We start from the raw sequence: 54,369 nt of genomic DNA, 5'->3' as shown, positions 1-54,369 counted from the left end.
CTCAAGATGAGATTTCCCATCGCGTAAGCGAGTAAGATCCCTCGAAGATGACGAGGTCGATAGGTCCGAGGTGGAAGCGTGGCGACACGTGCAGCTGACGGATACTAATCGATCGAGGACTTAACCATGAAAAGCGCAGGCGACTGGCTTCTTCCAAACAGATGGTTATCTAGTTTTGAAGGAATGAACTCCTTCTTGACAAAATCGATTAGATGAATATAATTATTTATGTCAATTGAACAACTTGCCTAGTGACAATGGCGGAGAGGAAACACCCGTTCCCATCCCGAACACGGAAGTTAAGCTCTCCAGCGCCGATGGTAGTTGGGGCCAGCGCCCCTGCAAGAGTAGGTCGTCGCTAGGCAAGTTCAATATTCCGCAGTAGCTCAGTGGTAGAGCAATCGGCTGTTAACCGATTGGTCGCAGGTTCGAATCCTGCCTGCGGAGCCATCATGCTTCCATAGCTCAGTTGGTAGAGCACTTCCATGGTAAGGAAGAGGTCACCGGTTCAAGCCCGGTTGGAAGCTTTGATGTTTTCCTTTTTGGCCCGTTGGTCAAGTGGTTAAGACACCGCCCTTTCACGGCGGTAACACGGGTTCGAATCCCGTACGGGTCACTTTCTTTTTGTTTACTGGAGGATTAGCTCAGCTGGGAGAGCACTTGCCTTACAAGCAAGGGGTCGGCGGTTCGATCCCGTCATCCTCCACCATGTTTAACATTTTATTTGTCGGCTTAGCTCAATTGGTAGAGACGAGCTTAAACTTCAATGAATTTGCTCCGAGTTGTCCCGACGCATCTAACATCATTGAATAAGCTAGAAGAGGAAGGGACACAAAAAACTAAGCGTATATGTCGATACTTCTTATGCTGGATTAGCTCAATTAGTAGAGACGAGCCTAAGCTTCATCGAATAAGCTACGAGTTGCCTCGACGCATTTGGCACCTTTGAATTGGCTAGCAGAGGAAGAGGCAACGGAAATAATTTGAGTATAGACACATTTCTTATGCCGGCTTAGCTCAATTGGTAGAGCAACTGACTTGTAATCAGTAGGTTGCGGGTTCAAGTCCTGCAGCCGGCATCATAATACGGAGGGGTAGCGAAGTGGCTAAACGCGGCGGACTGTAAATCCGCTCCCTTTGGGTTCGGCGGTTCGAATCCGTCCCCCTCCATATACATAAAAAACGGCCATTCAATCAAGTATAATGTTTGGATATTGTGAAATAATATGTTTCAGCTGACAGTGTTTGAATATCGTTGGGCTATAGCCAAGCGGTAAGGCAACGGACTTTGACTCCGTGATGCGCTGGTTCGAATCCAGCTAGCCCAGCCATTTTATCCATATTGAGCCATTAGCTCGGTGGGTAGAGCAACGAGCTTAAACATCTATGAATCCGCTACGAGTTGTCCCGACGCATCCAACATCGTTGAATAAGCTGGCAGAGGAAGGGACAACGACAAACGATGAGTGTCTTGATTTTCTATATGAGCCATTAGCTCAGCAGGTAGAGCAACGAGCCTAAACTTCATCGAATAATCTTCGAGTTGTCTCGACGCATCTAGCTTCCTTGAGATAGCTGGCAGAGGAAGAGACAACGAAAACAACTAGTGTCTTCATTTACTGTACGAGCCATTAGCTCAGTAGGTAGAGCATCTGACTTTTAATCAGAGGGTCGGAGGTTCGAGTCCTCCATGGCTCATCGATGTGCGGAAGTAGTTCAGTGGTAGAACACCACCTTGCCAAGGTGGGGGTCGCGGGTTCGAGTCCCGTCTTCCGCTTTTTATACCATTATACGGGGCCTTAGCTCAGCTGGGAGAGCGCCTGCTTTGCACGCAGGAGGTCATCGGTTCGATCCCGATAGGCTCCATTAAAGCATCCCATTTCGAAAAACACGAATGGGATGCTTTTTATTTTTCCCTATGCCCGTGAAATAAGAATAAATATTCAAAAAATTGTCGAGTTGAGTCATGACGGCGTTTTCATCTACAATAATAACGTAGTATAACGGGAAAGGGGAGGCAGCATGAAGAAAATATCGATCATTGGTGTGCCGATGGATTTAGGACAGACGCGTCGCGGCGTCGATATGGGGCCGAGTGCCATGCGCTATGCGGGGGTCGTTGAGCGTTTGGAGCGCCTTCATTATGATATTGAAGATTTGGGAGATATTTCGATAGGAAGAGCTGAACGGCCTGATGATGAAGGGCTTCGTCTTAACTTGCGAAATTTGAAAGCGGTTGCGGAAGCGAATGAAAAATTGGCCGCGGCTGTGGATGATGTGATCAAAAGGGGAAGATTTCCTCTCGTTTTGGGTGGCGATCACAGCATTGCCATTGGTACATTAGCCGGTGTTGCCAAACATTATAAAAATTTAGGCGTGATTTGGTATGACGCGCATGGTGATTTGAATACCGCCGAAACGTCGCCGTCTGGAAATATTCATGGAATGCCGCTGGCTGCAAGTCTCGGACTAGGACATCCAGCATTAACGAATATTGGCGGTTACAGCCCAAAAGTTAAGCCGGAAAATATCGTTCTGATCGGTATTCGTTCCCTTGATGAAGGCGAAAAACGATTCATTCGCGAAAAAGGGATTAAAATATATACGATGCATGAAGTAGATCGTCTCGGAATGACCACGGTGATGGAAGAAACAATTGCTTATTTGAAAGGGCGGACAGACGGGGTGCATTTATCACTTGATTTAGACGGATTGGATCCTCATGATGCACCAGGGGTAGGCACTCCAGTGATTGGCGGTCTTACTTATCGGGAAAGCCATTTGGCAATGGAAATGCTTGCCGAGGCGCAGTTAATTACATCGGCAGAGTTTGTCGAGGTAAATCCTATTTTAGATGAGCGCAATAAGACTGCTTCTGTCGCCGTAGGATTGATGGGTTCTCTTTTTGGCGAAAAGTTAGTGTAATGGAATAGAAACAGCAGATTCCGCAAAATCTGCTGTTTTTTCTGTTGTATACGTTGACCATCTCTCCCACTTCCTTTGGTTTAAGTAGAGCTCTTCTCGCTCGATTATGATAAAATAAATTATATGTTTTCATGAAACTTTTATTAGAGAAGAACCGTAGTATACTGTAGCCGCAGGGGCGGGGGTATTGTATTATTATGGATATATTTGTGAAGAAACGGATTAAAGCGATAAAAAAAGGCGACCAAAATGCCTATGCCGATATTGTTGACCTTTATAAAGATAAAATATATCGTCTATGCTATCGGATGCTGGGAAACCGCCATGAGGCGGAAGATGCAGCACAAGAGGCATTCATCCGCGCCTATGTTCATATTGATACGTATAATCCGAAGATGAAATTTTCGACATGGCTTTACCGCATTGCAACGAACTTAACGATTGATAAAATCAGGAAGAAGAAGCCAGATGCGTATTTGGATGAGGAAGTCAGCGGCACCGATGGGCTTACGATGTATGCCCAGCTTTCTTCTCACGAAGCTTCCCCCGAGGAAACAGTAGAAAGCCTGGAGCTGCGGGAGACGGTGCAGGAGGCGATCGGAAAGCTGCCGGAAAAATATCGCAGCGTGATCGTGCTAAAGTATATAGAAGATTTATCATTACAAGAAATTAGCGAGATTTTAGATCTGCCGATCGGCACGGTGAAAACACGGCTTTATCGCGGCAGGGAAGCATTACGAAAGCATTTGGGTCATCTGTAAGAGGGTGAAAAAACATGAAGTGTCCAGAGCATATTGTAAAGCTTATGCATGATTATTTAGATGGTGATATAGGTCCAGGTGATGAAAAACGATTAAAAGAGCATTTACAGGAATGCCCGGCATGTGCCGCTCATTTCCATGGGTTAACGAAAACGGTGGCCTTTATTCAGTATGCATCTCATGTCCCTTCGTCGCCTGATTTTACGACGCGAGTGATGGCGAATTTACCGAGGGAAAAGAAGAGGATTCGAGTGCAAAGATGGATGCAACGCCACCCGTTTCTTACTGCCGCATCACTATTTATTCTTTTAACTACCGGAAGTCTGTTTACTGCATGGAATGGAGAGGAACAATTCTCGGTTTCCACACACGAAAATGTGATTATTCGCGATCATACCGTCATTGTTCCAAAAGGGGAAACGGTGAAAGGGGATATCGTTGTCCGCAACGGTTCTATTAGGATAGAAGGGAAAGTGGAAGGCAATGTTACCGTGATTCACGGAGAAAAATATTTAGCTTCCGCAGGGCAAGTAACAGGGGAAATTGAAGAAATTAATCAAGTATTTGAATGGATCTGGTATAATATTAAGGAACGGATCAAAGATGCAATGGAAACGTTCAAATAGTATAGGCCATCTTTCGGATGGCTTTTTTCAATGATATGTTATAATAAAAGAGCTGTTTCCATAAACATGATGTTGGAATTAGTGATAAAGGAAGTGTGAAGATGCCTTTCGGAGAACTCCCTGTTGTAGATTATTTAGTGAAAATTGTCGATATTCTCGTTGTTTGGTACGTGATCTATAAATTAATTATGATGATTCGCGGGACGAAAGCAGTCCAGCTTTTAAAGGGAATTATTCTGATTATACTAGTGCGAATCGTTAGTAACTTTCTTGGCCTTAGCACGCTGCAGTGGCTAACGGGTCAGGCGATTACATGGGGGTTTCTCGCTATTATTATTATCTTTCAGCCGGAATTCAGGCGTGCTCTTGAGCAGCTGGGGCGCGGAAAACTATTTGCACGAAGCAGCACAAACGAAGATGAAGAACAAGTAAAGATGGTTGAGGCGATTATTAAAGCTGCGGAATATATGGCGAAACGGCGAATCGGTGCGTTAATTTCTGTAGAACGGGAAACAGGAATGGGAGATTATATCGAAACGGGAATTATTTTGAACGCTCGTGTTTCGTCAGAACTATTAATTAATATTTTCATTCCGAATACTCCTTTGCATGACGGAGCTGTTATTATTCAAAAAAATCATGTTGCCGCTGCGGCCTGTTATTTGCCGCTTTCGGAAAGCCCATTTATTTCAAAAGAATTAGGGACTCGTCACCGTGCTGCACTGGGAATTAGTGAGGTAACTGATAGCATAACAGTTGTGGTATCGGAAGAAACCGGTGCGGTATCGATCACAAAAAACGGGGAGTTACATCGGGATTTAACTCCGGAGCAGTTTCGGGAGTTGCTTACAAAAGAATTAGTGCCGGCAACAAAAGCGACTTCCTCATCCCGTTGGCAATGGAGGGGGAAGAAACATGGATAAGTTGATGAACAACCATTGGTTTATTAAAGTGTTTTCTTTACTGCTAGCCATCATGCTTTATATGTCAGTCAATATTGAAAAAGGAACAAAGTCTGGAGGGATTTTCCGCAATGCGATTGGACAAGAGGATATAGAAACGCTGATGAATGTCCCCGTCGTCGTTTACTACGACGAGGAAAATCTAATCGTTTCCGGCGTTCCGAAATACGTGAACGTGACGTTGCAAGGGCCGGCAAGCATTGTAAAACCAACCGCTTTGCAGCGGAATTTCGAAGTATATATGGATTTAACGGATTTGCCGTTAGGAACATATACTGTTCCGATTAAATATAAAGACATATCCGACAAACTAAAGGTAAACATTCAGCCCTCGACAGCAAAAGTAACCATTCGGGAAAAAGTAACAAAAAATTTTCCTGTCGGGGTTGAATTTATGAATAAGAATCAAGTGCTAAAAGGCTATTCTGTGGAACAGCCGATTGTCAAGCCTAACTCGGTTATGATCACGGGTGCCAAAGAATTAATTGATAGCATCTCATCGGTAACAGCGAAAGTAAATTTAGAAGGCGCCACTGACACGATAACCCAAAAATCGAAAGTAATCGTTTATGATCATAACGGCAGGGTGTTAAATATCAGTGTGCATCCTTCGATTGTCGAAGTGACCGTTCCGATAAGAAGTCCAAGCAAAACCGTTTCCCTAAAAATCAACCGGGTAGGAACGTTGCCGGAAGGAGTAAACATTGTAAAAATAGAAACAGTTCCAAATGAAGTGACGATCTTCGGTCCTAAAGAAAAAATTGATTCTATTGAATCCATCGATGGGATTACGATTCGTTTAGATGAAATTACTGAAGATACGACGTTGGAAATGGATGTTCCACTGCCGGAAGGAGTCAAAAGCGTTGATCCATCTAAAGTAAAAGTCCATATCGATGTGCAAAAAGAAGAATCAAAAACGCTCAAAGGCGTGCCGATTCATGTGTTAGGATTAGGAGAACAATATACAGTGGAATTTATAGACCCAAAAGAGCAAACAATGGATGTTCGGCTTCATGGAGCGCCTAACATCTTAAACGATATTACAGAAGATGACGTGGAATTATATATTGATGTTAGCGGTTTAGACCTCGGTGAACATGAAGTAAAGATAAAATGGAATGGACCACAAAATGTGAAATGGGAACTGCCAAAAGAAAATGCAAAAATTAAAATAAGCGAAAAAACCAATGAACAATAATTTCATGGATGTAAGGAGAGATTGACATAATGGGTAAATACTTTGGTACTGACGGTGTACGCGGAGTAGCGAATCGAGAACTGACACCAGAGCTGGCGTTTAAAATCGGGCGCTGCGGCGGATATGTATTAACGAAAAGTACAGAACGCCCGAAAGTGTTAATCGGCCGTGACACCCGGATTTCCGGCCATATGCTCGAAGGAGCGCTTGTCGCCGGATTGCTTTCCATCGGAGCGGAAGTCATGCGCCTCGGCGTCATCTCCACTCCAGGGGTTGCTTATTTAACAAAGGCGTTAGGAGCACAGGCAGGGATTATGATTTCGGCGTCTCATAATCCTGTTCAAGATAACGGAATTAAATTTTTCGGTCCAGATGGCTTTAAGCTATCCGACGAACAAGAAAGAGAGATTGAAGAGTTGATTGACAGTCCGGAAGATATGCTGCCAAGGCCGATCGGCAAATCGTTAGGACAAGTGAATGATTATTTTGAAGGCGGACAAAAGTATTTACAATACTTAAAGCAAACCATTGATGAAGATTTTTCCGGCTTGAAAATTGCGCTAGACTGCGCGCATGGAGCTACTTCGTCGTTGGCGACGCATTTATTTGCCGATTTAGAAGCCGATGTTGTGACAATGGGTGCATCACCAAACGGGCTTAACATTAACGAAGGAGTAGGCTCCACCCATCCGGAAGCGTTAGCGGCATTTGTGAAGGAAAAAGGCGCCGATGTTGGACTAGCCTTTGATGGCGACGGCGACCGCCTCATTGCCGTCGATGAACATGGAAATATCGTGGACGGCGATCAAATTATGTACATTTGCGCCAAATACTTAAAAGAAATCGGACGGTTGAAACATCAAACAGTCGTTTCTACTGTCATGAGCAACCTTGGGTTTTACAAAGCGCTGGAAGCCCAAGGAATTCAAAGCGTGCAAACCGCGGTCGGCGACCGCTATGTAGTCGAAGAAATGAAGAAAAACGGCTACAATCTAGGCGGAGAACAGTCGGGACACATTATTTTCCTTGACTATAACACGACAGGAGACGGATTGCTGACGGCGCTGCAGCTTGTCAATATTATGAAAATCAAAGGAAAACCGCTGTCCGAGCTGGCAGGCGAAATGAAAAAATATCCGCAGCTGCTCGTCAATGTAAAAGTGGCGGATAAAGGGAAAGTGATGGAAAACGAAAAAGTAAAAGCGGTCATTCAAGAGGTAGAAGCAGAAATGAATGGAAATGGCCGCGTGCTTGTCCGCCCGTCGGGAACGGAGCCAGTCGTGCGTGTCATGGCGGAAGCGCCGACAGAGGAAGATTGCCGAAACTATGTAGAACGGATCGCTTCCGTCATTCGTGAAGAAATGGGAATAGAATAAAAAGAATAGCTTATCATCAACCTATGCATAAATGGAACATTATATTCCATTGATGCATAGGTTATTTTATGAACAATAACAATATTACAGTTTATGAACAATAACAACATTGCAGTTGACGCTTTTTTGGATGTACTGTAATATTAACGTTGTTGTTATTTTTCAAAGGAAGGTGGGTGGAAGAGGTTTTTTGAAGAGGTTTTTCATTGATACTTTTCTATTGATTCTTTTTAAAGCGCCTGGACTAAGCGTGGGACGGCAAAACGCTTAGTTGACGAGGAGGAGGTTTATCGAGGTTTCGGCGGATGCCTCCCGGCTGTGGCGATTACAGCCGCAAGTCCTTCCTTAAAACAAAGGGGTGACCCTTTGGACAAAGGGGAGGATGTAATCGCAAAAAAAACGGAAAAGTAGGGAGTCTGTCTATACAAAAAGCCAGACCCCTGATATTGTTCTTTGACAAGAGAATAAGACGTTTTTGGGTCGTTTTGTAAGGCGGGCTCCCGCTAAAGGGAGGAACATGTCTATGTGCGGAATTGTTGGTTATATTGGCTATCAAGACGTAAAGGAAATTTTATTGCGTGGATTGGAAAAATTGGAGTATCGCGGCTATGACTCTGCAGGCATTGCCGTGCTAAACGATGAAGGCGTTCATTTATTCAAAGAAAAAGGACGCATTGCTGATTTACGTAATGTCGTTGACCCGACGGTGAGTGCGTCGATCGGAATCGGCCATACGCGTTGGGCGACGCACGGGGCGCCAAGCCGCGTGAATGCGCACCCGCATCAAAGTGCATCGGGACGCTTTACGTTAGTGCATAACGGTGTGATTGAAAACTATGCGATTTTAAAACGCGAATATTTGCAAGATGTCGCGTTTCGCAGCGATACAGATACGGAAGTAATTGTGCAGCTTGTTGAAAAATTTGTGAACGATGGTCTTTCTGTGGAAGAAGCGTTCCGCAAGACATTAACATTGTTGAAAGGTTCTTATGCCATTGCAATGATCGACGCGGAAAACAAAGACGTTATTTATGTTGCGAAAAATAAAAGCCCGCTGCTTGTCGGGCTCGGCCATGGCTTCAATGTGGTGGCGAGCGACGCGATGGCGATGCTGCAAGTCACCAACCAATTCGTCGAGCTAATGGACAAAGAAATGGTGATCGTGACAAGCGAAGACATTACGCTTAAAACATTGAACGGTGATGTCGTTAAACGCGCACCATATACAGCGGAATTGGATGCCAGCGATATTGAAAAAGGCACCTATCCGCATTACATGTTAAAAGAAATCGACGAGCAGCCGTTTGTGATGCGCCGCATTATTCAAAAATATCAAGATGAGAACGGCCAGCTGACAATTGATCCGCAAATCATTCAAGAAGTGCTGAATGCGGACCGCTTATATATTATTGCATGCGGAACGAGCTATCACGCCGGGTTGGTCGGCAAGCAATTGATCGAAAAATGGGCGAAAATTCCTGTTGAAGTCCATGTTGCAAGCGAGTTTTCGTACAATATGCCATTGCTGTCGGAAAAACCGCTTTTCATTTACATTTCGCAAAGCGGCGAAACAGCGGACAGCCGGGCGGTGCTGGTGCAAACAAACGAACTTGGCTATAAAGCAATTACGATTACGAACGTTCCAGGCTCGACACTGTCCCGTGAGGCCGATTATACACTATTGCTTCACGCCGGTCCGGAAATCGCCGTCGCTTCCACGAAAGCATACACTGCGCAAATTGCCGTGCTTGCTATTTTAGCGGTCGCAGCGGCGAAGGCAAAAGGCATTGAGCTTGACTTTGACCTCGTCAAAGAACTTGCCATCATCGCCAATGTGATGGAAATGCTGTGCGACGCGAAAGAGGAAATGGAAAAAATCGCGCGCGAATATTTAGCGGTAACACGCAACTGCTTCTTTATCGGCCGCGCCGTGGACTACTATGTATGCTTGGAAGGTGCGTTAAAGCTAAAAGAGATTTCTTATATCCAAGCGGAAGGATTCGCCGGCGGGGAATTGAAGCACGGCACGATCGCTTTAATCGAAGACGGCACTCCAGTTATCGCTTTGGCGACACAAGAGCATGTGAACTTGAACATTCGCGGCAACGTTAAAGAAGTCGCCGCCCGCGGCGCCAACCCATGCATCATTTCGATGCGCGGCTTAGAGACAGAGGAAGACCGCTTCGTTATTCCAGCGGTTCACCCAATGCTTACTCCACTTGTTTCCGTCGTGCCGCTGCAGCTGATCGCGTACTACGCGGCATTGCATCGCGGCTGCGATGTTGACAAACCGCGCAACTTGGCGAAGAGCGTGACGGTTGAATAAAAGGTAAAAGCACGCGTTCCGTTTTGTTAAGTGACAAAAAAGTTGTATACTGAGTTTTAAAAGAGGGTGTTCCATTTTTTACCTATGGGACACCCTCTTTTTTAATTGAGGAAGATATAATTTAGATAAGGCAAAAATAAGATGGATTATAGCCTTTTCTACTCGTTATAATGTCTGATTTGTTTATAATCTTGTTTGAACCAGTAAATCAGAACACATTTTTCAATCAAAGTTGTTTATTATTATTCCATTAACTGGTGAGATTGCTGAAGGACTAGTTGACTTATTTTAAGGAATATCGTTCCATTCTCTTTTCCAATAAAGGATTAGCCATCTGTCGTTTTCTTGAAAACTTGTGTTCGGCCGCTGTATTCTAAGTTGTGAAATCTCCCTTGTTTCCTAAAAATGAAAAGCTAGACATATATTATTAGCTTGGATAAAATGGAAAATAAGAACATCTGCACAACTGAAAAACGCGATTTTTACGGAAGGAGGAGTTCCATACATGGATGCCAAGGCGAAAAAAACGGCTTTACGCGGAATTACATACGGTTTATACATTGTCGGTACAAAAGATGAAAATGGCGCTGCCAATGCTTTTGCGGGAAACTGGCTGACACAAACGTCTTTTAATCCTCCATTGGTAGCGGTTGCAGTGAAAGTAGGCACCCGTTCCCAAGAGCAAATTGCCAAAAATGGCGTATTTAGTGTCAATATTTTAGAAACAGGCCAAAAGGATATGGTCACCGCTTTCTTTAAATCTTTAGAACCGGAAGGAAATAAGCTGGCAGGGTACGAATTCTATACCGAAGAAACAGGATGCCCGATTTTTAAAGATGCGCTCAGTTTCTTTGAGTGCAAAGTCGTCGAAAAAGTAGAAAAAGGCGATCACTATATTTATGTAGGCGAAGTAATCAATGCGGGTGTGCATCGGGAAGGCGATCCGCTGACACTGAAGGAAACCGGATTTTATTACGGGGGGTAATTTGGGGACTCCCAACGTACAAGCCAGTTATAAGCGGTTGCGAAGGGAACGGATATGAAAACCACTGCATGTATGATATGAAGCAGGCTTTTTCCGCCTGCTTCATCCTTTTAACTAGAATGAAATAATGCATCATCAACCTTAAAAAAGGTGGAAGAAGAATGAAAGCAATTGTGATTGAACAGTTCGGAGGATTAGAAGTATTACAGTTAAAAGAAATAGAAAAACCAAAGCCAAAACCAAATGAAGTTATTATTGCTGTGAGCAAAACAAGTTTAAACTTTGCTGACATCAAAAACCGAACAGGGAAAAAAGCTAAAGGACAATTTCCAATGATTCTTGGTTTAGATGCTGCGGGTGTTGTTGTGGAAGTAGGAGAGCAAGTTACAAATATATCTGTGGGTCAAAGAGTTATAGCTTTTCCGTCAAGCGGCTCTTACGCAGAATATGTTGTCGCTGATGAGCGACTTGTATTTGCTATTCCAGATCATATGGATATGTTGACAGCAGCAGCATGCCCAATTGTTAGTTTTTTATCTTATATACTACTACAAGATTTAGCACGTATTCAAGCAGGTGAAAGTGTACTTATTCATTCTGCAGCCGGTGGCGTTGGTACTACAGCTATTCAGTTGGCAAAACTATTAGGCGCAAAACAAATTTTTGGAACCGTTGGGAATATGGACAAGGCATCTGTTGCACTAGAAGCAGGAGCAGATGAAGTGTTTACGTATGAAAATTTTGTTCAGGGAGTGAAGGAGCGAACGAACGGCCGTGGAGTAAATATCATTTTAGATTCTGTTGCTGGTACTGTTTCTGAACAGAGCATGAATTGTTTGGCTAATTACGGACGTCTTGTTCACTTTGGTAATTCTAGTGGGCAACCCGGAACGTTTATAACAAATCAAGTTCATGCAAGCTGTCGCTCGATTCTCGGTTTTAGTCTAGGTACAACAAGAAAAGAACACCCAGAACGCTTAAAACGTATTGCAGATTCTGTTATTCCACTTATTTCAAATGGGGATTTAAAAATAAAGATCGGTCATGTATTTGAATTAAGTGATATAGCTAGCGCTCATGCGCTCATGGAAAGTCGTGCGTATTCGGGAAAAATTGTCATTAATGTAAACGATGATATTAAATAATTTCTCTCACGAATGAAGAAAGTAGGATTTTTTCGAACGATGTCGAATGAATGGAAAACGAGAAAAGTAAAGGAGTTACAAGAAATTGAGGGAGACGGAAATAGGATTGAAGGGAATCGAGGAAGGTACCTGACGGTGCTTTTCTCGATTTTTTATTTGGAGCCAAAAAAAGAGGGGAAAGGATAAGTGATATTAGTCTAAAAAGTAGACACGCCAATAGAAACGCTATAATAAAACTAATTGCATGGAGGGGGTGGCCAACGTGGGAAACCGTTTTGATAAAGAATTGAAACTTCATGCTGTCAAATTAGTTGTCGAAGAGGAAAATACGATCGCTGAAACAGCGCGTCAACTTGATTTGTCTCCAAAAACGCTGCATCGATGAGTTAGTGACTATAAAGAAGATCGAGCCAGATAAACAGAAATAAAATTGCTGTTTAACACCGTTCGGATCTCTGAACGGTGTTATGCATATTTTGTACATTTATTTTTCAAAACGTATGTTGACTCTCACGCGACGTGATACTTTATAGTGAATGTTGAAGGGAGGCCAAAGGTGATGGCAATGAGAGTGAAAGAAGTTGCGGATTTGGTTGGCATTAGTGTGCGCACACTGCATTATTATGATGAAATCGGGTTATTAACCCCAGAGAAGACAACGGAATCCGGTTATCGCCTTTACACAGATGCTGATCTTGAGAAATTACAACAAATCTTATTTTTCAAAGAACTTGGCTTCCCTTTAAAGAGAATCAAAGAAATCATCAATAGTCCTTCATTTGATCGACATGAGGCGTTGGTGCTGCAACGGAAAATGTTGCTGGAGAAACGCAGACGGCTCGATAAAATGATTGCGACGATTGATAAGACCATTCAGCATATGAAAGGGGAAATTCAAATGACGAACAAAGAGAAATTTGAAGGTTTTGATTTTCGTCATAATCCATATGAACAAGAAGCACGCGAACGTTGGGGAGATGAAGCTGTCGACAAAGCAAACGCTAAAATCGGGAGCATGTCTAAAGAAGAACAAGAAGCTATGGTTCAAGCAATGAATTCGATCTATAAAAAACTTGCGGCCCTTCGTCATGGCTCGCCTGAATCAGAAGAGGCGCAAGCGGCAATTAAAGAATGGTATGACTTTTTGAACAACAACTTTGGTTGTTACTCACTCGAAGCATTCAAAGGATTAGGCCAAATGTACGTGGATGATGAACGCTTCACCAAAAACATCGACCAATTTGGTGAAGGCTTAGCGAAATTTATGCGCGATGCCATGGCAGTCTTTGCGGATCAAAACAAAAAATAATGTAAACGAAAGCAGGGCATTGCCCTGCTTTTGTTCATACTGGTAATTATGATCTGGGTGTTCAGATTTTGCGAAATAGACGGATGAGGGGGGGATCGATTAAAAAGGCTATTTATGAATTTTCAAATAGATTTTCTGCATATCAGCACATGCTCAAAATGGTTTTAGAATCATAAGTACAATAATGATTAAAAAAATGCCGTTTTCGATGCGCTCGTAACGAAAAAGCTGATTGGATAAACGTGTATATTCCTCTGGTATGTCTTCTCCTTTATAAGTTTCTAACAAATGTTTTAATGGCTTTGATTTAGGCGCTAATACAAGCGGTCCCATCGCGAGTGCAATTAAGAAAAGAACAAGGCTTGTCACATACCAACCCATTTGAAATAAGCCTGTATTTAAAAATCCCATTAACAAACCTGTAATAAGTAAAAGTGTACCTCCGATCATAACGAACGTATGCAGCTGCCGTCTAATTGCGTAGGCATATTTTAGCTGCGTCATTGTTTTCGCAGATTTTACGACATGAATTAAAATAAAACCCGGTCCCATACCTAATATGGCTGAAAAAATATGTATAAAAACAAGAATTTTATAAAATGTTGTCATGAGAATCCTCCTCTCTGTTGAGGTAAGTTGCGTTTTCTACCCTAATCATACACCATTTATGCTCGTATAACGCAGTGATATTTCATACAAAACAAAAATAATTGTGAACAAAAGCAGGGCATTGCCCTGCTTTTGTTGTTATTACTTAAGTAGATGGTGCAGCAGGCAGGAGGAGAGGAATAGGAAACACTGACAAACAAAAAAGGAAGGGAAAATATCACACAAAACCTTGACTTAATCCATCTAGAACGATGGGTTTACTTTTTTTTAAGAAAAATTATATAATATCTATTAAGTTCTGAAATAAATAAAAGTTCTGTTAATTATAAGGTAGATCGATACGAGCCCAATAATAGACTGGCACCAACTGTTTTTATCAAGAGCTCTTAATTGGAAAAGTAAAGGAGAGAGAGTAGATGAACAAACGTGATAATCGTGAAGAGCTGAATCTTGAAGGACTCCGAACCGAAACCTTGGTTGTGCATGGCGATGATTGGGTAACCAATGATAGGACGATAGCTCCGGCAATTTATTACTCAGCTACGTTTCGTGCGCATAATTCCAGTGAATTTGCGGAAATGGCGGGAACACCCCGTCATCCTCAGTATTACACGCGTTATGGCAATCCAGTGCATGAGCGTGTAACGAAGATTATGGCTGAGCTGGAAGGCACAGAAACCGCACTGGTAACTGGCTCCGGGATGGGGGCAATTGCTACGACCATTTTGGCTCTAGTCAGCACAGGAGATCATGTGATTGCACAGACGCGGCATTATATGAGTACCGCCAAGATCATGGATGAAATGTTGCCGCGATTTGGTGTGGAAGTGACTCTGGTTGAACAAGCGGATATCAATGCCTTTGCGGAAGCGATACGGCCTAACACAAAGCTCATCATGGTGGAGACGCCAGCTAATCCGACCTTGGTGTTGACCGATTTGGCTGCTGTGGTAGAGTTGGCACGCCCGCATGGAATTATCGTCGTGGCCGATAACACCTTCGCGTCGCCGATCAATCAGCGTCCTCACGATCTAGGCGTCGATATCGTTATTCATAGCGCAACAAAATATTTAGGTGGACACCATGATTTAACAGCTGGTGTCATTTGCACTAGCGAGGAGTTAGCCGAGCGTATTTGGCATACGCATATTTCCATTGGTTCGGTTCTTTCGCCAATGGATGCATGGCTATTATTGCGTGGTCTGCGTACGCTTCCGATACGGATGGAACGCATTAATGCCAACGCCTTAGCCTTGGCAAAGTTTTTGGAAGAGCAGCCGCAAGTAGAGCGGGTGTATTATCCAGGCCTTCCTAGCCATCCGCAACACGAATTGGCCAAACGGCAGATGAAAGGGTTCGGAGCGGTCATTGCCTTTGCTATTAAAGGGGGTTATGAAGAAACGCAGCGGTTCGTTTCCGCATTGAAACTGCCGCCTAACGCGGTGAGCCTGGGAGGAGTCGATTCTCTGGTGGTACATACAGCGGCGATGTGGGAAGGAGTGATGACCGAGGAACAGATGAAGACAGCTGGGATTCCGTCCAATTTCGTGAGATTCTCGGTCGGCATCGAGCACATCGAGGACCTGAAAGCCGATGTGTGGCAGGCTCTACAGGTAGTTTAACATTTTTCCCGAGGAGTCTCCCTTCTCAAAACGGAGGGAGATGAATCGGGAGGTTTTTGAACCTCTAAAACGAACACACGTTCTATTATCAAATCATCCAATCAGACAAGGAATCTCCCGCTTCGTGGCCAAAAAGTGTTTTTCGGACATCGAAAGCGGATTTAGGCTGATTGTACGCCTGCAATCGGGAGTCCGCCCGTGTTTGGAATGAATGTCTTCGATTAGCGAAGGAACTCCGGGAAGACTTCCGATGGCAGGAATCGGGCAGAGGGAGACCGCCTTCCTCTATGTAGAAGCTTTTTCGATGAAGGTGGTAAGAAACTCCCACCTCTTTAGGGGGTGGATGTGGCGATAGCGCAACGAAATGTTGTTGTTCTGCAACAATCGGAAGTGGTAAGATAGAAAAAAGATATAATATTTATAAAATTCTTGATTTATGACAATGAAAAATAGGAAGGGGATATACAATGGATTTTACTTTGCCGAAAGAAATTGAATTTTTAAAAGAAAATGTGCGAAAATTCGTAAAAGAAGTAGTCGACCCGGTCGCGATGGAAATTGAAGAAAACGATCAAATTCCGGAACACATTATCGAAAAATCGAAAGAAATGGGCTTGTTTGGGTTGAGCATTCCGGAAGAATACGGCGGCTTAGGCTTATCGATGGTCGGCAAATGCGCGATTTACGAGGAGCTTGGGAAGACGCACAACGGCTATACGACATTGATCGGCGCGCATACCGGCATCGGTACTGTTGGCATTGTCGAGCTCGGCACGGAGGAACAAAAGCGGAGATATTTGCCGAAAATGGCGACAGGAGAATGGATTGGCGCGTTTGCTTTAACCGAGCCTGGCGCAGGTTCCAACGCGGCCGCATTGAAAACGACAGCAGTGAGAAAAGGAGACCGCTACATTATCAACGGCTCGAAACATTATATTACAAATGCGGTTGAAGCGCATGTCTTTACCGTGATGGCGGTGACCGATCCTTCCAAAGGGGCGAAGGGAATCACCTCCTTTATCGTCGAAAAAGACTTCCCGGGCTTTATTTTAGGAAAAGTGGAGCGGAAAATGGGACTAAGAGGCTCGCATTCGGCGGAAATTTTCTTTGATAATTTGGAAGTCCCAGTCGAAAACGTGCTCGGCAAAGAGGGAGAAGGGTATGTCAATGCATTGAAAATATTGGCGAACGGTCGCGCTGGATTGGCGGCAAGAAATTTAGGATCATGCATTAGATTGTTGGAATACTGCATGGAATATGCACAGCAGCGTGAGCAATTTGGCAAGCCTATTTTTGAACAGCAAGCCATTCAACATATGTTGGCGGAAATGAGTATGCTTATCGAAGTGCTGCGGTCGATTACATACCGCGTCGCTTGGATGACGGACCAAAAAATGCGGGTCGTCAAAGAAGCGGCGATTGCGAAGCTGTTTGGTTCTGAAGTATATAACAAAATTGCCGATTTAGCCGTCCAAATTCACGGAGGATTAGGATATATGAAAGACTATCCGATCGAACGCTTCTACCGCGACGCGCGGATTACGAAAATTTATGAAGGCACCTCAGAAATCCAGCGCAATATTATCGCCAATGAATTAAGGAGAGAATATTCCAAAGTAAGAGTATAATTGTTTGAAAAAGGTTCAGGCGTTCGCCTGGGCTTTTTTTGTGTCCATGATGGCTAATATGAGAGAAGAATAGTTTAGCCATTCCAGACGGGTAAAAAATTAGTTAGATATTTACAAAAAGCAAAGATTTATATTCCAACATTTGTTATTCTATAAGTAAAGGAGGATGTTTATGAGCATACATATCGTATTTAGTGATTCGGCTGCGGGCGGGATTAAAGTGGCGCTGCGGGAGATGGAAATAGATCAAGAAGAGAGTGTGCTCCATTTCTCCGATATTTTCTCGATTGGTCCGATATGGCAATTGCACAAGGAAGAAGGGAGAAAACGGCGCGCGGATTGGTTGCGGCAACATCTTTCGGACAGTCGATTTTATGAGAAAGAGTACGAAGCGCGCTTTCAGCATACGATTGCTTGCATCAATATGCTTCCTGAGCAGGAGGAGATTACGATTTGGAGCGGGGAAAATGCGCACGAACAAATCGGGCTTCGATATGTTCTGTATTTATTGCGCGAAAAAACAAATCACATAACCGTCATAAATAGTTCGAGGGCGCATAGCGATCTGTTTACGAAGCAAGGAGTTCATTATTCTATTTGGCATACGGGAGAAATTCCTCCTGAAAAACTCCGAGTTATAATGGAAACAAGAGCTCATAATCATGTTTTGTCGCTAGAAGAGAAAGAGCAGCTTATCCAGGAGTGGGGGGAATTAGCAGCCAGCACTGCGGTTTTGCGGCTATGGACGGAAAATGAGGTAACAAACGTTCCGGAAGATTATTACGATCAAGAAATCATCGCTACAGCTAAACAGCTACAACGAGATTTCGGCGAGCAAAAGTGGATCAAAGCGGCTAGATTGGTGGGGGAGGTATATGGTAATCTCCATGAGTTTATCGGTGATTTATTCATCGAATATCGTCTTAGAGCGCTCATCGGGAAAGGGATGTTTACGGTAGAAGGATCACAGGAGTCAATGCGGTATTATAGTGTACGCTATTGTACTTCTCTTTGAATGTTGAAAACATAGCAAAGGAGTTTGGAAATGAGGACATTTATTATTTGGTGCATAGTAGGAGCCGCAATAGGATGGATGCTCGGGATGGCGGGAGTGCAGATCCCGGATTGGGCCGCCGTCGGAATCGTAATTGCGCTGGTCGTTGTCATTGTTGGTTATCATGCGTATGTTCTTTTTTGGACAAAGAATATCCAGCTCGTCGAAGCATATCTCAAGAAGCGAAAGAAGCAGCCTTATTACGCTTTGCTGCTGGCGCTGGCAAACGGGGAGCTTGAGAAGGCGGAGCGATATGCCGAGCAACTGTCGGGAAAGTATGAAGAAGCACGAAAATCGGCGCTGGTGAATATTCAAATAGAGAAAAATCAGTTGGAAGAAGCCGCTGACATAGCGAATGAAATCAAGAACGATACCGTCCGTTATTATAACCAAGCTCTCGTTGCACTGATGCAAGGAAATGAGGAGCAGTTTGCACAAGCAAAAAACAACGTGGCAAATCGAGCGCTCCGCTATGTATTGGAGGCAGAAAAGGCTTTTCGCCAAGGAGACGAAAAAGAGGCGGAACGGCTTGGCCATCTCGCTATTTCTTCCGCAAGAGGCCTGCAAAAATATGTGCTTGTCCGATCATTAGAACGTCAGCAAAAAAATCCAAACAGACATTCATTTTTTTAAAATAAGCCTTTTTAAAAATTAAAACTATAATGATTAGAGGATACTATGTTCAATATAAGAGCATACATACATAATATTAGAAGGAGTTAGTATATGAAGCCAAGTTTTATTCTTCCTGAATTAGGAAAAAATAGTCATATTCGTTATTTTTCTTCTTTTTTATTAATTTCATTGTTTACGATCGTAATCGGAAGTGTTATGTATATATTTTCTATTCTGATTACAGACAGTATAAATCCCAAAATAGTAGATGTAGAAGAATTGATACTAAAAGATTCATTAGTAGATTTGTTTTTATCTCATATTACTTATGTTTTTGGGATTTTGGGTATTTGGATTTCGGCAAAAACAATACATAAACGTTCACTAATTTCATTTATTACTCCTTATCAAAAAATCAACTGGAAACGGGTGTTTTTTGGATTTATTGTCTTTTTCGCACTATTATCTATTAGTCAAATTGTTGATTTAATTTTGTTTCCTGAAGATTATAAATGGAATGATTTTGATGCCTCTCGCTTTATTTGGTTACTAGTGGCTGCTATTTTTCTTGTCCCTATTCAAACTACTTCGGAAGAGTTATTTTTCAGGGGATTTTTATTGCAATGGATAGGAAAACTAGTCAAACAACCAGTTTTATTATCCATCATAGTAGGATTTATCTTTGGAGCATTACATTTTGGCAATCCTGAGATGTCAAATAGCGCATTTTGGGCAGGGTTAGATTATGTTTTCACTGGGTTCATACTTTCATACATCGCTATTCGAACCAATAGTGCTGAATTCACGATTGGTGCTCATGCTGCAAACAATATGTTTTTATGTATCTTTTTGACATATGAAAATAGTGCATATGGAAATCTTCCTTCTTTATTCGCCTTAACCGATGTAAATGGTATGCTTTCTACTATTTATTCGATTATTACATATACTCTGTTTTTTATTATAGTTATTCATTATCATAAGAAAAAAATGCCGATAAAAAAATAGACTCTGTTGCAATATAGTGAAATAGAAGGTAAGCAAACATATTCAACATGACTAATATGTGCTTACCTTAATTTTTTAAGGATTTTTAGATTTTAGGTCTTGATAAAAAATGTGATTGACTTTCTTGTTCAACTATCATTCATTTACTGGTGCTGCAAGGTGGCATGGAAGTCTCCTATGGAAGAATGAATAAACTTCCATCATCTGTGGTGCCATGAAACGTGGCATGGTTGGCTAACGGGGGGTTAGTTGAACAAGATCTATTATTTGGGTCTTTTGTCTGTGGTCTAAAAATCAACACTGAAATTTGTATTAGCTATGACATGGCGGCTCAATAAGAAGTTTCGCATTACAAAATAATTACGATGATGGGCGGTATTTCCTTCACGCATGCCGAGTTCATTTATTTGAATACTGGCATGGCGATCCGCTACAATAAGCTGGAAACATGAAATTTTGCTTTCTTGTTGTTTATGCAACGGAGAGCCTAAACCGAGGTGCATATACGATGAAAATAGAAATTTGGTCCGATTTTGTCTGCCCATTTTGCTATATTGGGAAACGCCGGTTGGAAAATGCGCTTGAGCAGTTTCCGCATAAAGACCAAGTCGAAGTCGTATTCCGCAGCTTTGAGCTGGATCCCAATGCGAAAAAACAGTACGATATGACGATCCATGAAATCATCGCGAAAAAATACGGCATTTCGGTCGAAGAAGCAAAAAGAGTCAACACCGATATTGGCAGACAGGCAGAGTCTGTCGGGCTGACGTTCCGCTTTGACACGATGAAACCGACGAATACGTTTGACGCCCACCGTCTTGCCAAATATGCCGAAGAACAAGGAAAGCTTCTAGAAATGACGGAGCGGCTGTTCCAAGCGTATTTTACCGATTCGAAACGGATTAGCGACCATGACGTGCTCATCGAGCTGGCTGGCGAAGCCGGACTGGATCGGGAAGAAGTGAAACAAGTTCTTGAAAGCAGCCGCTATACCGATGAGGTAAGAAATGACGAAGCGGAGGCGGCCCGTTTCGGCGTCCGCGGCGTGCCGTTTTTTGTGCTGAACCGCAAATACGCGATCTCCGGCGCACAGCCGACAGAAGTGTTTATGCAGGCACTTGAAAAAGTATGGGAAGAGGAAAATGCAAACTCGCTATTGCAGCCGCTGGCATCGGACGGCGGGGGCCAATGCACAGACGGCAACTGCAAAATCGAATAGGTAAGCGTATGAAAAAACAACCAGACGGTCTTTGGAGAGAGACGCCTGGTTGTTTTTCGTTATCCGCGTTTGACAAACAACGGCAAGTCGGTATGCCCCATTTCGCGGACGTATACGAAAAGCTGGCCTTTATGGTGGATTTCATGGTCCATCGCTATTTTCAAAAGTTGCGCTGCCGGGAATTTCGCGCCAAATACGTTCGTGAGATCTAAAACACGTTCGAAATCTTCATCGGTAAGGGATTCGAGCAATTGCTTCGTTTTTTCCGTATATGTTTGGGCAAGCTTTTGCAAATCGGTTTCCGTTTCCTCGATTTTTTCTGTAAATAGCGTTGGATCTCCATGTTTTGCGGTGTTGGCGAATTTATAAAAGCTGAAAAGAATATGAGTGACTAAATCTTTTGCTGTCATGGATGTTGGTGTCGGTTTGTAGTCATAATGCTTTTCTTCGATTTTGTTAATTAACTCCACCGTGACATTACGATGGGATAAAAAGTGTTGCACAAGTTTCTGTGCCCGTGTCATGTGCATTCCTCCCTTTGGAATTTGTTTCTCTTTCTGATTATATCAGAGAAGAACAGGATATGGTTAGTAAGGCAGCTTGACGATAAAGGTTGTCCTTTGACCAAGGGTGCTTTCTACGTCAATCGTACCATCGTGGGCCAATACGAATTCTTTGGCAATCGCCAGTCCCAGTCCCGTTCCGCCCCAATTGCGCGTTCGTGCCTCATCGGTGAGGTAAGAAAACGCTTGGATTGAGTAAAAACGCATTTTTCTCCTTCGCAAGAACGACCACCGATTCGTTTTCCGTGACAGAAATATACGTACGGCCATACTCATCTTCCATGATGGCATAACTGTTTTTTCTTAGTAACGTTTTTGGATGTTCCATCCGTCCCTCTTCCTATTCTTTGTTCTGTATTTCTGCGCATATAGAAGAAATTCCTTTTATCCATTACAATGGAAATAAAACTTTTGGAAATTTGGTTCGTAATATAATAAAAAGGGGAAGTGTGTGATGTCATCTGCATGGCTATTTTTTGGAGGCATTGCTTTGCTATATTTTCTTGTGATGATCCCGATTCAATATTTGTATATATCGGGAATAAAAGAACGGGCAAGAAAATGGAAGCTTTCGCAAGAACAAATGTATGAAAATATGTCGTTTGAGGAAGAGCAATTACATTTCCATATACAAGGAAACATAGCGAATCTGCCATCTACTATTGTCGCCCATTTTTTGTATCAATTACGCCATCGTAAATCAAAGGAATGAGGTTGTGGATAGACCAAAATATACAGTGATCGTTTCCGTTCAATCCTCGCCTGTTCAATGATGATGTTTTGTGGGCAATTTTTTATAACCAATGTCTCTTTTCCATGGCTAGACAAATATAGGTTATCATTTTATTAAAACATAACTATATTAGCATTAGGATACGATAAAGAATAGATTGAGGTGAAAACATGCCCAAAATCTTTATCGATCCGGGGCACGGCGGCAAAGATACAGGCGCGGTTGGAAACGGGCTGCAAGAGAAAGATATTACGTTATCCATTGCATTGGAGATGCAACGTATATTGCAAAACGAATATGAAAACGTCTCTGTGCAATTAAGCCGTACGAGCGATACGGCTGTACCGTTAAGCCAGCGGGCGGCAAAAGCGAATCGCTGGGGTGCCGACGTTTATCTAGCCATTCACGTAAATGCCGGCGGAGGAACGGGGTATGAGGATTACATTTATGAAGGACTTTCGGATCGCTCAACAACAGCGCGGATTCGCGATATCATTCACGAAGAAGTGATACGGGCGACAGGATTCCGCGACCGCGGGAAAAAGAAAGCAAACTTTTACGTGCTAAGGGAAACGGCCATGCCAGCGGTGCTGACGGAAAACGGATTTATCGATCGAAAAGAGGATGCGGAAAAGTTGAAAGACCCTGCTTTTTTGCAAACGATCGCAAGAGGGCATGTAAATGGGTTAGCGAAAGCATTCCACTTAACAAAAAAGTCAGATGCGAACGATTTGATTCGTGTCATTGTCGATGGGAAACAAATCGGTGTCTATGAAGAAAAGGAAAATGTATTGAAACAAGTCGAATATTATTTAGGAAAGGCAAATAAAATCGAGCTGGAACGAGTGAAAAGATGAGTAGCAAAGCCTATCGCACTTTATGAAGTGTGATAGGCTTTTTTGATTGGTTTGTCCTAAGATGCAAGCCGTTGCGAAGCTCCTCCTTTTTCATAGAGTATATCGAAGCTTCACTAGAGGGAGGAGACTGAATGTTTGGGTATTCTATCGTTCAACTGGCACGCAATTACGCACATAAATTAGACCGTCCGCTCCGCCACTTTATGGTTGGCATGTATAAGCCGTTTATTTATACGCCATGTATTTTTCATCAGTGGCTGGAAAAATGGGTGAGAAAGTGGAGAAAAATCCCTGTTATTATTCATTTTCATGAAGAAGATGGTATTGCTGCTGTAAAGGAAGTAGAAAAGCAACATTTCCGTACAAAGATTCACCACGAGTTCCGTTATTTACCATTATGCAGTGCGGAAGTAACTCCGCAAGCATTGGAGCAAATTTTACAGCGCCCCGATGTGAAAAAAGTGTACTTAAACCGAAAAGTAAGAGCGCTATTGAATAACGCTGTTCCATCAGCGAATGCGAAACATGTGGCGGTGAACGGAACAACGTTAAGCGGAAAAGGAGTTACGATTGCGATCGTCGATACAGGGATTTACCCTCATCCTGATTTAGAAGGACGGATCGTCGAATTTGTCGATTTCGTCAATGGACGTACTGCCCCGTACGATGATAATGGACATGGCACCCATTGCGCCGGCGATGCGGCGGGAAACGGCCGCATGTCGTCGGGATTATATGCAGGGCCGGCATATGAGGCGAATGTGGTTGGAGTAAAAGTGCTGGACAAAACAGGGGCTGGCACGCTTGATACGATTATTCGCGGAATTGAATGGTGCATCCAGTATAATGAAACGAATCCAAACAACAAGATTAATATTATTTCACTGTCATTAGGTGGAGAGCCACAACCGTTTCCTGCCGAAAATGACGATCCGCTTGTGCAAGTGGTGGAAAAAGCATGGGATCATGGCATTGTCGTCTGTGCTGCAGCTGGAAACGAGGGGCCGGAATATGGAACAATTTCCAGTCCAGGAATTAGCGATAAAATTATTACCGTTGGTGCTCTTGATGACCGTGATACGACTGAGACAAGGGCGGATGATAAAATTGCTGATTTCTCCAGCCGCGGGCCTACCGATTACGGGGTGACAAAGCCCGATATTGTCGTGCCGGGAGTGAATATCATTTCGCTGCGCGCACCAAGGTCGACGCTGGACAAATCCCAAAAACAAAGCCGCATCGACCAATATTATACGAGCATGTCAGGAACATCCATGGCGACGCCGATTTGCGCTGGTATTGTCGCTTTAATGCTGCAGCATAAACCAAATGCCACGCCAGATGAAATTAAGCAGGCCCTAAAAGAAGGAGCGGATTTATGGAAAGAGCGTGACCCTAATATATATGGAGCGGGGTATGTTAACGCCGAAAAAGCAATTGCATCGCTAAAAACATAAAAAGAAGAGGGAAGCGTTATTCGTCGCTTCCCTCTTCTTTGTCTTCGCGATTGTTGTAATCGTATTTGGACGGATCGACCGGCTTAAATCCTTTCGGTGTATAGAACCGCAACAAATCTCCGTATACGACTTTATCGGAAAGATCCAGTTTCGTACGGGCAATTTGTTCCATACGTTTAATTTCCGGAGTTTCTTTCAACGGTTCGCCCGTCTTCGAGTCATAATATTTTCCGTTGACCGCCGTCACAGTTGGAGTGACGAAGTTGCCGTTGCGGAAAGGTACGATTTCTTGATGATCTGGCGACAACAGGTCCGTACCGAAATGAACATAGTTTTTCGTATCGATTCCTAATAAGTGAAGAACCGTTGGCAATAAATCAATTTGTCCGCCATATTGATGCATAATTCCGCCTTTGACACCCGGAACACGGATAAATAAAGGCACTCGTTGCAATTGTGCTTGTTCAAATGGTGTAATTTCTTTTCCTAACACTTGTGACATTGCTTTGTTATGATTTTCGGAAATGCCATAATGGTCACCGTATAAAATGATGACAGAACGGTCGTATAAGCCGGATTTTTTCAGATAATCAAAGAAATCTTTTAACGATTCATCCAAATAGCGGGCGGTTTGGAAATAACGGTCTACCGAGCCATCACCTGTATCTGCCGGTTCGATCGTTGCGTCTTCCTCGCTAATTGGATAAGGGAAATGGTTCGATAGCGTGATAAATTTGACATAAAACGGTTCTTTCAACGATTCGAGCATTGGAATCGATTCTTTAAAGAACGGTTTGTCCTTTAATCCATAGTTCAACACATCGTTGTCATTCATATCATAGTAGCTTGCATCAAAGAAATGATCGAACCCGAACGATTTATAAATTTCATCACGGTTCCAGAACGTTTTATAGTTCCCATGGAACACCGCTGACGTATATCCATACTGGCGAAGAATTGCCGGTGCTGCGTGATACGTGTTTTGTCCTTTGGTTGTAAATACAGCTCCTTGTGGCAAGCCGAACAGCGAGTTTTCTAACATGAACTCTGCATCCGATGTTTTCCCTTGACCTGTTTGATGGAAGAAGTTATCAAAGTAAAAGGTGTTCGGATCACGCACAAGCGAATTTAAAAATGGAGTTACTTCTTCGCCATGCAATTTATAGTTAATCAAAAAGTTTTGGAACGATTCTAAATGAATGTAAATCACATTCATTCCTTTTGCTACACCGAAATACTTCGGATTTGGTTCTGCATATGTTGCTTGTACATGGTTTAAAACCGTTGTAATATCGCTTTTATTCGCAAACGCACGTTGTGTCGAAGATTTCATGCTTTGTACAGCGTCATAAATTAAGTAGTTGTAGACTCCTAAATATTTCACGATGTAATTTCGGTCAAACGTTCTTGTCAGCAATTGCGGGCGGTCCACTTCAGCCAGCGCAAGGTTCGCAGTAAAAATGAGAGCAGCAGTCGCGAATACAATGCTTTTTTTGTAGCGCCCGACCTGTACCGCTGGCAGGGAGAAACGTTTCGAAACGACAATCGTCATTAAAATAATTGTATCTAAAAAATAGAAAATATCGTACCACTTGATCAATTCCCAAATGCTTCCGCCGAGATCGCCAAAGTTTTTTGTCTGCGTGAGCGTTGGCAATGTAATAAAGTCGCTAAAGAAACGGTAGTATACAATATTGGCGTATAAAATAAACGATAAGATGAAATTAATAATAATGAGCCAAGTATACGTTCGTTTCCCTTTCGCTAATAACGCTAATCCTAAAAAGAACACGGCAGAGCTGATTGGATTAATCAACAGCAGTAACTCCTGCATGGAATTGCTTATGCCTAGATTAAATTCGGCTAGATAAGCTACATACGTTTTCATCCAAAACAAAAATACAGCAAAAATAAAAAAACCAATATATTGGTTAGGGAGAGAACGGTATTTGTTTAACAGATTTGTACCAATCCTCTTCACGTTCTCTTCGCCTCCTTGTTTGTTATTTCGAATATCTGGCGCAATGAGTAGCACATATATGAACAACAGCTGCACAAAGTGCAGCATGCGCAGCATTCTGTCATCATTTTACATCGAAAAATCTCTACGTCAAGTAGCATAATACCTATTTTATATAAAGTCAATGGAATATTTTTATTCTCTTTCCACTTTATTTTCCGCTTTCCTCGCTGCTCGTCCCCCCTTTCTCTGTCATTTGCCAAGCGTTTCTTTCTGTCTTATATAGACGAAAGTAGAAAGAAAATGGTTTCACGTTATGGAAAAAATTGCGTCCGATCGAACGGCCATGCCCTCTAACCATTTTATTAAGCGAGTGACGCATTATGAATAAAAAATAATTGGATATACCCGATTTTTATGATTGGTTTAGCAAGACTCCAAAAATAAGAAAAAGCGTGAGAAAGAACGAAAAAGAAAAGATAAAAAGCGATAAAATAAGCCAAACCTTGTTTAATCCCTTCTTTTTGCTCCTTTACAGTGAAGACAGAAGAGAGTAACATATCAGCTATGATTTAACACTATATACAAAAATCGCTGAATCCTTCATGGAGCGGGGGACCCAATGTTGTAACGTCCGTTACTTGGGGTGAATCCTGGAAAGGAAGGGCTATCTCTCCATGCCCTAACCCGACAGCTAACCTCGTAAGCGTTTTGGGGAGGGATGTAAAGGGACATATTTGTCTTCGCCTAGCCGTTGAGTACACCCTCAACGGTTTTTTTCGTGTTGGACTGATAATCGATAAAAAAAAGAAAATAATAATTGAGAGCGAAAGAGGAGGGTAATTCGATGGCTTCTTTGAAACGGTGGATCATTGGTTCGCCGATGGAAACAAAACAGCTAAAACACGAAAAGTTGCCGAAATGGAAAGCTTTGGCGGTGTTTTCTTCTGATGCGCTTTCATCAGTGGCGTATGCAACGGAAGAGATTTTATTAGTATTAATGTTGTTGGGAACGAGCGTGTTTTTTTATTCGCTGCCGATTGCAGTGGCAATTTTAGTGTTGTTGCTGCTTGTGACGTTATCTTATCGCCAAATTATTTACGCATTTCCGTCCGGAGGCGGAGCTTACGTAGTTGCTAGAGAGCATTTAGGAACGGCGACAAGCCTCGTTGCCGGTGCAGCGCTAATGATTGACTATATTCTTACTGTAGCCGTCAGCATTAGCTCAGGAGTAGCGGCATTAACGTCCGCGTTTCCAAGCTTGCTGCCGTGGAAAGTACAAATCGCGATAGCGCTTGTATTGCTGCTAATGATTTTAAACTTGCGTGGAATTACCGAGTCAGCCACAGTATTTGCGTACCCAACGTACTTGTTTATTATTTCCGTGTTGGTGCTGATTGCCGCAGGCGGATGGCAGCTGTGGCATGAAGGATGGCATGGGTTTAATTACAAAGAGCACGCTTCCGCTGCACATTTTTTTGCTTCAGGCTATAGTGTGTTTATTTTATTAAGAGCATTTGCATCGGGATGTTCGGCGATGACAGGGGTAGAAGCCATTAGCAACGGTGTCCCATCATTCAAGCCGGACAGCTCGAAAAATGCAGCCATAACGATGGGATGGATGTCCGTTTTATTAGGGACGATGTTTTTAGGAATTACCATTTTAGCGGCGGGATTTGGCGTGACACCGCTTGAGCATAAGACCGTTATTTCCCAAATCGGCCATCATGTTTTTGGCAATAGCATTTTCTTTTACTTGTTTCAAATGATTACGATGCTCATTTTAGTATTGGCCGCAAATACAAGCTTTGCTGGTTTTCCACAGCTGGTTTCCATTATTGCCAACGATCGATTTTTGCCAAGAAGCTTGGCGGCACGCGGCGACCGTCTTGTATTTTCGAACGGAATTATTCTGTTAAGTATTTTGGCCATCGTCCTGATTGTTGCGTTTCAAGGTGAAACCCATTCCCTTATTCCGCTGTATGCGGTCGGTGTGTTTCTTTCGTTCACGATCGGTCAAAGCGGAATGCTAAAGAAAATATGGAAAGATAAAGAAATGCGAAACGCAACAACAGTGCTGACCATTGCGGTAGGAACGATTGTAACGGGGCTGGTCACCATTATTACGATGGTGGCGAAATTTACGCAAGGTGCATGGTTAGTCATTGTCGCCATTCCATTGCTGGTATGGATGTTTTACCGCATTCACGATCATTATGAAAAATTAGGCGAACAGCTAAAACTGGATGAGCAGGAATGGACGCGTCGGGAAAAAATGTTAAAGCCGAAAGTGATTATCCCAATTTCAGGGGTAAGCAAAGTAGTCGCGCAATCGGTGCAGTATGCGCGCAGCATTTCCGATGATATTACGGCGATCTCCGTGATTTTCCATGAGGAAGAGGAACAAAAGTTAAGAGAAAAATGGGAAAAATTTTATCCCGATATTCCATTGCAGGTGATATATTCGCCGTATCGGACGATTTTGTGGCCAATATTAGACTATATTAATGAGGTAGAAAAACAAGCCAACGGGTCGCCGGTTACGATTTTAATGCCTCAATTTATCGTGAAAAAATGGTGGCATACGCTTTTGCATAACCAAACAGCGATTATTTTGCGCTTTTTCTTGATTATGAAAAAGGACATTGTCATTGCGACATTACCGTATCATTTACGGGAATAATGTGTCGATAGAGGCAGAAATATTTCCTTGGAAATCGACATGTGTCGAATGTGCGAAACAGTTTCCTCTGCGTGAATCATTGCATATAGTAACGCAGGAGGAATGGATAATGTGGAAATATGTATCGATGATCATGTTGGCCTTTGCCGTTAGTATGGACAGTTTAAGCGTTGGGGTGACATACGGAATTAGGAAAATTCAATTTCCGCTTCGCTCAAAGCTGGTTATCGCATGTATGTCTGGCGCGATGTTATTGTTATCCATGTATGTCGGCAGCGTTCTTTTGTTGTTTTTGCCGATGCAGGTGGAACGATGGCTGGCTTCCGCTATATTAATTGCTCTTGGCATTTGGGCAATTTATAATGTAGTTAAAAAAGAAGAGGATAAGTACGAAAGGCTTGAACCGTTGGTGGCGGACCCGCCTCGCATGAAAGTATGGAGATTTCAATTGGAGCGGTTTGGCATCGTCGTTCAAGTGCTAAAACGCCCGACATTAGGGGATTTGGACCGCTCTGGAAGCATCAGTATGAAAGAGGCGATGTTGATTGGGTTCGCGCTGTCGATGGATGCGTTTGGCGCAGGAATCAGCGCCTCCTTTTTAGGGTATTCGCCATTGATTCTTGCCTTATTTGTAAGCACATTAAATATCATTTTTATTGGTTTAGGGTTAAAAGCAGGAAATCTGCTCTCCGAGACAAAAGCAGTGAAAAAGGCTACGGTCATCCCTGGAGCGATTTTAATCTGCCTTGGCATTACGAAAATATTTTTTTGACCATCCTAAAGGCAACGACCTTTAGGATGCATTATGTTGAATCCTTTCGGCCGCTATATTCGTAACTATTTCGTAGAAACACATTTCCATGGGGAGAGATGAACTAATGTGGAAAAAGCTTTTGTCAAAACTTGGAGTAGGAGCTGCGAAAGTAGACCTTGTGCTGCATCGTCCTCAAGTACGTCTAGGAGAGAAATTGGAAGGAGAATTTTTGGTTGAAGGGGGGACGGTGGAACAACAAATTCGCAAGCTGGAAGTGGAATTGCAGCTCACCGTTCAGACCGATGGAAAAGCATATCGCCGAACGGTGGCCGTCATTCCTGTTGCCCCTTCGTTTACCATTCAGCCTGGGGAAAGAAAGGTATTGCCGTTTTCCTATGTTCTTCCGCTGCATTTGCCAATTACGCGTCATAGTGTGCGCTATACGTTTGTGACGCGTTTGGACATTGCCGATGGGGTCGATGCTTTTGACCAGGATGCGATTCATATTCTTCCGCCGTTAGCGCTCGAGAAATTGTTTCAAGCGTTTGCGAATCTTGGCTTCCGTGAGAAGCCTTCTTCGGGAAAAATCAGTGCGTACGGCCAGGAATTTGCCTTCTTCCCGACAAACACGTTTAAAGGAACGGTACAGGAAATAGAATTTTTTGCCCTGCTCGAAGAGAAAGGGGTTCGGTTGTATCTCGAAGTAGACATATGGAACGGATTGCGTGAAAGCGAGATGAAACAAGAGCTGTTTTTCCGTTATGAAGAGCTGGATGATTTGGAAGGAACAGCCCAAACGTTGCAACGTGCAATCGAAAAAGCGGTTCAAGCCGCTCAGAACTCTTCCTTCCATATGGGCACTGTCTATGCGCCGCCGTATACCTCTCCACATGCATACGGTCCTCATCACAATCATCACCATGGTGGGCATAGCATGACGGGAGCGATTGGCGGATTTGCGGCAGGAATGCTTGCGGGTATGGTGGCTGAGGAATTGTTGGAAGAGGTCGTTGAAGAAGCGCTAGATCCCGATTTAGGCGATGTGATGGATATAGGTGATTGGTTCGACGGTGGAGACGATATTATATAAGCGCCAAAAACAAAATTCTGCATAATGACGTTCGCAACGCCCATCAAGCTATTTCGTTGACATACGAGCGTTACGAAAGAGGAAAAAGATCCGATGGCCTTCATGAAAAAGGGCATCGGATCTTTTATATAATATAAAATGCTATACATCATTAATATCAAAAGACAATTCAATTTTATGATCAGGAAGCGAGGCGAGAGGATGAAGCTCGAAGGAAGAATCGTGTTCATCGGCGACAGTATTACCGAATCAGGAAGATGGAAAGACCCGGAACAAATTGGCTACGGGTATGTCCGGCTGATCCGCGACTACCTTATTACCGCTTATCCGAATCGCTTCTTCGATGTCATCAATCGCGGCGTCAGCGGCAACCGCATGCCCGACCTGCTTGTGAGATGGGAGCGGGACGTTATCGATCTGCAGCCAGATGTCGTTTCCATTTCGATCGGCATCAATGATGTATGGCGCCAGCTCGACCATCCAGAGAAAGAGCAAGTATATCCGGACCAATTTGAACAAGTATATACGCAGCTGGCTGTGCAAACGAAGGAAAAAACGAAAGCGCAACTGATATTTATGGAGCCGACCATTATCGGCGAGTACATTCATTCACAAGGAAACATAAAGCTGAAACCGTATGTGGAAATTGTGCAAAAAATGGCGCAGCGGTTTCAAGGCATTTTAGTGCCTACCCATCAGGCGTTTCTCGCCTATTTGCAAGCACGTTCGCCATATCGGCTGACAACAGACGGTGTTCATATGAATTCCATCGGCAATATGCTGATGACGCGTACTTGGATAGGTGCTGTGAAAAAAGTGAATTGATCTCTTTCACCACTCCTTTGGCTGAAGAGGAGATCTTGTTGCTCGGTTTTAAAACAGTCCGACGGCTCGCAAAGAAGAGTGCGTCGGATTTTTCATGAAGGGAAACTTTTCGAAGAGTTTAGAGTAAGAGGAAATTTATAGGCAGATAGATACCTCTTTTGGCGGTGGTAGAAATTGAAGATTTATAGTAAAATAAAGCGTGCTGACTTTTTGGTGTGTATCGATTGGTAAAAGCAAAAAAGTGATGTAAAAAGAAGAGAATCGTGATATTTTGGCATAGCGGAGAAATATGTTATATAAGTGAGGACAGCCATAATTTCGAAAAGAAAGGAATGCTAGAGGATGGACATTGTAGAGATTATAAAGGCCATTATTTTAGGAATGGTCGAAGGATTAACAGAGTTTGCCCCGGTTTCCTCAACGGGTCATATGATTATTGTCGATGATATGTGGCTGCAATCGCAGGAATTTTTAGGGAAGTATGCGGCAAACACGTTTAAAGTCGTCATCCAGCTCGGCTCGATTTTGGCGGTCGTTGTCGTGTTTAAAGACCGATTTATCGACTTGCTTGGGCTGCGCGGACGCCATCGCGATGGACAGCCGCGCTTGAAGCTGATGCAAGTGATTGTCGGACTCATTCCAGCAGGGGTATTAGGGGTGTTGTTTGAGGATTATATTGACGAGCACTTATTTTCGACCGCAACCGTGTTGATCGGATTAGTGCTCGGGGCGCTATTGATGATCGCCGCCGATGTATTTGCCAAAAAGGCGCCAAAAGCGCAAACGGTCGACCAAATTACATATAAGCAGGCGCTTATCGTCGGTCTTGTTCAATGTTTGTCCTTATGGCCAGGATTTTCCCGATCCGGCTCGACGATTTCCGGCGGGGTGCTGGCGGGAATGAGCCACCGCGCCGCGGCCGACTTCACGTTCATTATGGCTGTACCGATTATGGCTGGCGCAAGTGGCTTGTCGTTGTTAAAAAACTGGCAGTACGTGACGGCGGCCGATATCCCGTTTTTCATCGCTGGGTTTATTAGCGCATTTTTGTTTGCCTTGCTCGCGATTCGCTTTTTCTTAAAGCTGATTAACCAAATTCGCCTCGTGCCGTTTGCGGTGTACCGCATTGTCTTGGCACTGGTCATTTACGTCTTGTATTTCTAGAATGATTTAGCAAGGAGAATACGCTTTTATGCCCGATGGACGCATTCCATCGGGCTGTTTTTATTCCAATAGCCCAAGCTTCATCGCTTTGACAACCGCTCCGACCCGTGAGTCGACATCCAATTTTCGCAAAATCATAGAAAAAAGTTCTTTTCATTAATATTCATTTTTTTAGGATGGCAACTCTGATGAACGTAAGTCAGTACTTCCGCATCGTTGAAATGGAGAAAAACCCCTATTAATATGTAAAATCGTAGGGATGTTATCGTTTTTCCATATCATGCATACTCCGCTAACATCGTTCGCAAAGAGGAAAAATAAAAAATATCCGGGCAGCAGCATCAAACATAAGCCTTCATTTTACAACACTAATCATGTATAATATACATAGAAGGTTCGTATAAATAAAATAAGACCAAGGGTGCTGCAACACCCTCGGTCCTGCAATAGAACGGTTCCCTGCAAGGGGGATCGGCAGCAGAGCGGAAATAATCCACCCGTAGCTCCGACAACTCAAGGGTGGATTATTTCTTTTGACTGTAAGACAGTATTGAAACGATAAGACTTGCAAAAGCTATCGCAAACATTAACGCTTCAAACACTGTCATCGGCATCACCCCCTTTCTGCATATAAAGGGGTACAATGCCGACCCACCCTTGAGTTTTCCCGTACTATTGCCTTCCTATTATACTATATATTTACAACTATTGAAAACGGAAGATAGTAAGGTTTATCTTCTGTTTTTTTGTCGAAAAGCAGATGCCTTGTAGGGCATCTCAGCTTGTCGACTTTGTCGACAAGCTGAAAGCCCGTCGAAAGAACTCGACGGGCTTTTTTATTAGTTCATATTGATCCAGACACTCTTCACTTCGGTATAGTTTTCTAAAGCATAGCTACCCATTTCGCGGCCGATACCTGATTGTTTATAACCGCCAAACGGAGAAGCAGCGTCAAAGACGTTGTAGCAGTTTACCCACACTGTTCCAGCTTGCAGCTTATGAGCAATTAGGTGAGCTTTTTTCAAGTCTTGAGTCCAAACGCCAGCTGCAAGGCCATAAATGCTGTCGTTCGCTTTTTTAACCAGATCATCAATATCATCAAATGGCATTGCTGCAACAACTGGTCCGAAAATTTCTTCTTTTGCGATGGTCATATTATGATCCACATCTGCAAAGATGGTTGGAGAAACGAAGTATCCTTTCTCAAATGGAATCGTTCCACCGGTTACGACTTCTGCCCCTTCTTCAATTCCCTTGTCAATATAACCTTTTACACGAGCTTGTTGTTGTGCTGAAATAAGTGGACCCATTGTAGTATCCGGTTCTAAACCATTACCTAGTTTAATTGATTTTGCAGCAGATGCTAAATCAGCTACAACATTGTCATACATTTTCTTTTGGACATATAAACGGCTTCCAGCAGCACAAACTTGTCCTTGGTTGAACATAATTCCTCTTAAAGCCCCTGGAATGGCTTTTGAAAGGTCAGCATCTGGAAGAATAATATTAGGAGATTTGCCGCCTAATTCAAGAGTCACACGTTTTAGTGTATTAGCAGCAGATCTCATAATAGATTTACCTACATTAGTAGAACCAGTGAATGCAATTTTATCCACTAACGGATGATCTACTAGTGCTTGTCCAGCAGTTGGACCATAGCCTGGCACGATATTGATTACACCTTTAGGGAATCCAGCTTCACTAATTAATTGAGCTAAATATAAAGCGGATAATGGAGTATTTTCAGCCGGTTTTAACACGATTGTACATCCCGTTGCTAAAGCAGCGCCTAATTTCCAAGCTGCCATCAGTATTGGGAAGTTCCAAGGAATAATTTGCCCTACTACTCCAACAGGTTCGTGTAAAGTATAGTTAAAGTAATTGCCTTGAACAGGAATAGTTTGCCCGACAATCTTTGTAGCCCAACCAGCGTAATAGCGGATGTGCTCAATAGCTAAAGGAACATCAGCATTAGATGTTTCCGCAAATGGTTTACCATTATCTAAAGTTTCTAACTGTGCTAACTCTAATTTATGCTCTTCCATCAAGTCAGCTAATTTATACATCAATCGACTGCGCTCCGCACTGCCCATCTTTCTCCAAGGACCGTTGTCAAATGCTTCGCGAGCTGCTTTAACAGCTAAATCGATATCTTCTGCAACTGCTTCGGAAACAGTCGCCAATACCTCACCTGTAGCAGGATTAAATGTTTGGAACGTTTTCCCGGAAACGGAATCTACAAATTCCCCGTTTATGTATAATTTTTTAACACCTTTTAAAAATTCTACTAATCTTGGACTTAATTGAGTTGCCACTGTTGTCACTATCAATTCCCCCTTTGAGTAATATGATGAAGCGCTTTCGATAAAGCGCTTTCGTCAAAAAGGAAAAAAATTGATTTATGGAAATTTTATCATATTTGCACTAAAAAAACAATAGATATATTCTATTCGCAACTAATCTTTCTTAATGTTTCGTATTTTAGAAGGGATTTTGTTCAATAGGTACCATACTGAACAAAAATAAAAATTATTTTTATATATCTGATTTACTTTGCCAAAAAACGGTCTTTCGTTTGGCATACAGGGGAAATCGGGCTGGAAAAATTAAAAACGATTATGGAGAAGGTACATATATAGAGGATTGCGGCATCACAAAATAAGACACGGCATCCTGTGGATACCGTGTCCATTGGTTGAGAGGCAGAGCTATTTTTGTGCTACATTTCTTCAGGAGCGCGAATTCCTAACAGCCGCAATCCCTCTTTATATAAGTCTTTTTTCCTTAATTTTTCCTTGATTCCTCAATCAATGTCAACAGCTTTTCCAACGCATCTCCCGCGTCGGATCGCTCCATGTTTTGGTGGTAGCGGTCTTTGTTTTGGTAAAGATGATAAATAGCACTTTGCAGTGATTCGTTCGTTAAGTCTTCTTCCATCAGCACTTTGGCGTAACCCGATTTTTCAAAAGAACGGGCGTTTAAAATTTGGTCGCCGCGGCTTGCCTCTTTGGAAAGAGGAATGAGCAGCATCGGCTTGCGCAAGGCGAGAAACTCGAAAATCGAGTTGGCGCCGGCGCGTGATAGGACGATATCGGCCATCGCCATCAGATGAGGAAGCTCTTCATGGACGTATTCAAATTGCTTATAGCCTTTTTCTTTCGCCAGTTTAGCGTCGACATTTCCTTTTCCGCAAATATGGACGATTTGAAAATCGGCAAGCAGTTTTGGCAAATTGGCGCGCAGCGCGTCGTTAATCCGCTTCGAACCGAGACTTCCGCCCATGGCGAGAAGAACCGGCTTTCCTTTTTGAAATTGGCAAAGCTGTCGTCCTTTGTCGGCGTCTCCCTGCTTTAATTCCTCACGAACGACCGCCCCGACGTAAACACCTTTTTCTTTCTTAACGTGGCGCATCGTTTCCGGGAATGTGACGCAAATTTTGGTCGCAAACGGCATTGCGATTTTATTAGCCAGTCCTGGGGTAATATCCGATTCGTGAATGATGGACGGCACCCCGTTTAACCACGCGCCGATAATGACAGGGACGGACACAAATCCGCCTTTGGAAAAGATGACGTCCGGCTTTTCTTTTTTGATGATGCGGTATGCTTGCCAAGTCCCTTTCAAGACTTTAAACGGATCTTTAAAGTTGTTCCAATCGAAATAGCGGCGTAACTTTCCGGTAGAAATCGGAAAGTAAGGCACGCCGTCCATCTTTGCGATAATTTCCCGTTCGATGCCTTGGTGGGAACCGATATAGGCAATGTTCCAGCCTTGTGCTTTTAATTTCGGAATTAGCGCGACATTGACCATGACATGCCCAGCTGTGCCGCCGCCGGTAAGGATAATTTTTTTGCTCAACGTTGATCACCTGTCTTTTTCAGCATGATACAATAACTTATTAGCTTTTCCCATATGTCGTATTGTATTATAGCAGATACTTTTCATTTTATGTGTGAAAAGGTGAAAAACCGATCCGCGTTGTTTCCGTGTACACGAAAGAATATGTTCTTCTTAGTTTTAGCAAATTTTCATCATTTTCTTTTCCAATTTTTATAAATGTGTTATATGATGATCAGTCTGTAAAATAAATATATGCCTTTTTTAATATGTTAATAGATTCAAATCTGTTTATTTTTCTATTTTCAAAGCAAAAAAGTATTGGTAAAGTACAAATAAAGAGGTGAAAACGATGCAATGGCTTGTTTTACTTAGCCTTGTGGCGGGAATCGTATTATACGGCATCGTTCCGACGATCGTGATTCGGAAGACAAGGTTTCGCATCTACCGGGAAGGACCGTCCGAAAACATGATTGCGTTAACGTTTGATGACGGTCCGGATCCGTATTATACACCAAGATTATTAGATTTATTAAAAAAACATCAAGTGAAGGCGACGTTTTTTGTGGTTGGGAGCAAAGCAAAACAATATCCTGATATTGTCAGACGGATGCATGAGGAGGGGCATGAAATCGGCATTCACCATTACCGGCATATCAGCAATTGGCTGATACTTCCGCCTTTTTTGGAAAAAGGATTGCGGAAATCAGCAGATATTATTGAACAGATTATTGGAAAGCGGCCCATCTATTATCGTCCGCCTTGGGGACATTTTAATTTGTTTACCCCGCTTGTGCAAAAGAAATATATTACGGTGCTGTGGACTTACATCCTTGGCGACTGGAATGCAAAGCTTGGTACGATGGAATTGTTCCGCCGCCTTCGAAATAGTATGAAGGGTGGAGCGATTATTGTTCTCCATGACAGCGGCGATACGCTTGGCGCTGACAAACAGGCGCCAGAACAAATGCTTGCGGCGCTGGAGCTGTTGCTAAAGGAAGAAACGGCGAAAAAGCTGCGCTGGGTGACGATTACAGATTTCATGAATGTGCAAACTAATAAACAAATCTCATCAATATAATAATGGGGGATCTATGGATACGAGTATTCTCTTTTCGTATGTGCAATCATACGGATATGTCATTATTTTCGTGTTTTTGTTTTTCGGCATTGTCGGCATTCCGGCGCCGGAAGAGAGTTTATTGTTTTTTCTTGGGATTGTGATTGCTAGGCAACAGCTTTTATGGGAATATTGTATAATCGCCAGCTGGTGCGGCGTAGTGATCGGGATGATCACCGCTTACGGCATCGGGCGCTTTTTTGGGGCGCCATTTATTCAAAAGTACGGAAAGTATTTAGGGATTAAAGAAGAAAAGTGGGAGCGGGCAAAACAGCTGTTTCATCGCTATGGAAAATGGGGGATTTTATTTGGCTATTACATTCCGGGAGTTCGGCAAATTTCTCCGTACATGGCAGGGGTTATTCATTTTCCGTTCCGTTCGTTTGTGTTGCTTGCTTCGCTTGGTGCGACGCTCTGGGTTGTACCGGTCATGCTTGCTGGAATGTTGCTCGGACGGCATATGCAAATTCCGTTGTTTTATTTCCCTCTGATTGGGTTGACATTGTTTGTATTATTTCTATTTGCAACATGGATTGGGCAGCGACTGCGCAAAAAATCTTTGGAAAACTAAGGGAGCTAACAATGATGAAAATTCTTGTATTACCACTGTTCCAGATGAATACAGGACATCATAAAGTAGCCGATACGTTGATCGATTTTTTGCAAGGGCAGTTTCCGTATGTATTTTGCAAAAAAATTGATTTCTTAAGCTACTGCAATGAATTAATGGAGAAAATGGTATCGGAAATGTATTTGCGCTGGATTCGCTCTCATCCCGCTTCGTACCATCGTGTTTATAAGACGTTCATGTATCATGATGTTCATCGGTTGGAATTCGTTTCTTTTGAGCCGTGGCTGCCTTATTTTGAAAGCAAGATGAAAAAAATGCTGGAAAGAGAGAAGCCAGAGCTTATTATTTGCACGCATTCCTTTCCATCGCGCATTTTGCAGCGACTCAAACGGAAAAAAATGATTCATGTACCAGTGGTGAATGTTTATACAGACTTTTTTGTCAATAGCGTGTGGGGAAAGCGCAATATTGATTATCATTTTGTCCCGCATGCCGACGCAAAACGGGAGCTGATGACGAAATATCATATTGAGGAAAGGCGAATTGTGGTGACAGGAATTCCCGTCCATGAAGTGTTTATGGCGAAACATTTAGAGGCGAAAAGGAAAAGACGTCCGTTTCATTTACTATTGGCAGGCGGTAACCAAGGATTAGGAAATATCATCGATTTTCTCAAAAAAGCAAAGGATTCTCATTTGTTTCGTTATTCGGTATTATGCGGGACAAATAAAAAGCTTTATGATGAAATCGTAAGCTGGAAGCATCCGCATATCCGTCCTTTCTCCTACATATCCAGCCCACAGGAGATGAACCGTTTATATAACGAGGTCGATGCGGTGATCACAAAACCGGGCGGCGTTACGGTAAGCGAAGTATTGCATAAGCAATTGCCGATTTTTACAATCGATTATTTACCTGGTCAGGAACAAATTAATTTGCAGTATCTTGAAAAACGCGGGTTAGTTTATAATTTGTCTGGGCTTCGTCATTACGAACAAAAAATCTTTCATGTGCTTACAGATGAAATCGAAAAAAACCGTTTTTATCGTCGGGTGCATGAATATTTTGCAGAGATCGAAAAAACGGCCCAAAATGCATTAGAGGAGATGGTGGCGGCGATGTGCGAAGGATCGTATCGCGCCCTTCGGAAATAGCGATTTCACCATCTAACGAATCGGTTAGATGGTGTTTTTGCTGTTTTTGAAGTGACGAAACAACCTGTATCCTTCATATAAAAATACCATACGATTGCGCGCGAAACGTGTTAAAATAGGAACGATGGGAAGCGAAGAGGAGGAGCCTGCATGAAAACGAGAGTTGGGATTTTATACGGCGGCAAATCGCCGGAGCATAACGTTTCGTTATCAACGGCGATGGCGGTCATGAACGCCATTGATAAAAATAAATTTGATGTCATTCCGATTTATATTAACGTCGAAGGACAATGGATCAAAGGGGAGCGGCTGACGGGAACGATCACGGACGTGAAGCAGCTGCAGTTTCATTCGGATGCGAAAGCGATGATACCGGTAGCGTTAAACCAAGTGCCGGCATTAGCGGATGATAAAAATCAATTTCCATCTGTAACGGATGTCAATAAAGAATCGGAAGCAGCGATTGATGTGATTTTTCCATTATTGCACGGACCAAATGGAGAAGACGGCACCGTGCAAGGCTTGCTTGAGATTTTGAATATTCCATATGTCGGAAACGGCGTGCTTGCCTCAGCGGTCGGCATGGATAAAGTAATGATGAAAAACTTATTTGCCCAGGCCGGGCTGCGCCAAGCGAAATACGTATCGTTTACGAAGCGGGATTGGAGTAAAGATGAAGAAGCGACGTACGACCAAGTCGAGCAAAAACTCGGCTATCCTTGTTTTGTCAAACCAGCAAACGCAGGGTCCAGCGTCGGCATTACGAAATGCAAACAGCGCGCTGATTTGAAAGCAGCTTTTATCGAAGCATTTAAGTATGACCGGAAAATTATTGTGGAAGAAGCGATTGTCGGCCGCGAAATCGAAATCGGCGTCATCGGCAATGATGAACCAATTTGTTCAGTAGTCGGAGAAATTATTCCGAAAAAAGAATTTTATGATTATCAGGCGAAATATGAAGACGGCGATACGGAACTCATCATTCCGGCGCAAGTGACGGAAGAACAATATGAAACGATCAAGCAGATGGCGATTACTGCATTTAAGGCACTCGACCTTTCCGGGCTTGTCCGCGCCGACTTTTTCTTAACGGAAGATGGCACGGTGTATATTAACGAAATCAATACGATGCCGGGGTTTACGCCATACAGCATGTTCCCATTGCTATGGAAACATAGCGGCGTTTCGTATCCGGAATTAATCGAGCGCCTCATTCAGCTGGCGATTGAGCGGCACGAGGAAAAGCAAACGATCATGTACACGTTTGAGAAATAGAAAAGGTGGAGAAAGATGATCACTCGCACGTTAAAAGAGATACAAGCGATGGCGGATGGCCGCGGGTTGGCCGCCGAATTTGCCGATATTACAATCAGAGGTGTCTCGATCGACACGCGGACGATTCAGCAGGGCAATCTATACGTTCCGCTCAAAGGGGATAAGTTTAACGGGCATGCGTTTGTGCAAGAGGCGCTTGCAAAAGGTGCCAGTGCGGTGCTTTGGTCGGAAACGGAAGGAAATCCGCCGGAAAACGCTCCAGTGATTGTTGTTGATGATACGCTGAGCGCGCTGCAGCGCTTGGCTCACAGGTACCGCAGACAGCTGGACGTAAAAGTGGTCGGTATTACAGGAAGCAACGGCAAAACAACGACAAAAGACATGACGGCGGCACTATTGGCCACCTCTTATAAGGTGCAAAAAACAGAAGGAAATTTAAACAACCATATTGGCGTGCCATTGACGCTTCTTCGCTTGGCAGAAGATACGGAAATGGCGGTCGTCGAAATGGGAATGAGCAATTTTGGCGAAATTGAACTTTTGTCCAACATCGCTGAGCCGGATGCGGCGATTATTACGAACATCGGGGAAGCTCATTTGCAAGAATTAGGCTCGCGTGAAGGAATTGCGCAAGCAAAATTGGAAATTTTGTCTGGTTTGCGCAAAAACGGGCTGTTTGTCTATCATGGCGATGAGCCGTTATTGACAAGCCGTGTGCCAAGTTTGCCGCTGCCGGAGCATGTCGTAACGTTTGGTCAAGAGACGAAAAACGATTATTATTCGAATGCGGTGCGGATGGAAGCAACGGGGACGACATTTATGGTCAACCAGCTTCCAGATCGAACGTTGTTTATTCCGATTTTAGGAAAGCACCATGTTTATAACGCATTGGCTGCCATTGCGGTAGCTCGCTTTTTTGGTGTCAGCTGGGAGAGCATTCAAGAAGCGCTTGCCCATTTAGAGGTCACTCGCATGCGCATGGAGTTGATCGAAACAAAACATGGCTTTACGATCATTAACGATGCGTACAATGCCAGCCCTACTTCGATGAAGGCGGCTTTGCAGCTGCTCGGGGAATTGACGGGATATACGAAAAAAATTGCGGTGTTAGGCGATATGTTGGAGCTTGGTGACCAAGAAATAGCATTTCATCGCGAAATCGGCGCGATGCTTCGCCCCGAAATGGTCGATTATGTTTTCACCTACGGGCCATTGGCGCGCCATATTGCACAGACAGCTGCGCCGTTTTTCCCAGATGGGCGGGTGCGCGCATACGATGAGAAAAAAGCACTGGCCAACGATTTGCTTGCCATCGTTTCGTCAAGTGATGTGATTTTGTTAAAGGCTTCCCGCGGGATGAGACTAGAAGAGCTGCTTCGCAGTTTGCAATAACGGTATCATAGTGTAAAATGAAAACAACGGTGAAAAAATAAAAGCGGCGTTGTCGATCGCCGCTTTTGATTTTTTAGGAAACGGTGATAATCATGATCGGCTGTCTATGTATACATGGATTTACGGGAAGTCCGGAGGAAGTTGCTCCGCTGGCGGAATATTTGCGAAAGCGGACGGATTGGGTAGTCAAAACTCCGACCCTTCCCGGGCATGGAGAAGAATTGCAGCTGAGAGGGATTACGTATGATCAATGGTTTCAAGCGGCAGAACAGGAGCTGCAAGCGTTAATGGACGAGTGTGAAACGGTATATGTCATCGGTTTTTCGATGGGCGGAGTGATCGCCGTCTATCTAGCAGAAAAATATCGCATTGATAAATTAGTGCTGTTAAGTGCGGCATTTTATTATGTCAATCCGCGTCAATTATGGAAAGACATTCGTGATATGTTGCGCAATGGATGGCGGCGCATCGGCGAACATCCGCTGTTTATCCGTTATAAAAATAAGATGCGGTCCACGCCGCTTGCCGCTGTATTAGAGTTTCGCAAGCTAGTAAACGAAGTGCGGCCGCGTCTGCCTTATGTTCATGTCCCGGTGTTGATTGTGCAGGGAGAAAAAGACGGGATTGTTCCGCTAAAAAGCGCCCATTATTTATATCAAAGGATTGGTTCCCCAAAAAAGAAACTATTATTGTTGCCCGAGTCTTATCATCACGTCTGCCATAGCACAGACCGGCACGTATTGTTTGCTGAAGTAGGAAAATTTTTAATGGAAAATGGTAATGATTGAAAATGAAAGATGGAAATGGTATGATAACTGTCAAATATTTTTATTCGATCAGTAAGCATTAATAAAGGAGTTTGAATAACATTGGCGACATTTCAAGAGTTAGGATTAAGCAATGAATTAATGAAGGCGATCAGCCGCATGGGCTTTGAAGAAACAACCCCGATTCAAGCAAAGACGATTCCGCTAAGCTTGCAAAATAAAGATGTGATTGGACAAGCGCAAACCGGTACTGGCAAAACGGCGGCGTTTGGCATTCCGCTTATCGAAAAAGTGAATGTGAAAAACGAAGCGGTGCAAGGGTTAGTGGTGGCTCCGACGCGTGAGCTGGCGATTCAAGTATCGGAAGAGCTGTATAAAATTGGCGCCGTCAAGCGCGTGCGTGTATTGCCGATTTATGGCGGTCAAGATATTGAGCGGCAAATTCGCGCGTTGAAAAAACATCCGCACATTATTGTCGGGACACCGGGGCGCCTGATCGATCATATCAACCGCAAGACGCTGCGGCTAGAACATGTGCATACGGTAGTGCTCGATGAAGCGGACGAAATGCTGAATATGGGATTTATTGACGATATTGAGGCGATTTTAAGCAATGTTCCGAAACAGCGGCAAACGCTATTGTTTTCGGCGACCATGCCGGAACCGATCCGCCGCATCGCCGAGCGGTTTATGAATGATCCGGAGCTCGTAAAAGTAAAAGCAAAAGAAATGACCGTTCCGAATATTCAACAATATTACCTCGAAGTACAGGAAAAAAAGAAATTCGATATTTTAACGCGCTTATTGGATATTCAGGCGCCGGAGCTGGCGATTGTGTTCGGGCGGACGAAGCGGCGTGTCGACGAATTGGCGGAAGCGCTGAACTTGCGCGGCTACGCCGCAGAGGGAATTCATGGCGATTTGAGCCAGGCGAAACGTCTCTCTGTGTTGCGCAAATTTAAAGAAGGCGCGATCGAGATTTTGGTTGCAACGGATGTAGCGGCGCGCGGACTGGATATTTCCGGCGTGACGCATGTGTATAATTTTGATATCCCGCAAGATCCGGAAAGCTACGTCCACCGCATTGGCCGCACTGGCCGCGCGGGGAAAACGGGTGTGGCGATAACGTTCGTGACGCCAAGGGAAATCGGACAGCTTCATAATATTGAACGGACGACAAAGCGGAAAATGGAGCGGATGAAGCCGCCAACATTGGACGAAGCGCTGGAAGGGCAGCAGCGCATCGCGGTGGAAAAATTGGTGAATGTGGTAGAAAGCGAAAACCTGTCTTTCTATAAACGAGCTGCTGAAGAGCTGTTAGAGGAACATGATTCGGTTTCGCTAGTGGCGGCATGTATTAAAATGTTGACAAAAGAACCGGATACGACGCCGGTGCGGTTAACGGAAGAGCCGCCGCTTCCGGTTAAACGGGAGAAAAAGCGGGGAAACCGCGCGGAAGGTCCATCCCGAGAGCGTGCAAAAAAACGGCGCGTTGCCCGTTAAAAACGGCGCAACAGGCGCCGTTTTTTTGCTATGGTAAAATGTATATGCATAAACAACAGCTGAGTTATGACGATCGCCCCGCTTGGCTATGTCGCCATGAACGTTCCGGCTCCATTTTTTATCAGATCCCGCTTTCATCGCCGAGAAAGCGGGGCTGTTGGTTAGCGATAAAGAAGAAAAGGCCGATGCGGGCGCAGGCGGGACGAGATAAAAGGAGCAATAATCCCTCCTGCTAACAAGCCAAATAGGTGGGCGACCATATTCACATCAGGGGCGGTGAATGCGATAAATAAACTAATGCCAATAACGGCGAGAAGAAGGCGGGCGTGATGCTTGTCGATCATATCGCGGCGGAATACGATTAAATAGCCATACATACCGAACAGGCCAAAAATGGCGCCGGACGCCCCAACGTGACTGTACATCGCCGGCAGAAGGAAAAAGGATGCGATGTTGGCGCCGATTCCGCTCCCTATATAAAGAAGCAAAAACTTGCTTTTCCCTAGCATTTGCTCCAATGCGGGGCCGAATAAAAGCAGGGAAATGGAATTGACTATCATATGTTCAAACCGCACATGCAAAACAAGAGGGCTTACGAGCCGCCAATATTCCCCTTCGCGTATGGCGGCATTAAATCCAATCATTCGTTCCCATAACGGTTCCGCGCTCGAAAAACGCAAAAAAAACATAAACCATATGACTACATGAAGGATAACAAGGATAGAAACAACGGGATAAAGGCGGAAAAAAACACGTGCATTTTCCCTGCGCACAAACATGTCGCTCTCTCCTTCTTATTTATTGATCGAAAAATAGCCGAAAGGGTTTCCGCTTCGGCGGGCAAAGCGAATAAGCAGATCGGCTTATTAAAATGCTATGTAAGAGATAGAAAGGATAGAAGGACAATGATTATCGGAGTTGGTATTGATATTGTGGAATTAGAGCGGATTAGGAGGCTAATGGAAAAAAACGAAAAATTGATCGACCGCATTTTAACGAGGGACGAAAAAAATGTGTTCGCACAATTATCACCAAAACGCAAAGTGGAATTTTTAGCGGGACGGTTTGCGGCGAAAGAAGCGTACGCAAAAGCCGTCGGCACAGGAATTGGAAAACATCTGTCATTCCATGATATTCAAATTATGAACGACCTGCAAGGAAAACCAATCGTCGTTTCAGATGCGAATGACTGCCGCATCCACCTTTCCATTTCACATAGCCGTGATTATGCAATTGCTCAAGTAATTATTGAGCGCTTGTCATAGCTAGTCTGCATATTCCCCGAAGTTGTCTCATATATTGTAATGCAAAAATGGAAATCGATATGAGGCAAAGGGGTTGAAATGATGAGGAGAAAAGTGCTCAGTGTATTCGTTGGCATCATATTGCTTATTGCTTTAGCTGGCTGCGGGTCAAAATCACAGGAAGATGTCGTCAAAGCGCTCGATGAAAAAATGGATGAGGTCACAAGCTACCAGGCAGAAGCAAAAATGACGTTTCAAACAGGTTCCAAACCACAAGTATATAACGTCGAAATCTGGTATAAACATCCTGCCTATTACCGTGTCAGCTTAAAAAATGCCGACAAAAAGCAAAGTCAGATGATTTTGCGCAATGATGAAGGGGTCTTTGTGTTTACGCCGGCGCTCAATAAAAGCTTCCGGTTCCAAAGCGATTGGCCGAAAAACAGCAGCCAGGCCTATTTGTATGAGTCACTAGTCAAAGATATTTTGAGCGATTCGAAGGCGAAGTTTAAAGCGACAAAAGATCATTACGTATTTGAAACGAAAACAAACTATCCAAATAGCAATGTCGTGCCGATGCAAGAAATCAAGTTAAACAAAAAGGATTTATCACCGGTATCGGTCAAAGTGATGGATACCGACCGAAAAGCTTTGTTAACTGTGCAATTCTCCAAGGTCGAATTCAACAAAAAATTTGATGATGATGCGTTTGATACGTCGAAAAATATGACGGGAGCGCGTTTAGAAGTGCCGACGATGGCAGAAGCGAAAGACAAAGCGATGGAAGTCATGTATCCGGAGCAGCTGCCGGAAGGAGTAAAGCAGATCGATGAGAAGGAAGTTGCCAGTGAAAACGGAAAACGCGTGATTATGACGTTCGGCGGCGAAAAAACATTTACATTAGTTCAGGAAAAAGCAAAAGTTTTGCCGGCAACAAGCACACCGATGCTGGTCAATGGCGAGCCAGTCGATTTAGGTTTTGCGATTGGCGCGCTGACGGATCAAACATTGAAATGGTCGTACAATGGTGTTGATTTTACGCTCGCTTCCAATGATTTAACACCGGAGGAAATGGTCATGGTTGCCCGTTCCGTGCAAGGAAAGGCGATTAAATAATTGATTGCTAGGCAACAGGCTCGCGGCTTGACGAGCCTGTTTTCTTTTCGGAAAAGGCAGACTCTTAAGGCAATGATATATTCCTTCCTTGTTTAGAAAGTGGTAAACTAAAAAAGGATAGCGCAAATTAGAGCGTTTACATTAAAAAACTCAGATCTGCTAGACAAGGAAGGACAGCGAGGCATGATGAATTCATTTTACCGTGATACGTGGGCTGAAATTGACTTAGATGCAATTCACTACAATGTTTCCCAACTTAGAAATTTTTTACCAAATGACACTCGCATTATGGCAGTGGTAAAGGCGAATGCATACGGCCATGGTGATGCTCAAGTGGCGAAAACAGCGCTAGAAGCCGGCGCTTCTTATTTGGCAGTGGCTTTTTTAGATGAGGCGCTTGCATTGCGGAAAAAAGGAATTACCGCTCCGATTCTCGTATTAGGCGCTTCTCGTCCTAGCGACGTCCATCTTGCTGCCAAATACCAAATCACGCTTACGGTGTTTCAGCCGGACTGGGTCGAGCAAGCGGCCAGCTTATACAAAGGAACGGAACAAGTGCGGTTTCATTTAAAAATGGATACGGGGATGGGACGGCTAGGAGTAAAAGAAGAGGCGGAAACAAAGCGCGTCATTGAGTTAATCGACCGCCACCCGTATTTTTCATTGGAAGGGGTTTATACTCATTTTGCCACGGCTGATGAGATCAACACCGACTATTTTTCTTTTCAATACCATCATTTTTTGCAAATGCTCGAGTGGCTTCCGTATAAACCATCGTTGATCCATTGTGGGAACAGCGCGACCGCTTTGCGGTTTCCGGATAAAGTGTTTAATATGGTGCGCTTTGGCATTTCGATGTACGGGTTGTCGCCTTCGCCGGCTATAAAGCCATATTTGCCGTATGAGCTAAAAGAAGCTTTCTCCTTGCATAGCCGCCTTGTTCATGTTAAAAAGCTCCAACCCGGAGAAAAAGTGAGCTATGGAGCAACCTATACGGCGGAGACGGAACAATGGGTAGGCACTGTTCCAATCGGCTATGCGGATGGCTGGCTGCGCAAACTGCAAAATTTCCATGTGTTGGTGAACGGGAAAAAAGCGCCGATTGTCGGGAGAATTTGCATGGATCAATTAATGATCCGCTTGCCGGAGCCTATGCCGGTCGGAACGAAAGTGACTTTAATTGGGCGTCAGGGCGACGAATATATTTCCGTTGATGACGTGGCCCAATATCTTGGAACGATTAGCTATGAGGTTCCTTGTGTAATAAGTTATCGCGTTCCCCGTATTTTTTTCAGAAATAAGAGTATAATGGAAGTGAGAAATGTTGTTTTAAATGGCAATGATTATGTATAAACTGAAAAACTTTTCAGAAGATAATACGTAGAAAACGCAGAAATGACTTTGCAGCGCTTTTGTTTAGTGGTATGATGAAATGGAAGTAATGAATCGGCTGCAGTTCGTGGAGGTGTATATTTGTGTCGGAGTCTAGCGCAACAACGGAAATCGTCGTTCGTTTGCCTCAATCACTAGTAACCGAATTAGATGTGTTGGTGAAACAAGAAAACGGCAATCGCAATGAACTGATTTACCAAGCGACGAAAATGTATATTCGTGAGCGGAAAAAACGGCAAATCCGCGAAGCGATGAGACGAGGCTACATGGAAATGGCAAAAATTAATTTATCGATCGCTTCAGAAGCGTTTCTTGCAGAATACGAAGCCGACCACACCGTTGAACGTTTAGTTAGCGGGGGGTAATGCTTTGATTGTTAAACGTGGCGACGTTTATTTTGCGGATCTTTCCCCGGTAGTTGGCTCAGAGCAGGGCGGTGTTCGCCCCGTATTGGTCATCCAAAATGATATTGGCAATCGCTTTAGCCCAACGGTAATTGTAGCGGCGATTACAGCGCAAATTCAAAAAGCGAAGCTGCCAACGCACGTTGAAATTGATGCGAAACGCTATGGGTTTGAACGGGATTCCGTCATTTTGCTAGAACAAATTCGGACAATTGATAAACAGCGGCTCACGGATAAAATCACCCACTTAGATGATGAAATGATGGATAAAGTGGATGAAGCGCTGCAGATCAGTTTAGGACTTATCGATTTTTAACACAAATTCAGAAAGAGTTTTCCCGTTTCCAAAACATGTGAAGTTTAGTTTAAAGTATCCCCCTGTTGCAAAAAGGGGTTTATCCTGTGTTTGCAGCGCATTGAGCCATCTATCGCCTCTGCAATGTATAAACAAAGTGGCAGATAGTTTATTTTGCTGTGCATAAAAAAGGACAGGTCGCGGGGAGAAACGATCTGTCCGACTATTTTATACTCGAAAATAGCTGCATCTTTGTAGCTATTTTTATTTTCGCTATTGGAGGGATAATCAATTTGTTTAATAGAGAAGCGTTGATCGGCTTGATTGCCAATGAGTTGCAGTTGTCTGCCAGTCAAGTGAGCAATGTCATTTCCCTTTCGGAAGAGGGGAATACAGTACCGTTTATCGCCCGCTATCGCAAAGAGATGACGGGCGCGCTAGATGAAGTGCAAATTCGCGATATTTTAGAGAAATGGAGCTACTTGCAAAACTTAGAACAACGTAAAGAAGAAGTTCTTCGTCTGATCGATGAGCAAGGGAAATTGACGGAAGAGTTAAAAAACGCGATTATGAACGCCACGAAACTACAGCAAGTCGAAGATTTGTATCGCCCTTACCGGCAAAAACGGCGCACGAAAGCTACGGTCGCCAAAGAAAAAGGGCTAGAGCCGCTTGCCGAATGGCTATGGACGTGTCCAGCGGAACCGAGACCGGAAGAAAAAGCCCAGGAGTTTATCAACCCGGAAAAAGAAGTGTTTACGGTGGAAGAAGCGCTCCAAGGAGCAAAAGATATTATTGCTGAAAAAGTGTCTGATGATGCGCAATTCCGTCAATGGATTCGCCAGCAAACGTGGAAAAAGGGAGTCATCGTATCAACGGCCAAAGCGACGGAAAAGGATGAGAAGAAAGTATATGAAATGTATTACGAATATGAGGAGCCTGTACATAAGATCGTGCCGCACCGTGTGTTAGCGTTAAACCGCGGCGAAAAGGAAGAGGTGCTGCGTGTCGCCGTAAAGTCGCCAGTAGAAGAGATTATGGTGTATTTACAAAAACACGTGATCAAAAATCCACAATCTCCTGCCGCACCGCTTTTATCTGAAGCAATAGAAGATGGCTATAAGCGGCTGATCGAGCCGGCCATTGAACGTGACATCCGCAATGAGTTAACGGAAAAAGCGGAAGAGCGGGCGATTCATATTTTTGCTGAAAACTTGCGGAAGCTTTTGCTGCAGCCGCCATTGAAAGGAAAAATCGTGCTTGGCATTGATCCGGCCTACCGAACGGGATGTAAGCTTGCTGTTGTCGATGAAACAGGCAAACTATTGAAAATTGATGTCATCTATCCGCATCCACCGCAGCAGCGGATAGACGAAGCAAGGGAAAAACTCATTCGACTGATTGAAGAATACCATGTAGAAATGATTGCAATTGGAAATGGAACGGCATCACGGGAAACGGAACAGTTCGTCGCCGATATGCTAAAGCAGGTAGATAAGGAAATTTTTTATCTAATTGTTAACGAAGCGGGCGCCAGCGTATATTCTGCCTCTGATCTCGCTCGCCAGGAGTTTCCAGATTTACAAGTAGAAGAACGAAGCGCGGTTTCGATCGCCCGGCGCGTACAAGACCCATTGGCAGAGCTGGTGAAAATCGATCCAAAGTCCGTCGGTGTCGGCCAATACCAGCATGACGTTTCGCAAAAGAAATTGGCTGAATCGCTGCGCTTTGTCGTAGAAACGGTCGTAAACCAAGTTGGCGTCAATGTCAATACCGCCTCGGTTTCCTTATTGCAATACGTATCCGGGCTTACAAAGACCGTATCAGAAAATATTGTAAAAAAACGAGAAGAACAAGGAAAGTTTAGAAGCCGCGAAGAATTAAAATCGATACCGCGGCTTGGTGCGAAAACATATGAGCAATGCATTGGCTTTTTGCGCATTATTGATGGAGATGAACCGCTCGACCGGACACCGATCCATCCAGAGCGATACGAAGAAGTGAAAAAGCTATTGCAAAATTTAGGCTTTTCCACAGCGCATATCGGAAGCGAAGAACTTCGCATGGCATTGCAATCGCTGCATATTTCCGATACAGCTGCGAAGCTTGGCATTGGCGAGTTAACGTTACAAGATATTATCGATGCCTTAATCCGCCCTGAACGCGATCCGCGTGATGAGCTGCCAAAACCGTTATTGCGCAAGGACGTTTTAAAAATGGAAGATTTAAAAGCAGGGATGGAGTTAGAAGGCACCGTACGGAATGTCGTTGACTTCGGTGCGTTTGTCGATATCGGCGTCAAGCAGGATGGGCTTGTGCATATTTCCAAATTAAGCAAGCAATACGTACGGCATCCGCTGGATGTTGTATCTGTCGGCGATGTCGTAAAAGTTTGGGTAGATCATGTCGATATGAACAAAGGAAGAATCTCTTTATCAATGATTCCGCCAGCGGAGTTAGAGAAAACACTGCCTTCATGAGCAGTGTTTTCTCTGATAAAAAAACCAGCATTGGTTTAACAGTTTGATTTGATAGCGATTTTTTTCATAATAGGCTCGTCTCATTTGATTTTGTAGCCAAGTTGGCATAGCTCTCAACCTCCTAATAATGAAAAGGTTAGTATAATGTATGTACCGCCAGTCTGTCCTGTGCCAAAAAAGTGAGGGGTAAAGAAGAATGGAACAAAGTGACTTACAAAAACTTGTCGAAAGGGTATCCCTGCAATTTTTCCAAAAGCCGTTTAAACATACGGCGACATTTAATCCCCGGCTGCGAACGACAGGAGGGCGTTACATACTACAAACCCATAATATTGAGCTCAATAAAAAGTATTACGAGTTATTTGGCGAAGAAGAGCTGATCGCCATTATTAAACATGAATTGTGCCATTACCATCTTCATTTAGAGGGGAAAGGGTATCGTCATCGCGATAAAGATTTTCGCGATTTATTGCGGCAAGTTCAGGCCCCGCGTTATTGCCGCCCGCTTCCGCAACAAACGCGAAAAAGAACAAAAAAGATACACGTGTACGTTTGTTCCGAGTGCGGTTTGACGTACGAAAGAAAAAAACGGGTCAATACGAATCGATATGTTTGCGGGAAATGTGGCGGCAGGCTAATGTCATATGATAGCGGCGAGGCATAAGTAAAATTTTCTAAATTTGTTGATGATGAGCAGCCAAAAAAATTTATAAAAAGTTATTGACATATATTATTCATATATGCTAAATTATAAAAGCCGTCGCCAAACGGTGATGGGCCGAAAAAAATGTTGACAACACTAAGTTGCCTAAATATAATAAAGAATGTCGATTGTACGCAACAGATTGTTGAGTTAATTATTCTACAATAGCTCAGCGACGAGCATTACATCCATGAATCCGCTCCGAGTTGCCTCGACGCATCTAACTTCTTGGAAACGGCTGGCAGAGGAAGAGGCAGCGAGCATACCAAAAAGCGGTCTGTTATCAGATTTCACTATTCCGCAATAGCTCAGCGGTAGAGCAACCGGCTGTTAACCGGTAGGTCGTAGGTTCGAATCCTACTTGCGGAGCCTTTGGAGAAGTACCCAAGTGGCTGAAGGGGACGGTTTGCTAAACCGTTAGGTCGTGTCTTTACGGCGCGCGGGTTCAAATCCCGCCTTCTCCGCCACTTTGATATATACGATGGCCCGTTGGTCAAGTGGTTAAGACACCGCCCTTTCACGGCGGTAACACGGGTTCGAATCCCGTACGGGTCACTTTTATAAGATATTGGGGTTGCAAAACACCAACCCCATTTTAATGAGGTCCCGTAGTGTAGTGGTTAACATGCCTGCCTGTCACGCAGGAGATCGCGGGTTCGAGTCCCGTCGGGACCGCCATTGAATTATTGGGCCATAGCCAAGCGGTAAGGCAACGGACTTTGACTCCGTGATGCGCTGGTTCGAATCCAGCTGGCCCAGCCATAGGAGCCATTAGCTCAGTAGGTAGAGCATCTGACTTTTAATCAGAGGGTCGGAGGTTCGAGTCCTCCATGGCTCACCACTTTGCGGGTGTGGCGGAATTGGCAGACGCACCAGACTTAGGATCTGGCGCCTCACGGCGTGGGGGTTCAAGTCCCTCCACCCGCACCAGTTGAATATGCGGTCGTGGCGGAATGGCAGACGCGCTAGGTTGAGGGCCTAGTGGGGGCAACCCCGTGGAGGTTCAAGTCCTCTCGACCGCATCACATAATATAAAAATACTTGCGTTTTATGATTTGTTGTGTTATAGTAAAATTTGTTGACTCAAAATTAATAACATGCGCTCGTAGCTCAATTGGATAGAGCATCTGACTACGGATCAGAAGGTTAGGGGTTCGAATCCTCTCGAGCGCGCCATAGCGGGAAGTAGCTCAGCTTGGTAGAGCACATGGTTTGGGACCATGGGGTCGCAGGTTCGAATCCTGTCTTCCCGACTTGTTTAATAAATATGCGGGTGTAGTTTAGTGGTAAAACCTCAGCCTTCCAAGCTGATGTCGTGGGTTCGATTCCCATCACCCGCTCCATAAAAAATGTTCCTTGAAAACTGAACAAAACGAAGCGTCCACATAGAAAAGCGGAGGCGACTGGTTAGCCCCAGTAGGCGCTGGAGGGCTCGCGAGGAGGCTCAGACCAAACAAAGTTTGGTCTTGCGTGGGTTTACTCAGAGAAGTTAACCCAATGTGTTGCCGCCACAGCGAGACCGAAGCGCCCCGAGGGGCTAGGAGCCGAAGCTGGACAATATTTAAAATAAGCCAATCAACTTTCTATGGAGAGTTTGATCCTGGCTCAGGACGAACGCTGGCGGCGTGCCTAATACATGCAAGTCGAGCGGACCGAACA

General features: G+C 43.8%; 49 protein-coding genes, 21 tRNA genes, 3 rRNA genes, 1 pseudogene and 1 riboswitch. Of the genes and pseudogenes, 64 read left to right on the top strand and 10 right to left on the bottom strand.

All coding sequences use genetic code 11. From position 1 onward, the window contains the following. From AC1WMD_RS17195 to AC1WMD_RS17080, 24 genes are all read left to right on the top strand, one after another. A 23S ribosomal RNA gene (locus AC1WMD_RS17195) occupies positions 1 to 128 on the top strand; the annotation flags it as partial. Between the two features lie 119 nt (positions 129 to 247). After that, positions 248 to 364 (top strand): 5S ribosomal RNA (rrf, locus tag AC1WMD_RS17190). A gap of 11 nt (positions 365 to 375) precedes the next feature. Beyond that, positions 376 to 450: transfer RNA gene (locus AC1WMD_RS17185), tRNA-Asn, on the top strand. 4 nt (positions 451 to 454) lie between these two features. Continuing rightward, positions 455 to 527 (top strand) — tRNA-Thr (locus tag AC1WMD_RS17180). Positions 528 to 544: 17 nt separating this feature from the next. Next, positions 545 to 616, top strand: a tRNA-Glu gene (locus AC1WMD_RS17175). Between the two features lie 17 nt (positions 617 to 633). Then, positions 634 to 709, top strand: a tRNA-Val gene (locus AC1WMD_RS17170). A 297-nt stretch (positions 710 to 1,006) separates the two neighbouring features. Beyond that, positions 1,007 to 1,079: transfer RNA gene (locus AC1WMD_RS17165), tRNA-Thr, on the top strand. Between the two features lie 9 nt (positions 1,080 to 1,088). Next, positions 1,089 to 1,170: transfer RNA gene (locus AC1WMD_RS17160), tRNA-Tyr, on the top strand. Positions 1,171 to 1,256: 86 nt separating this feature from the next. Then, positions 1,257 to 1,331 (top strand) — tRNA-Gln (locus AC1WMD_RS17155). Between the two features lie 55 nt (positions 1,332 to 1,386). Then, complete coding sequence (locus tag AC1WMD_RS17150) at positions 1,387 to 1,521, top strand: hypothetical protein (RefSeq protein ID WP_260676098.1); 135 nt, start codon at positions 1,387 to 1,389, stop codon at positions 1,519 to 1,521. A 104-nt stretch (positions 1,522 to 1,625) separates the two neighbouring features. Beyond that, positions 1,626 to 1,698 (top strand) — tRNA-Lys (locus tag AC1WMD_RS17145). A gap of 7 nt (positions 1,699 to 1,705) precedes the next feature. After that, positions 1,706 to 1,777 (top strand) — tRNA-Gly (locus AC1WMD_RS17140). A 16-nt stretch (positions 1,778 to 1,793) separates the two neighbouring features. Beyond that, positions 1,794 to 1,866, top strand: a tRNA-Ala gene (locus AC1WMD_RS17135). Between the two features lie 156 nt (positions 1,867 to 2,022). Beyond that, on the top strand, positions 2,023 to 2,925 hold the full coding sequence (gene rocF / locus AC1WMD_RS17130) for an arginase (RefSeq protein WP_043903349.1): 903 nt from the start codon (positions 2,023 to 2,025) through the stop codon (positions 2,923 to 2,925). Positions 2,926 to 3,122: 197 nt separating this feature from the next. Beyond that, positions 3,123 to 3,686: an RNA polymerase sigma factor SigW gene (gene sigW, locus AC1WMD_RS17125; protein WP_043903350.1), complete on the top strand. Its 564-nt coding sequence runs from the start codon at positions 3,123 to 3,125 to the stop codon at positions 3,684 to 3,686. A 14-nt stretch (positions 3,687 to 3,700) separates the two neighbouring features. Beyond that, positions 3,701 to 4,312: an anti-sigma-W factor RsiW gene (rsiW, locus tag AC1WMD_RS17120; RefSeq protein ID WP_494258072.1), complete on the top strand. Its 612-nt coding sequence runs from the start codon at positions 3,701 to 3,703 to the stop codon at positions 4,310 to 4,312. A gap of 101 nt (positions 4,313 to 4,413) precedes the next feature. After that, positions 4,414 to 5,235, top strand: a complete 822-nt coding sequence (gene cdaA / locus AC1WMD_RS17115; protein WP_043903352.1) for a diadenylate cyclase CdaA — start codon at positions 4,414 to 4,416, stop codon at positions 5,233 to 5,235. Then, on the top strand, positions 5,228 to 6,475 hold the full coding sequence (locus tag AC1WMD_RS17110; protein WP_043903353.1) for a CdaR family protein: 1,248 nt from the start codon (positions 5,228 to 5,230) through the stop codon (positions 6,473 to 6,475). Before cdaA ends, AC1WMD_RS17110 begins: the two co-directional genes overlap by 8 nt. Positions 6,476 to 6,504: 29 nt before the next feature. Then, positions 6,505 to 7,851, top strand: a complete 1,347-nt coding sequence (glmM, locus tag AC1WMD_RS17105) for a phosphoglucosamine mutase (RefSeq protein WP_494258071.1) — start codon at positions 6,505 to 6,507, stop codon at positions 7,849 to 7,851. 523 nt (positions 7,852 to 8,374) lie between these two features. Continuing rightward, complete coding sequence (gene glmS / locus AC1WMD_RS17100; protein ID WP_494258070.1) at positions 8,375 to 10,177, top strand: glutamine--fructose-6-phosphate transaminase (isomerizing); 1,803 nt, start codon at positions 8,375 to 8,377, stop codon at positions 10,175 to 10,177. Between the two features lie 505 nt (positions 10,178 to 10,682). Beyond that, complete coding sequence (locus AC1WMD_RS17095; RefSeq protein WP_043903360.1) at positions 10,683 to 11,162, top strand: flavin reductase family protein; 480 nt, start codon at positions 10,683 to 10,685, stop codon at positions 11,160 to 11,162. A gap of 161 nt (positions 11,163 to 11,323) precedes the next feature. Further along, positions 11,324 to 12,307 carry a quinone oxidoreductase family protein gene (locus tag AC1WMD_RS17090; RefSeq protein WP_043903361.1) on the top strand — a complete coding sequence of 328 codons (984 nt, stop codon included), beginning with the start codon at positions 11,324 to 11,326 and terminating at the stop codon, positions 12,305 to 12,307. Positions 12,308 to 12,569: 262 nt separating this feature from the next. Then, positions 12,570 to 12,692 carry a transposase gene (locus AC1WMD_RS17085; RefSeq protein WP_186003899.1) on the top strand — a complete coding sequence of 41 codons (123 nt, stop codon included), beginning with the start codon at positions 12,570 to 12,572 and terminating at the stop codon, positions 12,690 to 12,692. Between the two features lie 174 nt (positions 12,693 to 12,866). Continuing rightward, the gene (locus tag AC1WMD_RS17080; protein ID WP_494258069.1) at positions 12,867 to 13,616 is read left to right on the top strand and encodes a MerR family transcriptional regulator; all 750 of its coding nucleotides are present in this window, start codon (positions 12,867 to 12,869) and stop codon (positions 13,614 to 13,616) included. Between the two features lie 153 nt (positions 13,617 to 13,769). On the opposite strand, the gene AC1WMD_RS17075 is transcribed toward AC1WMD_RS17080, so the two are convergent. Continuing rightward, on the bottom strand, positions 13,770 to 14,225 hold the full coding sequence (locus AC1WMD_RS17075; protein WP_043903363.1) for a DUF2269 family protein: 456 nt from the start codon (positions 14,223 to 14,225) through the stop codon (positions 13,770 to 13,772). A 416-nt stretch (positions 14,226 to 14,641) separates the two neighbouring features. On the opposite strand from AC1WMD_RS17075, the gene AC1WMD_RS17070 reads away from it, so the two are divergent. The 6 genes from AC1WMD_RS17070 (at position 14,642) to AC1WMD_RS17045 (ending at position 21,371) form a co-directional block, all read left to right on the top strand. Then, positions 14,642 to 15,847: a trans-sulfuration enzyme family protein gene (locus AC1WMD_RS17070; RefSeq protein WP_494258068.1), complete on the top strand. Its 1,206-nt coding sequence runs from the start codon at positions 14,642 to 14,644 to the stop codon at positions 15,845 to 15,847. Between the two features lie 467 nt (positions 15,848 to 16,314). Beyond that, positions 16,315 to 17,475 carry an acyl-CoA dehydrogenase family protein gene (locus AC1WMD_RS17065; RefSeq protein ID WP_494258067.1) on the top strand — a complete coding sequence of 387 codons (1,161 nt, stop codon included), beginning with the start codon at positions 16,315 to 16,317 and terminating at the stop codon, positions 17,473 to 17,475. Between the two features lie 172 nt (positions 17,476 to 17,647). Next, positions 17,648 to 18,490 (top strand): DUF1835 domain-containing protein, encoded by an 843-nt coding sequence (locus AC1WMD_RS17060; RefSeq protein ID WP_494258066.1) that lies wholly within the window; start codon positions 17,648 to 17,650, stop codon positions 18,488 to 18,490. Between the two features lie 30 nt (positions 18,491 to 18,520). Next, complete coding sequence (locus AC1WMD_RS17055; protein WP_043903367.1) at positions 18,521 to 19,162, top strand: hypothetical protein; 642 nt, start codon at positions 18,521 to 18,523, stop codon at positions 19,160 to 19,162. Between the two features lie 93 nt (positions 19,163 to 19,255). Further along, positions 19,256 to 20,152, top strand: a complete 897-nt coding sequence (locus AC1WMD_RS17050) for a CPBP family intramembrane glutamic endopeptidase (RefSeq protein WP_043903368.1) — start codon at positions 19,256 to 19,258, stop codon at positions 20,150 to 20,152. Positions 20,153 to 20,660: 508 nt separating this feature from the next. Then, entirely contained in the window at positions 20,661 to 21,371 is a 711-nt protein-coding gene (locus tag AC1WMD_RS17045; protein WP_043903369.1) for a DsbA family oxidoreductase, read from the top strand. Positions 21,372 to 21,430: 59 nt separating this feature from the next. Here AC1WMD_RS17045 and AC1WMD_RS17040 read toward each other — a convergent pair whose 3' ends face one another. The 3 genes and pseudogenes from AC1WMD_RS17040 to AC1WMD_RS17030 form a co-directional block, all read right to left on the bottom strand. Then, complete coding sequence (locus tag AC1WMD_RS17040; RefSeq protein ID WP_043903370.1) at positions 21,431 to 21,895, bottom strand: DinB family protein; 465 nt, start codon at positions 21,893 to 21,895, stop codon at positions 21,431 to 21,433. A gap of 63 nt (positions 21,896 to 21,958) precedes the next feature. Continuing rightward, a pseudogene (locus AC1WMD_RS17035) lies at positions 21,959 to 22,111 on the bottom strand (ATP-binding protein); the annotation flags it as partial. Further along, positions 22,098 to 22,262 (bottom strand): hypothetical protein, encoded by a 165-nt coding sequence (locus AC1WMD_RS17030; RefSeq protein ID WP_186003900.1) that lies wholly within the window; start codon positions 22,260 to 22,262, stop codon positions 22,098 to 22,100. The gene AC1WMD_RS17030 and the pseudogene AC1WMD_RS17035, both read right to left, overlap by 14 nt. A 126-nt stretch (positions 22,263 to 22,388) precedes the next feature. On the opposite strand from AC1WMD_RS17030, the gene AC1WMD_RS17025 reads away from it, so the two are divergent. The 3 genes from AC1WMD_RS17025 (at position 22,389) to AC1WMD_RS17015 (ending at position 24,981) form a co-directional block, all read left to right on the top strand. Further along, a complete protein-coding gene (locus tag AC1WMD_RS17025; RefSeq protein ID WP_043903371.1) occupies positions 22,389 to 22,646 on the top strand; it encodes a DUF3949 domain-containing protein in 258 nt (85 codons plus the stop codon). Between the two features lie 191 nt (positions 22,647 to 22,837). After that, positions 22,838 to 23,524 (top strand): N-acetylmuramoyl-L-alanine amidase family protein, encoded by a 687-nt coding sequence (locus tag AC1WMD_RS17020; RefSeq protein ID WP_494258065.1) that lies wholly within the window; start codon positions 22,838 to 22,840, stop codon positions 23,522 to 23,524. A gap of 131 nt (positions 23,525 to 23,655) precedes the next feature. Then, positions 23,656 to 24,981, top strand: coding sequence for a S8 family peptidase (locus AC1WMD_RS17015; protein WP_043903373.1), 1,326 nt, complete (start codon positions 23,656 to 23,658; stop codon positions 24,979 to 24,981). 16 nt (positions 24,982 to 24,997) lie between these two features. Here AC1WMD_RS17015 and ltaS read toward each other — a convergent pair whose 3' ends face one another. Beyond that, positions 24,998 to 26,962: a lipoteichoic acid synthase gene (gene ltaS, locus AC1WMD_RS17010; RefSeq protein WP_494258064.1), complete on the bottom strand. Its 1,965-nt coding sequence runs from the start codon at positions 26,960 to 26,962 to the stop codon at positions 24,998 to 25,000. Between the two features lie 561 nt (positions 26,963 to 27,523). Continuing rightward, positions 27,524 to 27,665, top strand: a riboswitch (cyclic di-AMP (ydaO/yuaA leader). A 123-nt stretch (positions 27,666 to 27,788) separates the two neighbouring features. On the opposite strand from ltaS, the gene AC1WMD_RS17005 reads away from it, so the two are divergent. The 5 genes from AC1WMD_RS17005 (at position 27,789) to AC1WMD_RS16985 (ending at position 33,457) form a co-directional block, all read left to right on the top strand. Then, complete coding sequence (locus tag AC1WMD_RS17005; protein ID WP_494258063.1) at positions 27,789 to 29,624, top strand: APC family permease; 1,836 nt, start codon at positions 27,789 to 27,791, stop codon at positions 29,622 to 29,624. A 109-nt stretch (positions 29,625 to 29,733) separates the two neighbouring features. Continuing rightward, complete coding sequence (ytaF, locus tag AC1WMD_RS17000) at positions 29,734 to 30,396, top strand: sporulation membrane protein YtaF (protein ID WP_043903375.1); 663 nt, start codon at positions 29,734 to 29,736, stop codon at positions 30,394 to 30,396. 106 nt (positions 30,397 to 30,502) lie between these two features. Beyond that, positions 30,503 to 31,468: a sporulation protein gene (locus tag AC1WMD_RS16995; RefSeq protein ID WP_494258062.1), complete on the top strand. Its 966-nt coding sequence runs from the start codon at positions 30,503 to 30,505 to the stop codon at positions 31,466 to 31,468. A 201-nt stretch (positions 31,469 to 31,669) separates the two neighbouring features. After that, positions 31,670 to 32,293 carry an SGNH/GDSL hydrolase family protein gene (locus tag AC1WMD_RS16990; protein ID WP_494258061.1) on the top strand — a complete coding sequence of 208 codons (624 nt, stop codon included), beginning with the start codon at positions 31,670 to 31,672 and terminating at the stop codon, positions 32,291 to 32,293. Positions 32,294 to 32,635: 342 nt separating this feature from the next. Beyond that, entirely contained in the window at positions 32,636 to 33,457 is an 822-nt protein-coding gene (locus AC1WMD_RS16985; RefSeq protein WP_043903378.1) for an undecaprenyl-diphosphate phosphatase, read from the top strand. Between the two features lie 524 nt (positions 33,458 to 33,981). On the opposite strand, the gene AC1WMD_RS16980 is transcribed toward AC1WMD_RS16985, so the two are convergent. The 3 genes from AC1WMD_RS16980 to murG form a co-directional block, all read right to left on the bottom strand. After that, positions 33,982 to 34,065 (bottom strand): putative holin-like toxin, encoded by an 84-nt coding sequence (locus AC1WMD_RS16980; protein WP_369492333.1) that lies wholly within the window; start codon positions 34,063 to 34,065, stop codon positions 33,982 to 33,984. Between the two features lie 231 nt (positions 34,066 to 34,296). Further along, the gene (locus tag AC1WMD_RS16975; RefSeq protein WP_043903379.1) at positions 34,297 to 35,781 is read right to left on the bottom strand and encodes an aldehyde dehydrogenase family protein; all 1,485 of its coding nucleotides are present in this window, start codon (positions 35,779 to 35,781) and stop codon (positions 34,297 to 34,299) included. A gap of 460 nt (positions 35,782 to 36,241) precedes the next feature. Then, complete coding sequence (gene murG / locus AC1WMD_RS16970) at positions 36,242 to 37,315, bottom strand: undecaprenyldiphospho-muramoylpentapeptide beta-N-acetylglucosaminyltransferase (protein WP_494258060.1); 1,074 nt, start codon at positions 37,313 to 37,315, stop codon at positions 36,242 to 36,244. Between the two features lie 331 nt (positions 37,316 to 37,646). On the opposite strand from murG, the gene AC1WMD_RS16965 reads away from it, so the two are divergent. The 7 genes from AC1WMD_RS16965 (at position 37,647) to cshA (ending at position 45,076) form a co-directional block, all read left to right on the top strand. Beyond that, on the top strand, positions 37,647 to 38,375 hold the full coding sequence (locus tag AC1WMD_RS16965) for a polysaccharide deacetylase family protein (RefSeq protein WP_043903382.1): 729 nt from the start codon (positions 37,647 to 37,649) through the stop codon (positions 38,373 to 38,375). 13 nt (positions 38,376 to 38,388) lie between these two features. Further along, positions 38,389 to 38,985: a DedA family protein gene (locus AC1WMD_RS16960; protein ID WP_494258059.1), complete on the top strand. Its 597-nt coding sequence runs from the start codon at positions 38,389 to 38,391 to the stop codon at positions 38,983 to 38,985. A gap of 11 nt (positions 38,986 to 38,996) precedes the next feature. Next, positions 38,997 to 40,139: an MGDG synthase family glycosyltransferase gene (locus AC1WMD_RS16955; RefSeq protein WP_494258058.1), complete on the top strand. Its 1,143-nt coding sequence runs from the start codon at positions 38,997 to 38,999 to the stop codon at positions 40,137 to 40,139. Between the two features lie 150 nt (positions 40,140 to 40,289). Next, complete coding sequence (locus tag AC1WMD_RS16950) at positions 40,290 to 41,414, top strand: D-alanine--D-alanine ligase (RefSeq protein WP_494258057.1); 1,125 nt, start codon at positions 40,290 to 40,292, stop codon at positions 41,412 to 41,414. A gap of 15 nt (positions 41,415 to 41,429) precedes the next feature. Then, the gene (locus AC1WMD_RS16945; RefSeq protein WP_494258056.1) at positions 41,430 to 42,806 is read left to right on the top strand and encodes a UDP-N-acetylmuramoyl-tripeptide--D-alanyl-D-alanine ligase; all 1,377 of its coding nucleotides are present in this window, start codon (positions 41,430 to 41,432) and stop codon (positions 42,804 to 42,806) included. Between the two features lie 92 nt (positions 42,807 to 42,898). Then, positions 42,899 to 43,594, top strand: coding sequence for an alpha/beta hydrolase (locus tag AC1WMD_RS16940; protein ID WP_043903387.1), 696 nt, complete (start codon positions 42,899 to 42,901; stop codon positions 43,592 to 43,594). A gap of 81 nt (positions 43,595 to 43,675) precedes the next feature. Continuing rightward, positions 43,676 to 45,076, top strand: a complete 1,401-nt coding sequence (cshA, locus tag AC1WMD_RS16935; RefSeq protein ID WP_494258055.1) for a degradosome RNA helicase CshA — start codon at positions 43,676 to 43,678, stop codon at positions 45,074 to 45,076. 161 nt (positions 45,077 to 45,237) lie between these two features. Here cshA and AC1WMD_RS16930 read toward each other — a convergent pair whose 3' ends face one another. After that, positions 45,238 to 45,855, bottom strand: coding sequence for a rhomboid family intramembrane serine protease (locus AC1WMD_RS16930; RefSeq protein ID WP_494258054.1), 618 nt, complete (start codon positions 45,853 to 45,855; stop codon positions 45,238 to 45,240). A 126-nt stretch (positions 45,856 to 45,981) separates the two neighbouring features. Between AC1WMD_RS16930 and acpS the strand changes: the two genes are divergently transcribed. From acpS to AC1WMD_RS16900, 6 genes are all read left to right on the top strand, one after another. Next, on the top strand, positions 45,982 to 46,341 hold the full coding sequence (acpS, locus tag AC1WMD_RS16925) for a holo-ACP synthase (protein ID WP_494258053.1): 360 nt from the start codon (positions 45,982 to 45,984) through the stop codon (positions 46,339 to 46,341). 81 nt (positions 46,342 to 46,422) lie between these two features. Next, positions 46,423 to 47,436, top strand: a complete 1,014-nt coding sequence (locus AC1WMD_RS16920) for a LolA family protein (RefSeq protein WP_494258052.1) — start codon at positions 46,423 to 46,425, stop codon at positions 47,434 to 47,436. 186 nt (positions 47,437 to 47,622) lie between these two features. Further along, a complete protein-coding gene (gene alr, locus AC1WMD_RS16915; RefSeq protein WP_494258073.1) occupies positions 47,623 to 48,789 on the top strand; it encodes an alanine racemase in 1,167 nt (388 codons plus the stop codon). A 122-nt stretch (positions 48,790 to 48,911) separates the two neighbouring features. Beyond that, on the top strand, positions 48,912 to 49,193 hold the full coding sequence (locus AC1WMD_RS16910) for a CopG family ribbon-helix-helix protein (protein ID WP_017435868.1): 282 nt from the start codon (positions 48,912 to 48,914) through the stop codon (positions 49,191 to 49,193). Positions 49,194 to 49,197: 4 nt separating this feature from the next. Further along, positions 49,198 to 49,548: a type II toxin-antitoxin system endoribonuclease NdoA gene (ndoA, locus tag AC1WMD_RS16905; protein WP_003253417.1), complete on the top strand. Its 351-nt coding sequence runs from the start codon at positions 49,198 to 49,200 to the stop codon at positions 49,546 to 49,548. A gap of 272 nt (positions 49,549 to 49,820) precedes the next feature. After that, entirely contained in the window at positions 49,821 to 52,007 is a 2,187-nt protein-coding gene (locus AC1WMD_RS16900) for a Tex family protein (RefSeq protein WP_494258051.1), read from the top strand. Here AC1WMD_RS16900 and cmpA read toward each other — a convergent pair. Further along, positions 52,002 to 52,115 carry a cortex morphogenetic protein CmpA gene (cmpA, locus tag AC1WMD_RS16895; protein ID WP_088124093.1) on the bottom strand — a complete coding sequence of 38 codons (114 nt, stop codon included), beginning with the start codon at positions 52,113 to 52,115 and terminating at the stop codon, positions 52,002 to 52,004. The two genes, AC1WMD_RS16900 and cmpA, sit on opposite strands and share 6 nt — an antisense overlap. Before the next feature lie 88 nt (positions 52,116 to 52,203). Between cmpA and AC1WMD_RS16890 the strand changes: the two genes are divergently transcribed. From AC1WMD_RS16890 to AC1WMD_RS16830, 13 genes are all read left to right on the top strand, one after another. Further along, positions 52,204 to 52,671, top strand: a complete 468-nt coding sequence (locus AC1WMD_RS16890) for a SprT family protein (RefSeq protein WP_494258050.1) — start codon at positions 52,204 to 52,206, stop codon at positions 52,669 to 52,671. 336 nt (positions 52,672 to 53,007) lie between these two features. Next, positions 53,008 to 53,079 (top strand) — tRNA-Asn (locus tag AC1WMD_RS16885). A gap of 5 nt (positions 53,080 to 53,084) precedes the next feature. Beyond that, positions 53,085 to 53,177, top strand: a tRNA-Ser gene (locus AC1WMD_RS16880). 16 nt (positions 53,178 to 53,193) lie between these two features. Beyond that, positions 53,194 to 53,265: transfer RNA gene (locus AC1WMD_RS16875), tRNA-Glu, on the top strand. Positions 53,266 to 53,312: 47 nt separating this feature from the next. After that, positions 53,313 to 53,388: transfer RNA gene (locus AC1WMD_RS16870), tRNA-Asp, on the top strand. A 9-nt stretch (positions 53,389 to 53,397) separates the two neighbouring features. Further along, a tRNA-Gln gene (locus tag AC1WMD_RS16865) sits at positions 53,398 to 53,472 on the top strand. A gap of 3 nt (positions 53,473 to 53,475) precedes the next feature. Beyond that, a tRNA-Lys gene (locus AC1WMD_RS16860) sits at positions 53,476 to 53,551 on the top strand. A 4-nt stretch (positions 53,552 to 53,555) separates the two neighbouring features. Continuing rightward, a tRNA-Leu gene (locus AC1WMD_RS16855) sits at positions 53,556 to 53,640 on the top strand. Between the two features lie 9 nt (positions 53,641 to 53,649). Next, positions 53,650 to 53,732 (top strand) — tRNA-Leu (locus AC1WMD_RS16850). 77 nt (positions 53,733 to 53,809) lie between these two features. Continuing rightward, positions 53,810 to 53,886, top strand: a tRNA-Arg gene (locus AC1WMD_RS16845). Between the two features lie 3 nt (positions 53,887 to 53,889). Next, positions 53,890 to 53,963: transfer RNA gene (locus AC1WMD_RS16840), tRNA-Pro, on the top strand. A 16-nt stretch (positions 53,964 to 53,979) separates the two neighbouring features. After that, positions 53,980 to 54,053, top strand: a tRNA-Gly gene (locus AC1WMD_RS16835). Positions 54,054 to 54,292: 239 nt separating this feature from the next. Beyond that, positions 54,293 to 54,369 (top strand): 16S ribosomal RNA (locus AC1WMD_RS16830); the annotation flags it as partial.

Source organism: Parageobacillus sp. NEAU-HV-2 (assembly GCF_059115485.1).
This window is presented reverse-complemented; position numbering and strand designations above follow the sequence as displayed.

What these genes read in the sequence shown, in the direction of transcription:
- AC1WMD_RS17150 (WP_260676098.1), top strand. Translation starts at nt 1,387, where the DNA reads ATGAATCCGCTACGAGTTGTCCCGACGCATCCAACATCGTTGAATAAG.
- rocF (WP_043903349.1), top strand. Translation starts at nt 2,023, where the DNA reads ATGAAGAAAATATCGATCATTGGTGTGCCGATGGATTTAGGACAGACG.
- sigW (WP_043903350.1), top strand. Translation starts at nt 3,123, where the DNA reads ATGGATATATTTGTGAAGAAACGGATTAAAGCGATAAAAAAAGGCGAC.
- rsiW (WP_494258072.1), top strand. Translation starts at nt 3,701, where the DNA reads ATGAAGTGTCCAGAGCATATTGTAAAGCTTATGCATGATTATTTAGAT.
- cdaA (WP_043903352.1), top strand. Translation starts at nt 4,414, where the DNA reads ATGCCTTTCGGAGAACTCCCTGTTGTAGATTATTTAGTGAAAATTGTC.
- AC1WMD_RS17110 (WP_043903353.1), top strand. Translation starts at nt 5,228, where the DNA reads ATGGATAAGTTGATGAACAACCATTGGTTTATTAAAGTGTTTTCTTTA.
- glmM (WP_494258071.1), top strand. Translation starts at nt 6,505, where the DNA reads ATGGGTAAATACTTTGGTACTGACGGTGTACGCGGAGTAGCGAATCGA.
- glmS (WP_494258070.1), top strand. Translation starts at nt 8,375, where the DNA reads ATGTGCGGAATTGTTGGTTATATTGGCTATCAAGACGTAAAGGAAATT.
- AC1WMD_RS17095 (WP_043903360.1), top strand. Translation starts at nt 10,683, where the DNA reads ATGGATGCCAAGGCGAAAAAAACGGCTTTACGCGGAATTACATACGGT.
- AC1WMD_RS17090 (WP_043903361.1), top strand. Translation starts at nt 11,324, where the DNA reads ATGAAAGCAATTGTGATTGAACAGTTCGGAGGATTAGAAGTATTACAG.
- AC1WMD_RS17080 (WP_494258069.1), top strand. Translation starts at nt 12,867, where the DNA reads ATGGCAATGAGAGTGAAAGAAGTTGCGGATTTGGTTGGCATTAGTGTG.
- AC1WMD_RS17075 (WP_043903363.1), bottom strand. Translation starts at nt 14,225, where the DNA reads ATGACAACATTTTATAAAATTCTTGTTTTTATACATATTTTTTCAGCC.
- AC1WMD_RS17070 (WP_494258068.1), top strand. Translation starts at nt 14,642, where the DNA reads ATGAACAAACGTGATAATCGTGAAGAGCTGAATCTTGAAGGACTCCGA.
- AC1WMD_RS17065 (WP_494258067.1), top strand. Translation starts at nt 16,315, where the DNA reads ATGGATTTTACTTTGCCGAAAGAAATTGAATTTTTAAAAGAAAATGTG.
- AC1WMD_RS17060 (WP_494258066.1), top strand. Translation starts at nt 17,648, where the DNA reads ATGAGCATACATATCGTATTTAGTGATTCGGCTGCGGGCGGGATTAAA.
- AC1WMD_RS17055 (WP_043903367.1), top strand. Translation starts at nt 18,521, where the DNA reads ATGAGGACATTTATTATTTGGTGCATAGTAGGAGCCGCAATAGGATGG.
- AC1WMD_RS17050 (WP_043903368.1), top strand. Translation starts at nt 19,256, where the DNA reads ATGAAGCCAAGTTTTATTCTTCCTGAATTAGGAAAAAATAGTCATATT.
- AC1WMD_RS17045 (WP_043903369.1), top strand. Translation starts at nt 20,661, where the DNA reads ATGAAAATAGAAATTTGGTCCGATTTTGTCTGCCCATTTTGCTATATT.
- AC1WMD_RS17040 (WP_043903370.1), bottom strand. Translation starts at nt 21,895, where the DNA reads ATGACACGGGCACAGAAACTTGTGCAACACTTTTTATCCCATCGTAAT.
- AC1WMD_RS17030 (WP_186003900.1), bottom strand. Translation starts at nt 22,262, where the DNA reads ATGGAACATCCAAAAACGTTACTAAGAAAAAACAGTTATGCCATCATG.
- AC1WMD_RS17025 (WP_043903371.1), top strand. Translation starts at nt 22,389, where the DNA reads ATGTCATCTGCATGGCTATTTTTTGGAGGCATTGCTTTGCTATATTTT.
- AC1WMD_RS17020 (WP_494258065.1), top strand. Translation starts at nt 22,838, where the DNA reads ATGCCCAAAATCTTTATCGATCCGGGGCACGGCGGCAAAGATACAGGC.
- AC1WMD_RS17015 (WP_043903373.1), top strand. Translation starts at nt 23,656, where the DNA reads ATGTTTGGGTATTCTATCGTTCAACTGGCACGCAATTACGCACATAAA.
- AC1WMD_RS17005 (WP_494258063.1), top strand. Translation starts at nt 27,789, where the DNA reads ATGGCTTCTTTGAAACGGTGGATCATTGGTTCGCCGATGGAAACAAAA.
- ytaF (WP_043903375.1), top strand. Translation starts at nt 29,734, where the DNA reads ATGTGGAAATATGTATCGATGATCATGTTGGCCTTTGCCGTTAGTATG.
- AC1WMD_RS16995 (WP_494258062.1), top strand. Translation starts at nt 30,503, where the DNA reads ATGTGGAAAAAGCTTTTGTCAAAACTTGGAGTAGGAGCTGCGAAAGTA.
- AC1WMD_RS16990 (WP_494258061.1), top strand. Translation starts at nt 31,670, where the DNA reads ATGAAGCTCGAAGGAAGAATCGTGTTCATCGGCGACAGTATTACCGAA.
- AC1WMD_RS16985 (WP_043903378.1), top strand. Translation starts at nt 32,636, where the DNA reads ATGGACATTGTAGAGATTATAAAGGCCATTATTTTAGGAATGGTCGAA.
- AC1WMD_RS16980 (WP_369492333.1), bottom strand. Translation starts at nt 34,065, where the DNA reads ATGACAGTGTTTGAAGCGTTAATGTTTGCGATAGCTTTTGCAAGTCTT.
- AC1WMD_RS16965 (WP_043903382.1), top strand. Translation starts at nt 37,647, where the DNA reads ATGCAATGGCTTGTTTTACTTAGCCTTGTGGCGGGAATCGTATTATAC.
- AC1WMD_RS16960 (WP_494258059.1), top strand. Translation starts at nt 38,389, where the DNA reads ATGGATACGAGTATTCTCTTTTCGTATGTGCAATCATACGGATATGTC.
- AC1WMD_RS16955 (WP_494258058.1), top strand. Translation starts at nt 38,997, where the DNA reads ATGATGAAAATTCTTGTATTACCACTGTTCCAGATGAATACAGGACAT.
- AC1WMD_RS16950 (WP_494258057.1), top strand. Translation starts at nt 40,290, where the DNA reads ATGAAAACGAGAGTTGGGATTTTATACGGCGGCAAATCGCCGGAGCAT.
- AC1WMD_RS16945 (WP_494258056.1), top strand. Translation starts at nt 41,430, where the DNA reads ATGATCACTCGCACGTTAAAAGAGATACAAGCGATGGCGGATGGCCGC.
- AC1WMD_RS16940 (WP_043903387.1), top strand. Translation starts at nt 42,899, where the DNA reads ATGATCGGCTGTCTATGTATACATGGATTTACGGGAAGTCCGGAGGAA.
- AC1WMD_RS16930 (WP_494258054.1), bottom strand. Translation starts at nt 45,855, where the DNA reads ATGTTTGTGCGCAGGGAAAATGCACGTGTTTTTTTCCGCCTTTATCCC.
- acpS (WP_494258053.1), top strand. Translation starts at nt 45,982, where the DNA reads ATGATTATCGGAGTTGGTATTGATATTGTGGAATTAGAGCGGATTAGG.
- AC1WMD_RS16920 (WP_494258052.1), top strand. Translation starts at nt 46,423, where the DNA reads ATGAGGAGAAAAGTGCTCAGTGTATTCGTTGGCATCATATTGCTTATT.
- alr (WP_494258073.1), top strand. Translation starts at nt 47,623, where the DNA reads ATGAATTCATTTTACCGTGATACGTGGGCTGAAATTGACTTAGATGCA.
- cmpA (WP_088124093.1), bottom strand. Translation starts at nt 52,115, where the DNA reads ATGCCAACTTGGCTACAAAATCAAATGAGACGAGCCTATTATGAAAAA.
- AC1WMD_RS16890 (WP_494258050.1), top strand. Translation starts at nt 52,204, where the DNA reads ATGGAACAAAGTGACTTACAAAAACTTGTCGAAAGGGTATCCCTGCAA.